This window comes from Ectopseudomonas khazarica (assembly GCF_004521985.1).
Taxonomy (GTDB): Bacteria; Pseudomonadota; Gammaproteobacteria; order Pseudomonadales; family Pseudomonadaceae; genus Aquipseudomonas; species Aquipseudomonas khazarica.
This window is the reverse complement of sequence record NZ_SBHZ01000005.1, coordinates 276,188-329,421: the sequence shown is the minus strand read 5'-3', so window position 1 is coordinate 329,421 and position 53,234 is coordinate 276,188. Positions and strand designations below refer to the sequence as shown.

Genomic DNA, 53,234 nt, shown 5'->3' with positions numbered 1-53,234 from the left:
CGCTCGATGGAAGCGACGTAATCCGGCACTTCCTGCACCTGAATGTCGATGCCGTACTTGTCGGCCCACTTTTTCACGATGCCCTGCTTGGCGGCATAGTCCCACGGCATCCAGCCGGCGAAGACCGACCAGCAGAGCTTGAAGGTTTTCGGCGCGGCCTGGGCTGTCGGAGCGCTGAGCAGGCAGGCGCAGAGCAGGGCGGTGAGTAGCGGGCGAATGGGCATAGGGACCTCGGTTGGTTGGCGGACGCGGGAAAGCAGACAGCCGTGCTGCGCGTTCTCCCGGGCTTTTGTCCCGCCGTGTAACCTCGCGGCTCCCCGCCGCTGATGAGGTCGCCCACTCTCGGACCAGCCACTCGTCATCGGACGAGCCGGAACCCTAGTCGGCCATTGTGTTGAGGCAGCGCCACGCTTTCCCGCTGCGGGCCATGCTAAGCGAGGAGTGTGCCAGCGAACGTGACGAGCCTGTGATCCTGGTCACTCGGCTGCACGGAACGTGACTCAGTCCATATTGTCGAACAGTCATGCTGAATAGTGCCGTGACCACCGGGCCGCTGCCTGTCCAGCAGTCTTCTGGAAATCGAGGAGTATTCCAATATGCGTGGTTTGACTGTGATGACATTGGCGTTGCTGCTGGGCGGCTGCAGCTTCAGCGCGCCGGGCGTGCATGCGCGGGTAGGTGACCCTGACGTGATTCGTGTCGATCTGGATGGCCGTGGCCACTCCAACGGCGGCTACTTCTGCCCGCCGGGGCATCGCATGAAGGGGAGTTGCTGATGAAAACCCTCTGCACCTTGTTGCTGGCCGCCAGCCTGGCCATCGGTCTGTCGGGCTGCAGCCTGCGGTTGCCAGGTATCGGCGTCGATATCGGTGACGGTGGTGGTCCTTCGCACTGCCCTCCGGGGCAGGCCAAGAAGGGTCGTTGCTGATCCGCTTCCGGGCCACTGGCCCGCTTCCCCTGTGGAGGCTCCCATGTTCTACAGAATCCTGCTTGCCACGTTGCTGATCCTGCCGCTCGGCGGTTGTGCGGTGTATGGCTACGACCACGATCGCGGCTACCGCAATCACGCCTACTACAACGGCTACCGTCACGACTATTCGCCACCGGTGTACGTGACGTCGCGCTATTACTACGACGACCGCCGTCGCCAGTACCAGGCGCCACCCCGCTATGTGCCGGCGCCGCAACCGCGTCAACGCTATGGCTACGCGCCACACTACCGCGACGACTACAAGCGTCACGAGCAGCCACGCCATGACAGGCAGCGTGACGCGCGGCGCCAGGAACAGCGTGGCGTCAAGGTCCTGCGCGGCTGGGACACCGGACGGAGCACCCCGCAGCGCTACTCCAATGGGCGCAGCTACAGCGAGCAGCGGCGCAGCAACGAGCGCCGCTGGTAGTCCCGTTCAGCCCCGCACGGTTTCGCTGTGCGGGGTTTGCTCATCGACCCGACGAATCGCCTCGACCATGGCCTGCGCCGCTGGCGACAGGCTGTGGCCGGCGCGGCTGACCAGGCCATAGGCCGAGTGCTGGTGCAGCCCTTCCGCCTGCATGGGCAGCAGGCAGAGCTGGCCGCTGCGAACTTCTTCGGCAATCACGTCCCAGGGCGCCATGCTCAGCACGTCGCTGCCCGCGACCAGGCGCTTGAGCACCAGAAAGTTGTCGCACTCCACGCTCAGCGGCTGCAGACGGCCGCTGGCAGCGCTCAGGCTGCGCTCGACCACATGCGGCAACTGCGTGCCGGCGAGGGGGAAGTCGAGCAGGTCGCCGAGGCTCAGCTCGCGCCGTTGCAGCAGGGGGTGCGCCGGGCGGCAGAACAGTACGCCATGGTGCACCCGTAGCGGCTCGATGTGCAGTTGCGCATCGCCTTGCAGTTCGCGGATGTCGGCGACGAACAGCTCGATGGTCGACTCCAGCAGCGCGTCGCGCAGCTCCAGCCAGTTGGCGATGTTCAGTTTCACCTGCACGCGCGGATAGCGCTGCAGCAACTGGCCGAGCGCCTGCGGTACCAGCCTGGCGGCGGGGTAGGGGCCCGCGCCCAGGCGCAGCTCGCCGGCCTGCAGGTTGCCCAGCTGGTTGACCGCGTTGCTCAACGCCAGGCTGCCGGCCAGCAGGCGCCGGGCATGCTCCAGCACCAGCCGGCCATGGGCGGTGAGGGTGACGCCACGGTTGTGGCGATCCACCAGGGTACAGCCGAGCTGGCTCTCCAGGGCCTGGATGCTGCGGCTCAGGGCAGGCTGGCTGAGGTGCACGGCGGCAGCGGCACGGGCGAAGTGCTGGTGCTCGGCGAGCGCGACGAAGTGGCGAAGCTGGCGTAGATCGTTCATGTGCGTTGTGCATCAAATTGCTTATTCGAATGCATTGGAATTATCGAACAGGCTTTGCCAACCTGCCAGCACTCCAACAACAAGACGTCCATCGCCATGAGCACATTCCTTCGCTTGAGCGGCCTGCTGCTGGCCGCCTCCCTGCCCCTGAGCGCCTATGCCGAGCTGCCGGCCGAGCGCATCGAGCCCAGCATCAACGCCGAGCTGGCGGCCCACACCAAGGTCTTTGCCCAGCAGCTCTACCGCGTCGCCGACAACGTCTATTCCGCCGTGGGCTGGCAGCTCGGCAACGTGGTGATGATCGAGGCCCCGGAGGGGCTGATCATCGTCGACACCGGCGAGTCGGTCAGCGAGTCGCGCAAGATCATGGCCGAGTTCCGCAAGATCACCGACAAGCCGGTGAAGGCGGTGGTCTACACCCACTTCCATCCGGACCATATCAACGGCGTGCAGGCGTTCGTCACGCGCGAGCAGGTCGAGTCCGGTGACGTGCAGATCTACGCCCACGACACCCTGCTGGCCAATGTCGTGGCCCAGGGCGCACTGGTCGGGCCGATTCTCGGTGTGCGCTCGGCCTACAGCTTCGGCTCCTTCCTCGAGGCGCAGGACGAGCAGGACATGAACGGCGGCATCGGCCCGCTGGTCACTCCGGAGCCTTCCACCTTCATCGCCCCGACGGTGACCTTCGCGGACAAGCTCGACACCACCATCGCCGGGCTCGACGTGCAGTTCCTGCATGTCCCCAGCGAGGCGCCGGACGAGATCGTGCTCTACCTGCCGGCCAATCGCGTGCTGATCAGCGCCGAGGTGGACCAGGGGCCGACGCTGCCGAACATCCACACCTTGCGCGGCACCAAGTTCCGCGACCCGGTGCAATGGGTCGACAGCCTGGACAAGCTGCGCGCCTACCGGGCCGACTACATGGTGCCGCTGCACGGTCGCCCGGTCAGCGGTCAGGACGCGGTGGAGGAAGTGTTGCGCATGACCCGCGACGGCATCGCCTACATCCATGACCAGACCGTGCGCTGGATGAACAAGGGGCTGACGCCGGACGAACTGGTAGAGAAGGTCAAGCTGCCGCCGCACCTGGCGGGCTACACGCCCTACCTGCGTGAGTACTACGGCACGGTGAAGCACAGCGTGCGACAGATCTACAACGGCTACCTGGGCTGGTTCCAGGGTGACCCGGTGGACCTCGACCCGACGCCGCCACGGCAGAAGGCCGAGCGCCTGATCGCCATGATGGGCGGGCGCGAGAAGCTGCTGCTGGAGGCCGGCAATGCCTACCTCAAGGGTGATTACCAGTGGGCCGCCGAGCTGGCCGGCTATGCCATCCGTGTCGATCACGACGACCAGCTGGCGCGCGACATCAAGGCGCGCAGCTTCCGCAAGCTGGGCTACGCCAGCATGAACATCAACTGGCGCAACTGGTACCTGATGAGCGCCATGGAGCTGGAGGGCAAGCTCGACGGTGACGAGATCAGCCAGCGCTCGATCGAGATGCGCAAGGTGTTCCTCTCGCCGGACATGGTGCGCAGCTTCACCCCGCAGAGCTTCCTGCAGAACTGGGTGACCCGCATCGACCCGGAGAAGGCCGGCGACGTGGAAATGACCCTGGGCTTCAGCTTCCCCGATGTCGGAGAGCAGTGGGCGCTGGAAGTACGGCGTGGTGTTGCGCAGTTGCACAAGGGCATTCCCGAGGGCACCGAACTGCGCCTGTCGATGGACAAGAGCTTCATGGACACCCTGCTGACCGGCGAGGGGGGCCTGGTCAAGGGCGCGCTGCTGGGGGATGTGAAGGTCGATGGCAACCTGCTGGACATCCGCCGCTTCCTCAGCTGCTTCGACTTCACCGACGAAGCCTTCGGGCTGACCCTGCGCTAGCCGATCTGGCTGCTGCCATGCCCCGGCGAATCGCCGCTGGGGCAGGGCCACGCCAGTCGAAAGAGAGGCGTTCGGACGGCGTCAGGCCCGGCACACTCCGGGTTCATCCACTCGGAGACTGACGATGAACCTGCTGTCCTTCGCCAAGGGCGTCCTGGCCATGTTCTGGCTGGTGGCGTTGCTCAACCTGCTCTATCCCTTCGCTGCGCCGCTGGGCGCCTGGGTCAACTGGCTGGCGCTGGCGGTACTGCTGGCGCACGTTGCCGAGATGCTGCTGTTCCGCGCGCGCCTGCACGGGCTGCCGGGGCCTTGGTGGCAGCGCCTGCAGGTACTGCTGTTCGGCCTGTTGCACCTGCAGCGCTTGCGTTGAACGCGATCGCGACGAGGATGCGCCTGAGGTGATCGCGCTGCGTGCGGGAGGCGACGTGCCGGTGAGCGACCTCACTCGCACGCCGGCTCCCGCAGGGCATCACTCCACGAACAGCTGCTGCACCACCGAGAAGTCCTGCTTGCCCTTGCCCTGCTTGAGCAGCAGGCGGTAGAGCTGCAGGGCCAGCGCACCCATCGGCGCACTGTTGCCATGGTGGCTGGCCGTTTCCTGGGCCAGGCCGAGATCCTTGGCCATCAGCTCGGCCATGAACCCGCCGCTGTAGCCTTTCGACGCCGGCGCGTTTTCCATCACCCCAGGCCAGGGGTTGTACTTCTCCAGCGTCCAGTTGCCACCCGAACTCTGCCGCATGATCTCGGCCAGCACGGCGGGGTCCAGGCCGTTGGCCACGCCCATGGCCATGGCTTCGGCGGTGGCGATCATCTGCACCGCCAGCACCTGGTTGTTGCACACCTTGGCGACCTGGCCGGCACCCTCCGGGCCCGCGTGGAAGATGTTCTGGCCCATGACCGCGAGCAGCGGCCGGGCCTTTTCCAAAGCCTCGGCGGCACCGCCGACCATGAACGTCAGGGTGCCAGCGGCGGCGCCTGCGGTACCGCCGGACACCGGCGCATCGAGCAGCTCGATACCGCGTTCGCGCGCCGCCGCATGCACCTTGCGCGCGGACTCCGGGGCGATGGTGGAGCACTCGACCACCAGGCTGCCGGCCGGCAGCTGCTCGAGCAGGCCGTCGCGCCCCAGGTAGAGGCTTTCCACATGGCGGCTGGCTGGCAGCATGCTGATCACCACCTGGGCCTGATCGACGGCGGCGCTGGCGCTGACGGCGGCTATCGCCCCCTCGCCGGCAAGGGTGTCGACGGCGCTGCGCACCAGGTCGAAGACTTTCAGCGGGTAGCCTGCCTTGAGCAGGTTGCGAGCCATGGGCAGGCCCATATGGCCAAGGCCGATAAAGGCGATCTGGGTCATTCTGGCATCTCCTTGTTGTTGTCCGTGCGGCGTTCGAGGCGTGCGGGTGGGGCTGACGGTCCGGCCTCCCCGGATTTCATCCGGGCTACGTGTTTCTTCTGGCTACAGGTCGGCCAGCGGGTGCTCGCCCTCCCAGGCCGGAGCGAAGTGCGCGTCGATCACGGCAGCGGGGATCGCGGCGACATCCGGCCAGTGCCAGTTCGGGCTGTGGTCCTTGTCGATCAGGCGCGCGCGTACGCCTTCCGGAAATTCCGGGTGGCGGCAGCAGTTGAGGCTCATGGCGTACTCGATGCGGAACACGTCGGCCAGTGACTGGTGACGGGCACGGCGGATCTGTTCCCAGACCAGGTGCGCGGTCAGCGGGCAGCCGCCGGCGAGGGTTTTCGCCGCCCGTGCCAGCAGGGCATCGTCGTCGTCCAGCAGGGCGCTGAGGGCCTGGACCGCAGCGGCTGGCTCGGCGACATCGAGCAGTGCGTCGAGGCGTTCACGGCGAGGCAGCCACTGCGCCGCCGGCAGGTCGCCACGGGCTTCGTTCTCCAGGGCCTGCAGCAGGCTGTGCAGCTGCAGCGGGGCCTGCTCGCGCCAGTTCAGCTGCACCAGCCCTTCGAGCAGCGCCTGCTGCTGGTCATCGCGCAGGAAGCGGTCGGCCAGGTTCAGGTCCAGCGCATCGCGGGCGTTGATGCTGGCGGCGGTGAGACCAAGGAACAGGCCGAGCCTGCCGGGCAGGCGGGCGAGGAACCAGCTGCCGCCGACGTCCGGGTACAGGCCGATGTTGATCTCCGGCATGCCGAGCCGACTGCTCGGCGTGACGATGCGGATGCCGGCGCCCTGCATCAGGCCCATGCCGCCCCCCAGCACATGGCCGTGGGCCCAGCAGATGAAGGGTTTGGGGAAGGTGTGGATGCGGTAGTCGAGGCGGTACTCGTCGGCGAAGAAGCGGCGCGCCAGGGGCGGGACTTCACCGGGGTGCTCGCGACACTGGTGCACCAGCTGGACCACGTCGCCGCCGGCACAGAAGGCCTTGGGGCCGTTGCCGCGCAGCATCACGCAGGCGATGGTCGGATCTTCGGCCCAGGCTTTCAGGCGCTCGTCGAGTGCCTCGATCATCGGCAGCGACAGCGCGTTGAGGCTTTTCTCGGCGTCCAGGCTGGCGATGCCGATGCGATAGCCGTGCAGGCTGGGGCGTTCTTCGAATTGCAGGTTCATGAGGTTTTCCCGCGTAGGGTGGATGGCGCTCTATCCATCCACCGGATGGGGTAATGGTGGATGTGAAAGGCGACATCCACCCGACTAGCTACTGGTGCGGTCATTTGTTGCGCCACTGCGGGTCGCGTTTTTCCAGAAAGGCGTTGACGCCTTCGCGGGTGTCGTCGGCGTCGAACAGGTCGACGAAACGCTCGCGCTCCTCGGGCAGCCAGGTGTTCGAGCCGCGTTCGCGGGCCCCCTGGATCAGCGGCTTGATGGTGCGTACCGCCACCGGGCTTTGCCGTGCCACCTTGGCGGCCAGCAGCAGGGCCGTGCCGCGTGCTTCGCCGCTGTCGACCACCTGCTCGACCAGGCCGATGCGCAGGGCGGTGTCGGCGTCGATGCGTTCGCCGCAGAGGATCATGCGCTTGGCCCAGCCCTCGCCCACCAGCCAGGGAAGTGCCTGGGTGCCGCCCGCGCAGGGCAGCAGGCCCACGGCAGCTTCCGGCAGGGCCATCTGCGCCTGGCGCTCGGCGATGCGGATGTCACAGGCCAGGGCGCATTCCAGGCCGCCTCCCATGGCATAGCCGTTGATTGCGGCGATGGATACCCCACGGAAGTCGCGCAGGGTCTCGAAGGCCTCGCCGAAGCGCCTGGCCATCTCGCGGGCGCGAGCCTTGTCGCCGTCGGCGAACATGTTCAGGTCGGCGCCTGCGGAGAAGAACTTCGGCCCCTGTCCGGTCACCACCAGGGCGTAGACCTCGTCGTCGCGGTTGAGGTGTTCGACCACCTGCTTGAGGCCGATCAGCGAATCGCGGTCCCAGGTGTTGGCCGGAGGGTGGTTGATGGTGATCAGCGCGGTGTGCCCGTGCTTCTCCACGGTGAGCTTGTGGGTCAGGTCGAAGATGCCGGATTTGTAGGTTTCGATTGCGGTCGTCATGAGGGGCTCCTGCAGGTTTCAGAGCAGGCGATCGAGCATGCCGCTCTGCTGCAGCAGGCGGCGGGCGACGATCACCCGCATGATTTCGTTGGTGCCTTCGAGAATCTGGTGCACGCGTGCATCGCGCACCCAGCGCTCCAGTGGATAGTCATTCAGATAGCCATAGCCACCATGGAGTTGCAGGGCTTCGTTGCACACGCCGAAGCAGTGGTCGGTGGCGAAGCGTTTGGCCATGGCGCAGTACAGGCTGGCTTCACCGTGGCCATGATCGAGCTTGTGCGCGGCCAGGCGTACCATCTGCCGGCTGGCGGTCAGGTCGGTGAGCATGTCGGCCAGCTTGAACTGCAGCGCCTGGAACTCGCTCAGCGCCTTGCCGAACTGCTTGCGCTCCTCGACGTAGCGCAGGCTCTGCTCCAGTGCGGCCTGGGCGGCGCCAAGCGAGCAGCTGGCGATGTTCAGGCGGCCCCCGTCGAGGCCTTTCATGGCGTAGACGAAGCCTTCGCCTTCCGGGCCGATGCGGTTGCCGGCGGGGATGCGTACACCGTCGAAGGTGATGCTGCGGGTCGGCTGCGCCTTCCAGCCCATCTTGTCCTCGTTGCGACCGTAGCGCACGCCGGGGGCGTCGGCCGGCACCAGGAAGCAGGAGATGCCCCGGGCGCCTTCCTCGCCGGTGCGCGCCATGACGATCAGCACGTCGCTGGCCCCCGCGCCGGAGATGAAGCACTTGCTGCCGTCGAGCAGGTAGTCGTCGCCGTCGCGCCGCGCCCGTGTGCGCAGGTTGGCGGCGTCGGAGCCGGCGTCCGGCTCGGTCAGGCAGTAGGAGGCGAGCGACCGGCCGCTGATCAGCCCGGGCAGCCAGGCGTCCTTGAGTGCCTGGTCGGCGAAGCTGGCGAGCATCCAGGTGGCCATGTTGTGGATGGTCAGGTAGGCGGTGGTGGCCACGCAGCCGGCCGCCAGTTGTTCGAAGATCAGTGCGCTGGACAGGCGCGACAGCCCCAGGCCGCCGTCCTCCTCGGTGATGTACAGGGCCAGGTAGCCCTGTTCGGCCGCGCGGCGGATCACCTCGACCGGGAAGTGGTGGTCGCGATCCCAGTCGGCGGCGTAGGGCGCCAGTTCCCGCGCGGCGAAGGCGCGGGCACTGTCGGTCAGCAGGCGTTGTTCATCACTGAGTTCGAAGTCCATGGCATCTCATTGCAAGGTCAGGGGTTGGCCGCCGGCGCGCCGCTCGGCCTGCCACTCGGCGAGGCTGGGCAGCGCCGTGCTGGCGTCGAGGCGGTCGACGATTTCGAAGTAGTCCTGTTTCAGCGGGTCCTTGAGCACGTCCTCGCGTGGTTTGACCCGTACCGCGTAGACGGTCTGCAGGTTCTGGTGGTCGAAGGCGCGCCATTGCTGCTCGTCTTTCAGCAGGCTGTAGCGGTGGCCTTCGAGCGCCTTGATCAGCGCTTCGCTGTCCAGGCTGTTGGCGCGCTTGGCGGCATCGGCCCATTGCTGGACGATGCTGTAGGCCGAGGCGGCGGAGCTGGACGGGTACATCTCGTAGCGGGTCTTGAACGACTGCACGAAGGCTTCGCCGCGCGTGGACTTCTCCAGCGCCGGGACGCGCCAGGTCCAGGGTTCGGTGCCGATCACGCCCTGCATCAGGTCCGGTCCGGCCTGCTCGACCATGCTCTGGGTCAGGTTGGGCGCGATGATCTGCATGCGCTCGGTCAGCCCCAGGTCCTTGGCGATGCGCATGGCGCGCACCAGGTCTTCGCCGAACAGCACCAGCGCCAGTACCTCGGCATTGCTGGAGGCGGCCTGGGTCAGGGCATCCTGGTAGTCGGCCAGGCGGGCGCCGGGGAAGGGTACGCGCACCCCCGCATGCTGGCCGGCGTTGTCGGTGCCCGTGGCCTGCCGCAGCGAGGCCTCGGTGGTGTGGCCCCAGGTGTAGTCGGAGGTCACGTAGAAATAGCGCTTGTTGGGCAAGGTCTTGCTCAGGTACTGGCCGAGCACCTTGGCACTCATCCAGGCGTTGTTGCACTCGCGGAACATGTAGCGCTGGCCATCCTTGCCGGTGGTGTCGTTGGAGTAGGTGAGGGTGCCGAAATACAGCAGGCCGTGCTCCTTGGCGCGCTTGCCGGCGGCTATGGCCACCGCGCTGGAGGAGCCGCCGAAGAGCATCGCGGCGCCTTCGGCGGCCAGCTTGTCGACGTTCTTCACCGCCTTGGCCGGACGCGAGGCGGTGTCCTTGCTGGACAGGCGCAAGGGCCTGCCCAGCACACCGCCCTGGGCGTTCAGCTCGTCGATGGCCAGCAGGGCTCCACGCATCTGCGCCAATCCCTCCTCCTTGTACGGTCCCGTGCGCGGGTAGTTGAGCCCCAGGGTGATCGGCTCGGCAGCCTGCGCACAGGCGGTGACAGCGGCCCACAGGGCCAGAATGGCAGACAGTTGGCGCATTGCAGTTCTCCTTGTTCTTGTTCTGCTGAGAACCCTTTTACGCCGCTTGTCCAGTTCGGGTGATCGTCTATTGGTCTAAAGACACGTTACCCGGTTCTCATTTCAGAGAAATGGTCATGTTCGGCCCGTCGCCCAGCGCTGTGTCGTCGAACCAGCGGCTGGTCACCGTCTTGGTCTCCGTATAGAAGCGCACCGCCTGTTTGCCATAGGCATGCAGGTCGCCATAGAACGAACCCTTCCAGCCGGTGAAGGAGAAGAACGGCAGCGGCACCGGGATCGGCACGTTGATGCCCACCTGACCGACCTCGATTGCATGCTGGAAATGCCGGGCGGCGCCGCCGGAGCGGGTGAACAGGCTGGTGCCGTTGCCGTAGGGGCTGGCGTTGATCAGCGCGATGGCTTCTTCCAGAGTGTCCACCTCCATGCACACCAGCACCGGGCCGAAGATTTCCTCGCGGTACAGGCTCATTCTGCTGGTCACGCCGCGGAACAGGGTCGGGCCGACCCAGTTGCCATGCGGATACCCGTCGACCACGCAGTGCGAACCATCGAGCAGGCACTCGGCGCCTTCGGCCTTGCCTTCCTCGATCAGACGCAGCACGCGCTGGCGGGCCTGCGGGCTGATCAGCGGACCATAGGCGGCGCCACTGTCCTGCCAGTGGCCGGGGCGCAGCGCGGCCATCTGTTCGGCCAGGTCGCCGATCCAGTGTTTCGCCTCGCCGACGAACACCGCCACGCTGATCGCCATGCAACGCTGGCCGGCGGCCCCGCAACTGGCGCCGAGCAGGTTGCTGATGACCTGGTCCCTGGGTGCATCGGGCATCACCACCATGTGGTTCTTCGCCCCGGCGAAGGCCTGCACGCGCTTCAGGTGCTGGGTGCCGGTGCGGTACACATGCTGGCCCACCGTCACCGAGCCGACGAAGGACACCGCGCGCACCAGCGGGTGCACCAGCAGGGCATCGACCTGCTCGCGTGCACCATGCAGCACCTGCAGCAGGCCGGCCGGTGCGCCGGCTTCGAGGAACAGTTCGGCCAGGCGGTTGGGCGTCATCGGGTCCTGTTCGGACGGCTTGAGAATGAATGCGTTGCCGCAGGCGATGGCCAGCGGGAACATCCACAGGGGAATCATCGCCGGGAAGTTGAACGGGGTGATGCCGACGCACACCCCCAGCGGCTGGATCCAGCTGGCGGTGTCGATCTCGCGGGCGACGTTCTCCACCGTCTCGCCCATCATCAGGCTGGCGATATTGGCGGCATGCTCGGCCACCTCGATGCCCCGCCATACGTCGCCCTTGGCATCGGCGAAGGTCTTGCCGGTTTCCTGCGCGAGGATTTCCGCCAGTTCGTCGTGATGCTCCTTGAGCAGGTGCTGATAGCGCAGCATCAGGCGGGCTCGCTCCGAGACCGGGACTTCACGCCAGGCGAGGAAGGCCTGCTGTGCGCCGGCTACCGCAGTCTCGATTTCCTCGGCCGTGGCCTTGGGCGCCAGGGCGATCACTTCCTGGGTGGTCGGGTCGGTGACTTCGATCAGTTCGTGAGCCTGGCTGGTGCGCCATTGGCCGTCGATCAGTTGCGGCAGGGTCTGGGGCATGTTCGCCTCCTGTTGTTCTTGTCCGGGTCTTTTATAGCGGCTGGGAACGGCCTTGTGGATTGACGATCTTGGTCGAAGGATGGACGATCTTGGGATTCGTCGACTGCCTCGGGATGCGATCAGCATGGGCTTGCGCGTGGAAACCTCCAACTGGCCGTTGCCGCTGGGTGGGCAACGCTTCATCACGCCGCCGCGTCTGCGCCGCCTGCTGGCGCGCCATCCGCTGAGTGCTGGCTGCTACCCGCTGGCCATCGGTTTCTACCCCGAAGCGGTCGGGCACCGCATGAGTCGGGCGCAGCCGGAGGATGACCTGCTGATCTACTGCCGCTCGGGCAAAGGCTGGCTGCACGGCGAGGATGGACGATTAGAGGTCGGTGCTGGCGATCTGCTGCTGCTGCCCAGGGACACCGCGCATGCCTACGGCGCCGATGCCGATGCCCCCTGGACCATCTACTGGGTGCACTTCGACGGGGCGCTCAGCCAGGACTTCCTCGACCTGCTGGGTAGCCAGCCGTTGCGCCGCATCGGCGTCCAGCCACGCCTGCTGGGGGACTTCGAGGCGCTGCTGGGGCTGCAGCGGCAGGGGTTGAATGCGCTGCCATTCATCCATGCAGCGCATCGGCTGCAGGCGATGCTCAGTTCGCTGGCGGTGCTGCCGGCGCGGGTCAATCTCAAGTCGGGGCGGGTACTGGATATCGAGGCGGTGCACGCGGTGATGCGCGAGCACCTGCACGGCAGCCTCAACCTCGATGAGCTGGCCGAGCACTTCCACCTCTCGCGCTTCCATTTCGCCAAGACCTATCGGGCCCTGACCGGGCATGCGCCGATCCAGGACTTCATCCAGCTGAAGATGGCCCTGGCCTGCCGCCTGCTCGACCGTGGCGATGTCGAGGTGCGCCAGGTCGCGGAGCAACTGGGTTACGAGGATGCCTATTACTTCTCGCGTCTGTTTCGCAAGGTGGTGGGCATGGCGCCCAGTCACTACCGGGCGCTGCACCTGGGGTAGTCGCGGCCTGCTAGACCCGTGCGATGGTCGCCAGGCCGGTAGCCACCAGCTTTTCCTGGCCGTTATTCACGGCGAACACGTCCGCTCGGCAGACCGCCAGGCGCTGGCCGGCCTTGAGTACTTCCGCGCGGCAGAGCAGGCGTTCGCCAAGTGCTGGGGCGAGGAGGTTGAGCTTGTATTCGCTGGTGACCACGTCACCGACCATCGAGGCGGCGGCCCAGGCGCAGCCGCTGTCGACCATGAAACCGACCACTGCACCGTGCATGTAGCCGTGGTGCTGGCACAGGTCGGGACGGCTGGGTACCTGCAGGCTGACCCGGCCCGGCGCGAACTCGAGCAGTTCGGCGCCGAGCAACTGGGCGAAGGTGGAGTGGGCGAGCGCCTGTTCCAGACGCACGCGGCTGATGCCGTTCGAGTCGCTCATGTGACCTCCTGCACGGGGTGTGCGGGAGAGTCTCGACCTGCCCCTGGGCTTGGGCAAGCTGTATCCACCGACCTGATGAGGCGCCATGACCGGGCGTCAGGCGAGCAGGCGCTTCCACAGTTTCAGGCCTTCGGCCAGTTCCGCACGCAGTTCGTCCAATGGGCGCTCCAGTCCGAGCTTGACCTGGGCCGGCAACAGGCCATCCGGCGTACTGCCCGACTGCAGGGCGCTGGCCAGCAGCACCAGGTCGGCCAGGTCGGCGCTGCGTTCGTGCTCGCGCTGCCACTGGCCATGCAGGCGGGCGCATTCGATGACCGCCGACGGCAGTTGCCAGCGGGTCAGGATCAGCGCGCCGATGTCGCCGGAGAGCTGCTCGCACAGGGCATTCAGCGAGGCGCTGTCACGCGGCAGCTCCGGCCAGTGTTCCAGCTCCGACAACAGGGGCAGGCTGCCGATGTCCTGCAGCAGCCCACCGAGCATGGCGTCATCCATGGAGAAGCCGACGGTCTGTGCCAGTACGGCGCAGTAGGCGGCGCGTTCACGGGCGTTGCGCCAGCGCGTGCGAAACGCCTGCTGCAGCGCCGCGTCGTCGCTGGTGAACAGGTGCTGCAGGCTGAAACCCAGCACCAGGTCGGCCAGCTGGCGGGTGCCGAGGCGGCCGAGCAGGTCGCGCAGCGAGGTGCAGGGGCGGTTGCCGCGCAGCAGCGGCGCGGCGGAGAACTGCATCAGGTAGGCCGCCAGTGGCGGGTCGCCGTTGATCACCCGCGCCAGTTGTTCCTGCGAGGTGTGCGGGTCGTCCAGCAGCTTGCGGATACGCACGGCGGCCTCCGGCATCTGCGGTATCTTGGCTTCGCCCTTGAGAAAACGGTTGAGGAGTGCCAGGCGCAAGGTATCGGTGGTGGTCGGCATCGAGTTCCATTCATTCGTCAGTGGCTGTGTTCGAAAGGCTAGCAAAGCATCCCCGGCCTTGCCGCAATCGTCTTCCTTGACTTGCCCTGGCCCCTTCTCTAGCGTGCCTGCACTTGTAAGGATTCAGGCAGGAAACAGGCATGACCGATGACCGCATCAAACTCGAGGCCAGCTGGAAAGAGGCGCTGCGCGACGAGTTCGACAAGCCCTACATGAAGGAGCTGGGCGAGTTCCTGCGAACGGAGAAGGCGGCCGGCAAGGAGATCTACCCACCCGGCCCGCTGATCTTCAATGCGCTCAACTCCACGCCGCTGGAGCAGGTCAAGGTGGTGATCATCGGCCAGGACCCCTACCACGGTCCGGGGCAGGCGCATGGCCTGTGCTTCTCGGTGCAGCCGGGGGTGCAGACGCCGCCGTCGCTGGTGAACATCTACAAGGAGCTCAAGCGCGACCTGAACATCGACATCCCGGCGCACGGCTACCTGCAGAGCTGGGCCGATCAGGGCGTGCTGCTGCTCAACACGTCGTTGACCGTGGAGCGTGCCAACGCCGGTTCGCATGCGGGCAAGGGCTGGCAGCATTTCACCGACCGGGTCATCGAGCTGGTCAGCGAGCGGCAGCCCAAGCTGGTCTTCCTGCTCTGGGGCAGCCATGCGCAGAGCAAGCAGCGCCTGATCGACCCGACCAAGCACCTGGTACTGCGCTCGCCACACCCGTCGCCGCTGTCCGCGCATCGCGGCTTCATCGGCAACGGTCATTTCAGTCGCTGCAACCAGTTCCTCAGCCAGAACGGCATGACCCCCATCGACTGGCGCCTGCCCGCGCTCTGAAGCGCTGCCAGCGCGCCTAGCGCCTGGCCAGCGTGTCGTCGCTGCGGCACTGCTGGGCGGCCAGGTCGGCACGCAGCGCGTCCAGGCGTTCGTCGGCGCGTTGCAGCTGGCGCGCGTCCGCCGTGGCGACGATATCCACGAGCATGCCGGCCATGGCCTCGCGGTTGCTCTGGTAGCTGGCGCGATAGGCCTCGGTGTAGAAGCGTTCGCGCTGCTGCAGCAAGGCGCTGATGCGCGCGGCGAAGTCGTCGCCACGTCGTGCGTCCAGGGCGTCACGCAGTGCCTGTTGCCAGGCCAGGCGGTTGTCCAGCCAGACCTGATTCTGCGCGCCCAGGCTCCGGGCCCAGGCCAGTACCCGTTCGCGCTGGGCCGGCTCGAGGTCGCCGAACCAGGGCTGCAGGCGCTCGTTCATGCGTTCGGCGCGCAGGCTGATCTGCTCGTCCAGTGGCGGCTCGAGGAAGGTCACGCGCAGCTTCCGGTTCTGCTCCTCCAGCTCGGCGAACAGGCGCTCGACCTGCAGCGGGTTGAGGCCGCGCAGCAGTTCGACGGTGCTCGGGGTGATTTCCACGGCGATGCGCTGCATCGCCTGCTCGAAGCCGTCCAGCTGGCTGAGCATCAGTTCGGCGTCGCGCTCGGCCAGCGCCTGGCGGCTGCGTTGCAGCCAGTCGAGGTAGTGCGGCAGCTCCACGCTGCAATGCCAGGTCAGGTGCTGCTGCAGCCTGGGTTCCAGCCAGGCGCTCTGCTCGCGGCTCAGCTCGACGTAGTCGCCCAGTTTCCAGGGGATGATCCAGTCCAGGTTGCGGTAGGCCAGGCCGGCACGGCTGCAGGCGCCGAGCGCAACGGTGAGGGCGAGCAACAGCAGCAGGGACTTGCGCATGAGCGGGGTCCGCCTGGGTAGAGTCGTTGAGACTAATACGCGGCGAAGCGGATGCAAGAGGGCGGACATATCCGCTAAACAGTTCGCTGGCCGGCAGGTGTGCGCGCGTTGCAGGCCTGTCGTCCAGGCGTGAAAAAACCGCCCCGGAGGGCGGTTTCGGGTACGGCAGTCCGGCTCAGCCGCCGAGGTAGGCGTCGCGTACCTTCGGGTCGTTGAGCAGATCCTCACCGCTGCCTTGCATGACGATATGGCCGTTCTCCAGCACGTAGCCACGGTCAGCCAGCTTCAGCGCCTGGTTGGCGTTCTGCTCGACCAGGAACACGGTCACGCCGTCTTCGCGCAGTTGCTCGATGATGTCGAAGATCTGCTGGATGATGATCGGCGCCAGACCCAGCGACGGCTCGTCGAGCAGCAGCAGCTTGGGCTTGCTCATCAGTGCACGACCGATGGCGAGCATCTGCTGTTCGCCGCCGCTCATGGTGCCGGCGCGCTGGGCGAAGCGCTCCTTCAGGCGCGGGAACAGGTGCAGGACCTTGTCCAGCTGCTCCTGGTTGTCCGCCTTGTTGCCGAAGAAGCCACCCATGGCCAGGTTCTCCTCGACGGTCAGGCGGGCGAACACGCGGCGGCCTTCCGGCACGATGGCGATGCTCTTGCGCATGATCTCGGGGGTGTCCATGCCCACCAGCTCTTCACCCAGGTAACGGATGCTGCCGCTGGTGGCGCGCGGGTTGCCGCACAGGGTCATCAGCAGGGTGGACTTGCCGGCGCCGTTGGCGCCGATCAGGGTGACGATCTCGCCGGCCTGCACATCGATGCTGACATCGTGCAGCGCCTGGATCTTGCCGTAGAAGGTGGAGACGTTGTTGAAGCTCAGCATGGATTACGCCTCCCCCAGATAGGCTTTGATCACGTCCGGGTTGTTGCGGATCTGCTCCGGCGTGCCGTCGGCCAGGGGAGTGCCCTGGTTGATCACGTAGATGTGGTCGGAAATGCTCATCACCAGCTTCATGTCGTGCTCGATCAGCAGCACGGTGACATTGTGCTCGTCACGCAGCATGCCGATCAGCTCCTTCAGGTCTTCGGTCTCGCGCGGGTTGAGGCCGGCAGCCGGCTCGTCGAGCATGAGGATGCTCGGACGGGTCATCATGCAGCGGGCGATCTCCAGGCGGCGTTGCTGGCCGTAGGCGAGGGTGCCCGCCTCGCGGTTGGCGAACTCCACCAGGTTGACCTTCTCCAGCCAGTAGCCGGCGAAGTCCATCGCCTCGCGCTCGCTGCGACGGAAGCTGGGCGTCTTGAACAGGCCGGCCAGGTAGCTGGTGTTGAGGTGGCGGTGCTGGGCGATCAGCAGGTTTTCCACCGCGGTCATGTCCTTGAACAGACGTACGTTCTGGAACGTCCGCACCACGCCCTTGCGGGCGATCTTGTGGCCCGGCAGGCCTTCGATGGCCTCGCCGTCGAGACGGATGCTGCCCGAGCTTGGCTGGTAGAAACCGGTCAGGCAGTTGAACACGGTGGTCTTGCCGGCGCCGTTCGGGCCGATCATCGAGACCACCTGCTTTTCCTTGACGTTCAGGCCCACCCCGTTGACGGCCAGGAGGCCGCCGAAACGCATGGTCAGGCCGCTTACTTCGAGAATCGTGCGGCTCATCGCTTCAGCTCCAGGTGGGGACGTTGCATCGGCAGCAGACCTTGCGGGCGCCAGATCATCATGAAGATCATGACCAGGCCGAAGATCAGCATGCGGTACTCGCTCAGCTCACGCATCTCCTGCAGCATCACCATGACGATGGCCGCGAGGATCACGCCGAGCTGCGAGCCCATGCCGCCGAGCACCACGATGGCGAGGATCATCGCCGACTCGATGAAGGTGAAGGACTCCGGTGTCACCAGACCCTGACGGGCGGCGAAGAAGCTGCCGGCGAAACCGGCCAGGCTGGCGCCGATGGTGAAGGCCGAGAGCTTGATCACGGTGGGGTTCAGGCCCAGCGCGCGGCAGGCGATCTCGTCCTCGCGCAGGGCTTCCCAGGCGCGACCGATCGGCATGCGCAGCAGGCGGTTGACCAGGAACAGGGTCAGCAACACCAGCAGCAGGGCGATCAGGTAGAGGAAAATCACCTTGTACTGCGAGTTGTAGGCGATCTCGAAGTAGCCGTGGAAGGTGGGCATGTCGGCCGGCACACGACGCTCGAAGGACAGACCGAACAGGGTCGGCTTGTTCTCGTTGGCGATGCTCAGGCCGTTCGGGCCGCCGGTCAGGTCGGTGAGGTTGCGCAGCAGGATGCGGATGATCTCGCCGAAGCCCAGGGTCACGATGGCCAGGTAGTCGCCGCGCAGACGCAGCACCGGGAAGCCGAGCAGGAAGCCGAACAGGGCGGCCATCATCCCGGCGATCGGCAGGCACATCCAGAAGCTCAGGCCGAAGTAGTGCGAGAGAATCGCGTAGCTGTAGGCGCCGACCGCGTAGAAGCCGACGTAGCCCAGGTCGAGCAGACCCGCCAGGCCGACCACGATGTTCAGGCCGAGGCCGAGCATCACGTAGATCAGGATCAGCGTGGCGATGTCCACGGCGCCACGGCTGGCGAAGAACGGCCAGACCAGGGCGACCACCAGCATGGCCAGGATGATCCAGCGCTGGGTGGAGGGCAGGGTGAGGAAGTTGCCGACCTGGCCGCCGCTGGGCAAGCTCGGTCGTTTGGCCCAGGCCGGGGTGATGCGATCACGCAGCAGTTGCCACACGAAGATCAGCGCCGCAGCGCCGCCGATACACCAGAGCTCGAACGCGGTGGCACCGTGCACTTCCAGGCTGATGCCGACGGTGGTGAGTTTCAGACCCAGGACTGGGTAGGCAATGATCAGCACCAGCAGGGCGCTGAAAATCGCCGATTTGAGGTTCTTCACGCTGGAGGTGCTCATACCTTCTCCACCTCCGGACGGCCGAGGATGCCAGTGGGACGGAACAGCAGCACCAGGACCAGCAGGCTGAATGCGACCACGTCTTTGTATTGATCACCGAAGATATCGGCACCGAAGGCTTCGGCCACGCCGAGCAGGAGGCCGCCGAGTACCGCGCCGGGGATGCTGCCGATGCCGCCGAGTACCGCCGCGGTGAAGGCCTTGATGCCGGCGAGGAAGCCCAGGTGCGGGTTGATCACGCCGTACTGCATGCCCAGCAGCACCGAGGCGATGGCCGCCAGTGCGGCGCCGATGACGAAGGTCAGGGCGATGATGTTGTTGGTGTTGATACCCAGCAGGTTGGCCATCTTCAGGTCTTCGGCGCAGGCGCGGCAGGCACGGCCCAGGCGCGAGCGGGAGATGAACAGGGTCAGGCCGATCATGGCGACGAAGGTGACGATGAAGATCAGCACCTGCATGTAGGAGACGACCACGCCGTTGGTGGCGCTTTCACCGAGGATGAAGTTGCCGGGCAGCAGGCTGGGAATGGCCTTGTCCTTGGAGTCCTGCGAGAGCAGCACGGCGTTCTGCAGGAAGATCGACATACCGATCGCGGAGATCAGCGGAATCAGACGGTTGCCGCCGCGCAGGGGACGGTACGCCACCCGCTCGATGCTGTAACCGTAGGCACTGGTAACGATCATGGTGACGACGAACGCGCCGATCATGATCACGGGTACGGCTTCGATACCGAACATGGAGAGACCAGCAATCACGATGAAGGCGACGTACGCGCCAATCATGTAAACCTCGCCGTGGGCGAAGTTGATCATGCCGATGATGCCGTAGACCATGGTGTAGCCGATGGCGATCAGGGCATAGGTGCTGCCAATGGTCAGGCCATTGAGCAACTGTTGCAGGTAGTGATAAAGATCAGGCATAGCCTAACTCCTGGGCAGCGCGTAAAGCGGCGCTTGTGGCGCAGCGCGAGGCCGGAATTCTTCTAATAAACAAAGCCCACTGCAGGCTGCAGTGGGCTTTGGGTTCAGGCGGGAAGCTTACTTGGCTTCGGACTTGGAACCGTCCTGGTGCCATTCGTACACCACGAAGCTGAAGTCCTTCAGATCGCCCTTCTCGTCGAAGGCCAGGGTGCCGGTGGGGGTGTCGAAGCTGTTGGAGCGCAGGGCGGCAGCTACCTTGGCGGTATCGGTGTCGCCGGCTTTCTCGATGCCTTCAGCGATGACCTGAACGGCAGCGTAGGCCGGGAACACGAACGGGCCGCTCGGGTCTTCGTTCTTGGCCTTGAAGGCCTCGACCAGCGCCTGGTTCTTCGGATCCTGGTCGAAGGACTTCGGCAGGGTGACCAGCAGGCCTTCGGAAGCCGGGCCGGCGATGGCCGAGATTTCCTTGTTACCCACGCCTTCCGGACCCATGAACTTGACGTTCAGGCCACGTTCTTTGGTCTGGCGCAGCAGCAGGCCCAGTTCCGGGTGGTAGCCGCCGTAGTAGACGAAGTCGACACCCGCCTGGTTGAGCTTGGCGATCAGCGCGGAGAAGTCCTTGTCGCCGGCGTTGATGCCTTCGAACATGGCGACTTTCACGCCTTTGCCCTCCAGGGTCTGCTTGACCGCGGTGGCGATGCCTTCGCCGTACTGCTGCTTGTCGTGGATGACGGCAACGCTCTTCGGCTTGATGTGGTCGGCGATGAAGTTACCGGCGGTCGGGCCCTGCAGGCTGTCCAGACCGATGGTACGGAAGACCAGCTCGTAGCCACGAGCGGTGATGTCCGGGCTGGTGGAAGCCGCGGTGATCATCAGGATGCCTTCGTCTTCGTAGATGTCGGAGGCCGGCTGGGTGGAGCTGGAGCACAGGTGGCCAACCACGAACTTGACTTCGTCGTTGACGATCTTGTTGGCAACGGCCACGGCCTGCTTCGGATCGCACGCGTCGTCGTAGACCACGCCTTCGAGCTGGGCGCCGTTCACGCCGCCAGCCTTGTTGATCTGCTCGATGGCCATCTTGGCACCGATGAATTGCATCTCGCCGTACTGTGCGACGGCACCGGTCACCGGACCGGCCAGGCCGATCTTGATGGTGTCGGCTGCCATCGAGTAGCTGGCCGCCCCCGCCAGTGCCATTGCCGCGAACAGTTTGGAAATCTGCTTAGTAGCCTTGTTCATGAATGCTCCAGTCTTGTGTTTTTCATTGTTGTAGTTCTTGCGGCCGAAGCTGCAGAACCGGGTCCTTGATCCCGGTAATGCCCCCGGCAACTGTACCGGAACAGTGTAGAGCGCGGATTTGCGCCTTGAAAAGCCGGCAGCGGGAGGCGAAACACGGGGTTGTCGCTTAAATGCAAGAAATGTATAGAAAAACGGCGTGGCCTGGGTCGGCTGGCGAGCGTCGCGCAGTTGCCAGGGCAACGCTCGACGTTATCATGCGCGCCTGCACTTACCGCCATCGACACGGGGCACACCATGACGGAACAATCTAGCACCCTCTATGCCAAGCTGCTCGGCGAGACGGCGGCCATCACCTGGCAGGAGCTGCAGCCATTCTTCGCTCGGGGGGCGCTGCTCTGGGTCGACGGGGCGCAGGATCTGGTGGCGATCGCGCAGGCCGTGGCGGAGAACGACCAGGCCAAGGTTGCCGAGTGGATGAACCAGGGGCTGCTGAGCAAGCTCGAAGATGCACAGGCCGAAGATCTGCTGACGCGTGATCCGCAGCTCTGGGCCGTGGTGGTCGCGCCCTGGGTGCTGGTTCAGGAGAGGGCAGGGCAGTCGACGCTGCACTGAAATGTCGCGCGGCAGCGCTGCAGGTCCCGGTCTAGACTGTCCGGGCGCGTTCCTCGGTACTGTGCCAGCGCAACCGATAAGGAGAGCAAGCATGTTCGAACCCGGTCATCTGCATCGCAGCAGGCTGCCTGGTCTGGATGGTCAGCCCGGCTACAGCATCGACTTCCACTACGAGGTGCGTCAGGACGCGCAGGAAGGCCCGATGCTGCACGGACGCCTGGCTGGCGAGATCGACGGCAAGGCCTTCGAGGAAGTCTTCGAAATGCACCGCGACACGGCCTTCAATTTCGCCAGCGTGATCTCTCGCCTGGTGGCCAAGCACGGCCTGCACCCCAACCACAGCCCGATCATGCGCGAGCACGAAGAGTACGACGCGATCTTCGAGGACATTCGCGCCAAGCTGCACACCAAGCCGGGAGATGCGGTGAACTTCGATCACCTGGAGCGTGATGGTCTGTAGCGCGTCGGATGCGGGGGCATTTGCGTCGACCGACGCGGCGGCTCGCTGACCACAGGCCATAAAAAAACCGGATGCTGAGATCCGGTTTTTTGTGTGCGGGGCCTGTGTCAGGCGGCGACGAAGCCTGCAGGGTAGGCGAGGGAGGCCTGGCTGCTTTGCACTTCGGCGATGGTCTCGCGAACGACCTGCTTGGCCAGGCAGGCGCACTTGCCGCACTGGCTGGCGATGCCGAGCGAGCCGCGGACTTCACGATAGCTGCAGCAGCCTTCGTAAACCGCATCGCGGATTTGTGTATCGGTGACACCTTCACAGAGGCAGACGTACATGGGGCAAGGCTCGCCTTGGTGGTTCTGTTCGATGAATCGGATACTAATGTTAATGAGAATGCTTGTCAAAGATCGATTGCGAATGCTCGCACCTCCTGACGAACGGCGCAGGTCGTGCATTCTCCAGGCATGAAAAAACCGGCAGGTGCCGGTTTTTTTGATACGCGTACGGAGGCGGGGATCAGTGGTCGAACTCGTCCCAGCCGCCCATTTCCTTCCAGCGGTTGACGATGCCGCAGAACAGCTCGGCAGTCTTCTCGGTGTCGTAGCGCGCCGAGTGCGCCTCCTTGCCGTCGAACTCGATACCAGCAGCCTGGCAGGCCTTGGCCAGTACGGTCTGGCCGTAGGCGAGGCCAGCCAGCGTGGCGGTGTCGAAACTGGAGAAGGGGTGGAACGGGTTGCGCTTGATGCCGCAGCGCGTCACGGCGGCATTGAGGAAGCCGAGGTCGAAGCTGCTGTTGTGCCCGACCAGGATCGCGCGCTTGCAGCCGGCCGATTTGATCGACTTGCGAATGCCCTTGAAGATTTCCCCCAGGGCATGGTCCTCGCTCACCGCCATGCGCAGCGGGTGATCGAGCTTGATGCCGGTGAACTCCAGGGCCGCCTGTTCGATGTTGGCGCCCTCGAAGGGCTCGATGCGGAAGAAGTGGGTGTGATCCGGATAGAGGAAACCCGTCTCGTCCATGGCGATGGTGGTGGCGGCGATTTCCAGCAGCGCGTCGGTGGCGCTGTTGAAACCACCGGTCTCCACGTCCACCACGACCGGCAGGTAGCCACGAAAGCGCGCTGCCATCGGCGAGCGTGGGCCGGCCGGCAGGCTCGGGTCCAGTTCGTCGTCGTAGTTGTCTTCGCTCATGCCTGGGCCTCCAGCAGCTTCCAGCGCAGGGTTTCGCCGGCGCGCAGGGGCACTACGCTGTTCTCGCCGAGCGGCAGGCTGGCCGGTACGGTCCATTCCTCGCGCACCAGGGTGATGCTGTCGCTGTTGCGCGGCATGCCGTAGAAGTCCGGGCCGTGGAAGCTGGCGAACGCCTCCAGCTTGTCCAGCGCGCCACGCTGTTCGAAGGCCTCGGCATACAGCTCGATGGCGGCGTAGGCGGTGTAGCAGCCGGCACAGCCGCAGGCGGCTTCCTTGGCATGCTTGGCGTGCGGCGCCGAGTCGGTGCCGAGGAAGAACTTGGCGTTGCCGCCGGTGGCGGCGTCGAGCAGGGCTTCCTGGTGCACGTTGCGCTTGAGGATCGGCAGGCAATAGAAGTGCGGGCGGATGCCGCCGACCAGCATGTGGTTGCGGTTGTACAGCAGGTGGTGCGCGGTGATGGTGGCGCCGACGTTGGCCGAGGCGGCCTCGACGAACTGCACGGCGTCACGGGTGGTGATGTGCTCGAACACCACCTTGAGCGTCGGGAAGCGCTCGACCACGCGGCTCAGGTGCTCGTCGATGAAGATCTTCTCGCGGTCGAACACGTCGATCTCGGCGCGGGTCACTTCGCCGTGCACCAGCAGCAGCATGCCGACTTCGGCCATGGCTTCCAGGGCCGGGAAGATCTTGTCGATGCTGGTCACGCCCGAGTCGGAGTTGGTGGTGGCGCCGGCCGGGTAGAGCTTGGCCGCATGCACGAACCCGCTGGCCTTGGCCGCGCGCACGTCTTCGGGGCTGGTGTTGTCGGTGAGGTAGAGCACCATCAACGGCTCGAAACGGCTGCCGGCCGGGCGTGCGGCCAGAATGCGCTGGCGGTAGGCGTCGGCCTCGGCGGTATTGCGTACCGGCGGTACCAGGTTGGGCATGATGATGGCGCGGCCGAAAGTGCGCGCGGCATCGCCGACGGTGTGTGGCAGCACCGCGCCGTCGCGCAGGTGGATGTGCCAGTCATCGGGACGCAGAAGAGTCAGACGGTCGGACATGGAGGCTTCCAGGCGGGTAAAACGTGGCCGCATGGTACCTGAAAAGCACCTGTCCGCGCTCGCGCCGACGCGACAATCACGCGCAGGGGTCAAGTTTTCGCGCGGCTGACCGATATCAGCAGAGAATGCCGTGAACCGCCCTGGAGCCTGCCGTGCGTGCGCCCTATTTCATCCTGATCAGCCTGCTGGCTGGCATGCCTCTGTGCCTGCCGGCGCATGCCATCAGCTTCCAGACCCGTCTGGAGAAGGTGGAGTGGAAGGTCGAGGGTGATCAGTTCGAGTGCCGCCTGAGCCAGCCGATCAGCAACTTCGGCAGCGGCGAGTTCGTGCGCCGCGCCGGTGAGCAGGTGACGTTCCGCCTGAAGGCGCGTGAACACTGGATGGGCGCCGGCTCGGCGACCCTGCTGGCGGCTGCGGCGCCGTGGCAGCCCGGACGCGAGGACATCAACCTGGGCGTGGTCAGCGTCGGCCAGGGCGAGGTACCTTTCAACACCTCGCAGGAGCAGGGCGCGCGCCTGCTCAGCGGCCTGCTGGAAGGGCGCAGCCCAGTGGTGCGCCACCGTACCTTCAATGGTGGGGAGCGCCTGGAGGTGCGCCTGCTGCCGGTGAAGTTTCACCAGGCCTACGATGATTACCAGGCCTGTACGGCCAAGTTGCTGCCGGTCAACTTCGACCAGATCCGCCAGGCGCAGATCGGTTTCTCCGGCGGCGGCATCGACCTGGATCCGATGGCCAGGGCCAAGCTCGACATCGTTCTCGAGTTCGTCAAGGCCGACCCCAGCATCAACAGCTTCCAGATCGACGGCCACGCCGACAACACCGGCAATCGTCTGACCAACCGCGATCTCTCGCGCCGTCGTGCGCTGGCCGTGCAGGACTATCTCAAGGCTGGTGGCATCCCGGCTGAGCAGATTACCGTGCGTTTTCATGGCGAGCGCTATCCGCTGGTGCCGAACAACAGCGAGGCCAACCGTGCCAGGAATCGCCGGGCGACCCTGCGCCTGGACCGCGTGCCCGTGCCGGAAGCGGCGCCGCAGACCACGCCGGCGAGTCCGGCTGCCGACCCCGCGGGCAGCACGCCCTCCTGAGACGTGCGGCACCACGGCGGGGCCGCGAGTCCACTCGAGGGTGGCCGCCGGCGCCCACGGCCGGAAAATGAGCGCTTATCCTCGTCGCTTCGTCATCACAAGCTGTCGCGCCTCTGTAAATTGACCGGCAGGGTCAGTAGAATCACGGGTTTTACCGTACAACCCGTGGAGTGATGGCATGGCGGACGTCAAAAAGGTAGTTCTGGCCTATTCCGGTGGCCTGGACACCTCGGTGATCCTCAAGTGGCTGCAAGATACCTACAACTGTGAAGTGGTGACCTTCACCGCCGACCTCGGTCAGGGCGAAGAGGTCGAGCCGGCCCGTGCCAAGGCACAGGCGCTGGGCGTCAAGGAAATCTACATCGACGACCTGCGCGAAGAATTCGTCCGCGACTTCGTCTACCCGATGTTCCGTGCCAACACCATCTACGAAGGCGAGTACCTGCTGGGTACGTCCATCGCCCGTCCGCTGATCGCCAAGCGCCTGATCGAGATCGCCAACGAGACCGGCGCCGACGCCATCTCCCACGGCGCCACCGGCAAGGGCAACGACCAGGTGCGTTTCGAGCTGGGCGCCTACGCGCTGAAGCCGGGCGTCAAGGTCATCGCGCCGTGGCGCGAGTGGGACCTGCTGTCGCGCGAGAAGCTGATGGACTACGCCGAGAAGCACGCCATCCCGATCGAGCGCCACGGCAAGAAGAAGTCGCCGTACTCCATGGACGCCAACCTGCTGCACATCTCCTACGAGGGCGGCGTGCTGGAAGACACCTGGACCGAGCACGAAGAAGACATGTGGCGCTGGACCAAGTCGCCGGAAGCGGCGCCGGACGTCCCCACCTACATCGAGCTGACCTACCGCGGCGGTGACATCGTTGCCATCGACGGCAAGGACATGAGCCCGGCGCAGGTGCTGGCCGAGCTGAACCGCATCGGTGGCGAGAACGGCATCGGCCGTCTGGACATCGTCGAGAACCGTTTCGTCGGCATGAAGTCCCGTGGCTGCTACGAGACCCCCGGCGGTACCATCATGCTCAAGGCGCACCGCGCCATCGAGTCGATCACCCTCGACCGTGAAGTGGCGCACCTGAAAGACGAGCTGATGCCGAAGTACGCCAGCCTGATCTACAACGGTTTCTGGTGGAGCCCGGAGCGCGTCATGCTGCAGCAGATGATCGACGCCTCGCAGGCCAACGTGAACGGCGTGGTCCGCCTGAAACTGTACAAGGGCAACGTCATCGTCACCGGCCGCAAGTCCGACGACTCGCTGTTCGACGCCAACATCGCGACCTTCGAGGAAGACGGCGGCGCCTACAACCAGCAGGACGCGGCGGGCTTCATCAAGCTCAACGCCCTGCGCATGCGCATCGCCGCAGGCAAGGGCCGCAAGCTGCTCTGATAGACTGCTTGCAGCGTGTCAAACGACCCCGGCCACGCGCCGGGGTTCGTCATTCTGGGCCCGGCAACAGTGGGCCGATGAGGAGAACAGCCATGAGACTGCTGCACACCATGCTGCGTGTCGGCGACCTGGACAAGTCCATCGCCTTCTATACCGAAGTGCTGGGCATGACCCTGCTGCGCCGCAAGGACTATCCGGACGGCCAGTTCACCCTGGCGTTCGTCGGCTATGGCGACGAGGCGCACAACAGCGTGATCGAACTGACCCACAACTGGGGCGTCGACAGCTACGAGCTGGGCAGCGGCTACGGCCACATCGCCCTGGAAGTGGAAGATGTCTACAAGGCCTGTGAGGATATCCGCTCGCGCGGCGGCAAGATCACCCGTGAGCCGGGGCCGATGAAGCATGGGACGAGCATCCTGGCCTTCGTCGAGGACCCGGACGGCTACAAGGTCGAGCTGCTCTCGCCCTCGCGTCGCGACTGATTGCCGCGTCGATGAAAAAAGCCCCGCGTCTGCGGGGCTTTTTCGTGCGGCTTCAGATATCGAAGTCGTATTCGGCCAGCTGTTTGTGCAGGCGGCGCTCTTCGAGGAAGTTGTCGATGATGCGGCGTTTGGTCAGGTTGGTCTTGGCAACTTCCACCGCAGGCTCGGCATCGTCTGCATCGTCCGCGACAAAGTCTTCGTCCAGTTCGAGGTCTTCTTTGTCTGTGCTCATCTATTCCACTCCAGGCCCATTACCAGGGGCCATTTGCGCACCTTATAGCGGCAAAAATTGAGCGGGTAAAAAAGATTTTTTCAATCAGAAGATCGCCGGATTCTATGGTCGATCAATCGTCCGAGGTCTTGGCCTTGTACTCGCACAGGTCTTCGATGCGGCAGGCGCCACAGCGCGGTTTGCGCGCGGTGCAGACGTAGCGCCCATGCAGGATCAGCCAGTGGTGGGCGTCGAGCAGATAATCCCTGGGCACGAACTTGAGCAGCTTCTTCTCCACCTCCAGCACGTTCTTGCCCGGGGCGATGCCGGTGCGGTTGCTGACGCGGAAGATGTGCGTGTCCACGGCCATGGCCAGCTGACGAAAGGCGGTGTTGAGCACCACGTTGGCGGTCTTGCGGCCCACGCCGGGCAGGGCTTCGAGGTCCTCGCGGTTGTCCGGTACCTGGCTGCCGTGTTTCTCGATGAGGATGCGGCAGGCCTCGATGACGTTCTTTGCCTTGCTGTTGTACAGGCCGATGGTCTTGATGTACTCGGACAGGCCCTCGACGCCGAGGGCGTAGATCGCCTCCGGCGTGTTGGCCACCGGGAACAGCTTGGCCGTGGCCTTGTTGACGCTGACGTCGGTGGCCTGGGCCGAGAGCGTCACGGCCACCAGCAGCTCGAAGGGGTTGCTGTAGGCCAGCTCGGTCTTCGGCTCGGGGTTGTCCTCGTGCAGGCGACGGAAGATTTCCAGGCGTTTGGCTGCGTTCATGGCTCAGGGCTTCTGGCGTAGCCCGGATGCAATCCGGGGTGGTTTCGGCATTCCCGGATTGCTGCATCCGGGCTAGGGTTTGTCGCTCACCTGGGCGCCATCACTCGATGACTCCGGTGACGCGCACGCGGCGGCTCTGTGCCGGCGCCTCGGGCGCAGCGGCCCTGGCCCGTTCAGCGGCGATCTGGTCGATGCGGTTCTTGCCGGCGATCAGCAGGCCCAGGACGATGAAGGCGCCCGGCGGCAGGATGGCCAGCAGGAAACCGCGGTAGTCCTGCACCAGGGTGAGCTTCCAGTCGGCGGCGACCGGGCCGAACAGCAGGTGCATGTTGGCGAACAGGGCGCCGGTGCCGAGCAGCTCGCGTATCGAACCAATCAGCACCAGCACCACGCCGAAGCCGAGGCCCATCATCAGGCCGTCATAGGCGGCGCGGGCCAGGTCGTGCTTGGCGGCGAAACCGTCGGCGCGGCCGAGGATCACGCAGTTGGTGGTGATCAGCGGGATGAAGATGCCGAGGATCTGGTACAGCTCGTAGGTGTAGGCCTGCATCAGCAGTTCGATGCAGGTGGTCAGTGCGGCGATGATCATGACGAAGGCCGGCAGGCGCACGGCGGTGTTGACCACGCCACGCACCAGCGACACGGCGGTGTTGGAGCAGATAAGCACCACGGCGCTGGCCAGTGCCAGGCCGAGGGCGTTGACCGTGGAGTTGCTCACCCCGAGCAGCGGGCAGAGGCCGAGCAGCTGCACCAGCGCCGGGTTGTTCTTCCACAGGCCGTTGAGGGTGATGTCGCGATAGCTGGTCATCGTTCATCCTCCGTCAGGCCCAGCAGCTGGGCGCGATGGCTGGCGAAGTAGCGCAGGGCGCCGTGCACGGCCTTGACCACCGCACGCGGGGTGATGGTGGCACCGGCGAACTGGTCGAAGTCGCCGCGATCCTTCTTCACCGCCCAGCCTTCCTCGTCGGGATCGCTCAGGGACTTGCCGGCGAAGCCGAGTATCCAGTCGCTCTTGGCCAGCTCGATGCGGTCGCCCAGGCCGGGGGTTTCCTTGTGGCTGAGCACGCGCACGCCGGCCAGGCGACCGTCGGCGTAGATGCCCACCAGCAGGTGGATGGCGCCACTGTAGCCGTCCGGCGCGGTGACCGGCAGGATCAGCGCACTGGGCTGGCCGTCCTTGAACGCCAGGTAGGCCGACTGCGGGCTGCGGTGGCCCAGTTCCGGCGCGTCGAGTTCGATGCGATTGTCCAGCAGGTGGTTGTCGTAGCTGCCGGCCGGCAGGATTTCGGCGAGGGCGCGCACTTGCGCCTCGCGCTCGGCGTTGGCGATGCGCTCGGCGGTGCCTTGTTGCAGCAAGGCGACGCTGCCCACCGTGGCAATGGCGAACAGGCCAAGCACCAGGGCGTTCTTCAGCATCGAGCGGCTGATTTCCGGCAGCATGCTCATTCTCCCAGCTTGAAGCCGCTGTTGGGCTTGCGATGGCCGTAGCTGCGTGGCCGCGTGTAGTAGTCGATGGTCGGTGCCGCGAGGTTCATCAGCAGTACCGCGAAGGCCACCGCATCCGGGTAGCCGCCCCAGGTGCGGATCACGTAGACCAGCACGCCGACACCGATGCCGAACACCAGCCGGCCACGATTGCTGGTGGCGCCGGACACCGGGTCGGTGACGATGAAGAAGGCGCCGAGCATGGTCGCGCCGGTGAGCAGGTGGAACAGCGGCGAGCCATTGGAGTCGGAGCCGCTGCCGTTCCAGAACAGCAGGCTCATGACGAACAGCGCGGCGAGCATGCCCACCGGTGCGTGCCAGGTGAACAGGCGCTTGTGCAGCAGGTACAGGCCGCCGGCGAGGAAGGCCAGGTTGACCGCCTCGCTGCCCGCACCGCCGAAGCGACCGAAGGCCAGGTTGCCGGCGTACAGTTCGTCGATGGTCAGGCTCTTGTTGACCTTCAGGGCGTCGAGTGCGGTGGCCTGCGCCCAGCCGTCGGGCAGGCTGGCCAGGCCGAGGATGTGCTTGATCCCGTCCAGTGCGGCGACGCCGTGCGGTGCGGGCCAGCTGGTCATGTCGACGGGGAAGGAAATCAGCACCACCACGTAGCCGACCATGGCCGGGTTGAACGGGTTCTGCCCGAGGCCGCCATAGAGCTGCTTGCCGAAGCCGATGGCGAAGCCGCAGGCGACCAGCGTCAGCCACCAGGGCGAGTAGGGCGGCAGGGCCACGGCCAGCAGCACGGCGGTGACCAGGGCGCTGTAGTCCTTGAGGAAGAACGCCAGCGGGCGCTTGCGTGCGGCCAGCAGCGCGGCTTCGAAGCCCAGTGCGCAGAGGCTGGCCCAGACCAGGTTGAACAGGGTGCCGATGCCGAACAGCCAGGTCAGGGCGAAGATGCCCGGCACGGTGGCCAGCAGCACCTGCAGCATGACCTGCTGGGTGCGGTTGCTGCCCGTGGCATGGGGCGATGTGATGCGGGGCAGGGCCATCGGCGCTCCTGTTACTGCGTTCGTGTTGATCGCAGTGGGTATTCATTCCCCGGATTGCATCCGGGCTACGGTGGTCTGTGTTGCCCGGATGCTCTGGGCTGTCGTCATGTCGCCCGGATGTCATCCGGGGCGCTGTACCGGAGTGCCGGCGTTGTCGTTTTCCCTCTCCCACAAGTGGGAGAGGGGCTTTATCGTTGTGCTGCCCGCCCCTGAGGTAGTCCGGGGGCGATCGTTACGTCTGGTATTCGGCCAGCTTGCGTTCGGCCTCGGCCAGGCGGCTGCGTGCCTGCTCCAGTGCATCGGCTGCGGCGCTGTCGTCACGTTCGAGCTTGCGCAGGTCGGCGCGGGCGAAGGCGACTTCGGTCTTCAGCGCCTTCTGCTCGGCATCCACGCCGGGGCGCTCGGTGCGCACCAGCTGCGGTGCCGGTTTGTCCGAGTTCTCCTCGGCGGCATGCAGGGCCTGCTCGGCGGCGGCCAGGGCATCGCGCAGCGTTTGCAGCGCGCTTTCGTCGCTGCCGGCCTTCTCGGCTTTCTTCAGTTCGGCGCGCTTCATCGCCAGCTCGATCTTGGCTTTTTTCAGCGCCTCGTCGCCGGCGGGCTTGGCGGCTGCGGCAGGCTTTGGGTTGTCCAGTTCGGTCAGGGCCTTCTCGGCGGCTTCCAGCTGCTGGCGTACACGGGCGATTTCGGCCTGCTGTTCATCGTCCGGGCTGTCGAGCTTCTCCAGCTTGCGCAGCTGGGCCTTGAGCATGGCGGCTTCGATCTTGGCCTTCTTCAGTGCCTCGTCGCCGGCGGGTTTGGCGGCGGCAGCGGGTTTCTCGCTGTCCAGTTCGGCCAGGGCCTTTTCGGCGGCTTCCAGCTGCTGGCGCACACGGGTGATCTCGGCCTGCTGTTCATCGTCCGGGCTGTCGTGCTTCTCCAGCTTGCGCAGCTGGGCCTTGAGCATGGCGGCTTCGATCTTGGCCTTCTTCAGTGCGTCGTCGCCGGCGGGTTTGGCAGCGGCAGCGGGCTTCTCTCTGTCCAGTTCGGCCAGGGCCTTCTCGGCGGCTTCCAGCTGCTGGCGCACGCGGGCGATCTCGGCCTGCTGTTCGTCGTCCGGGCTGTCGAGCTTCTCCAGCTTGCGCAGCTGGGCCTTGAGCATGGCGGCTTCGATCTTGGCCTTCTTCAGCGCTTCGTCGCCAGCGGCTTTCGGTGCGGGTGCGGGTGCGGGTGCGGCAGCCTGGGCCTCGGCCAGCGCTTGCTGCGCGGCCTCGGCGGCACGGCGCAGCTCGGCGACCTGCGCCTGCAGCTCGGCGGTGTCGTGGGCGGCCAGTTGTTTCTCCGCCTTCTTCAGCGCGACCTGGGCCATGCTGGCTTCGATCTTGAGTTTCTTCAGCGCTTCATCCGCTGGCGAGGCCGCTGCTGTCGGAGGCGCTTCGGCCTGCGCCGCCTTGGCGCGCGCAGCTTTCTCGGCGCGGGCTTTGCGTTCGGCTTCCTTCTGCTCCTCGGCGCGGCGCAGGCGTTCCTGGCGTTGCTCGAAGCGCTGCTTGGAGTGTTCGGCCTTGAGCTGCTTCTGCTCCAGCTCGCGAATCTCCGCCTTGGCCACGCGGTAGTACTGCACCAGCGGGATGCTCGACGGGCAGACGTAGGCGCAGGCGCCGCATTCGATGCAGTCGAACAGGTTGTGCGCCTTGAGCTGCTCGTGTTCCTGGCCCAGGGCGAAGAAATGCAGCTGCTGCGGCAGCAGGCTGGCCGGACAGGCCTCGGCACACTCGCCACAGCGAATGCAGGGCATGGCGGGTGGTGGCGCCGGCAGTTCCTCGGCGGTGCTGGCGAGCAGGCAGTTGCTGGTCTTGACCAGCGGCACGTCGAGGCTGGGCAGGGTGAAGCCCATCATCGGTCCGCCCATGATCAGGCGATTGAGCCTGCCCTGGTCGAGCCCGGCGAAGGCCAGCAGCTCGCGGACGGGCGTGCCGATCAGCGCCTCGACGTTGCCGGGCCGCGCCAGCGCGGCACCGGTGAGCGTGGTGATGCGCGAGATCAGCGGTTTGCCCAGCAGTACGGCGTCATGGATGGCGACGCAGGTGCCGACGTTCTGGCAGAGGATGCCGATATCGGCCGGCAGCCCACCGCTGGGCACCTCGACGCCGGTGAGGATCTGGATCAGCTGCTTCTCGCCACCGGACGGGTATTTGGTGGGGAACACCCGTACCTGGAAGTCGTGCCCGGCGCAGGCGGCCTGCACGGCGGCAGCGGCTTCGGGCTTGTTGTCCTCGATGCCGATCAGCACCTGCTCCGGCTGGATCAGGTGGGCCAGCACGGCGATACCGGCCACCAGTTCGGCGGCGCGCTCGCGCATCAGCACGTCATCGGCGGTGATGTAGGGTTCGCACTCGGTGCCGTTGATGATCAGCGTGTGGATCTTCTGCGTCGGCCGCGCGGTGAGCTTGACCGCCGTGGGGAAACCGGCGCCGCCCAGGCCGTTGATGCCGGCCTCGCGGATCAGCGTCAGCAGTTCGCCGGGCTCCAGGCTGCGGTAGTCGGCGGGGGGCGTCAGTGGCAGCCACTCATCCAGGCCGTCGCTGTCGATGACGATGGCCGGCGCCAGCATGCCGGAGGCATGTGGGTAGGGCTGCTCACCGATGCAGGCGATGGTGCCGGAGGTCGGTGCGTGCAGCGGCACGCTGACGAAACCGTTGGCCTCGGCGATCTTCTCGCCCTTGCGCACGCGCTGACCGACCATCACGCAGGGCTCGGCGGCGGCGCCGATATGCTGGCCGAGCGGCAGCACCAGGCGCTTGGGCAGGGGCAGCGCCTGGATCGGCGTGCGGTTGGACAGGTCCTTGTGCTCGGCCGGATGGATGCCACCGGGGATGTCCCAGATCTTCATGGGGTCTTTCAGTACGGCGCTCATGCGGCCTGCTCCCGGTCACTGGCAATCAGCTGGCCGGGCGCCAGTGGCTTGTCCCATTTCCAGCTCTGCACCGTGCTGCCGACTTCGAGCATGTCGATGCAGTCCACCGGGCAGGGCTCGACGCACAGGTCGCAGCCGGTGCACTCGCTGACGATCACCGTATGCATCTGCCGCGCCGCACCGACGATGGCGTCCACCGGGCAGGCCTGGATGCACTTGGTGCAGCCGATGCACTCCGCCTCACGGATGAAGGCGACCATCTGCGGCTTCTCGCCTTCCACCGCGTCCAGTGGCTCCGGCTCGACGTCGAGCAGGTCGGCCAGGGCGGCGATGGTCGCCTCGCCACCGGGCGGGCACTTGTTGATCTTGTCGCCGCCGGCGATGGCCTCGGCGTAGGGCTTGCAGCCGGGGTAGCCGCACTGGCCGCACTGGGTCTGCGGCAGCAGGGCGTTGATCTGCTCGGCGATGGGGTCGCCCTCGACGCGAAAGCGCACGGCGGCGAAGCCGAGGATGGCGCCGGCGATCAGGCACAGCGCGAGCAGCGCGGCGATCGCGACCAGGACCAGGCTCATAGCTTGATCAGCCCTGAGAAGCCCATGAACGCCAGCGACATCAGGCCAGCGGTGATCATGCCGATGGCCGCGCCCTGGAAGGACTTGGGTACGTCGGCGATGGCGATGCGCTCACGCATGGCGGCGAACAGCACCAGCACCAGGGAGAAGCCCAGGCCGGCGGCGAAGCCGTTGACGGTGGCGGTGATGAAGGTGAACTCGCTCTTGTTGGCGTTGAGCAGGGCCACGCCGAGCACGATGCAGTTGGTGGTGATCAGCGGCAGGAAGATGCCCAGCACGCGGTACAGCAGGGGGCTGGTCTTGTTCACCACCATCTCGGTGAACTGCACGGTCACGGCAATCACCAGGATGAAGCTGATGGTGCGCAGGAACTCCAGATCCAGCGGTTTCAGCACGTATTGCTGCACCAGGTAGCTGCACATGGCCGCCAGGGTCAGCACGAAGGTGGTGGCCAGCGACAGGCCGATGGCGGTTTCGATCTTCTTCGACACGCCCATGAACGGGCACAGGCCGAGGAACTGCACCAGCACGAAGTTGTTGACCAGGATGGCGCTGACCATGATCAGGACGAGTTCGGTCATCGGGTTGCCGTCGAATGCGCAAAGGCCTTAGGAAAAGGGCGCCTATTATCGGGAAGCAGCCCTGGCCATACAAGCCGCATGCGGCGAATCGCCTGCACTTGGCGACCATTCGTCACAGCTGGACTCAGTGACGGGTGAGGCGTCGCCACAGTTTGCGCAGGCCGAGGGCCAGGGGGAACAGCACGATGAGGAAGGGCAGGCCATAGCCGATGAACTCGATCAGGTTGGCGGTGCCTTCGGCAAGGTTGTCCTGCAGGCGCGAGAACGCTTCGCCAATGCGCCCCAGGGGCGAACGCTCGTAGGGGCTGCTGAAGCGCAGGGTCAGCAGGTTGGTGTCCAGGCGCCGTTGCTGCTGGGCGGCGTCCTGGGCGATGGCCTGCAGCTGCACGTCCAGGGCGGCCTGTTCACGGGCCAGGGCAAGCAGGTCGGCGACGGCGAGGTCGTCGCGTTTCTCGAATTGCTGCAGGGTGCGCTGCTGGCGCAACAGCTGCTCGTGCTGGCGACGGTTGTCGGCAACCGCCTGGGCCAGGTCCTCGGCATGGGTGGTGCGGCTGGTCAGTTCACCGTCTGCGCTGGCGAGCAGGGTGATGGCCTCGACGCCATCGGGGACGATGCGCAGGGTCAGTTCGCCACGTGGCGCCTGGCCGCTGCTCTGTTGCGCCGTGATCAGGCTGCAGGCGCCGAAGCGCTCGCTCAGGCACGCCTCGCGGGTAGCCGCGATACGCTCGCCGATACGCTCGGCGGGCAGTTCGATGGCCACATGGTGTTCATAGGCCAGGTAGCTGTCGGCCTTGTTGCGTTCGCCCTGCAGGGCGCCGCCCTGCGGCAGGCCCGACGGGTCTGAGCAACCCGCCAGGACGAACGCAAGCGTTGCCACCATCCATGGTTTCATCGAGGCCTCCTGGCGTGTGGTTTACTTGACGCGCTGGCCCGGCTTGGCGCCGCTGTCCGGGCTGAGCAGGTAGATGTCTTCACCGCCGGGGCCGGCCGCCAGGACCATGCCCTCGCTGATGCCGAACTTCATCTTGCGCGGCGCCAGGTTGGCGACGTACAGGGTCAGGCGGCCTTCCAGCTTGCTCGGGTCCGGGTAGGCGGACTTGATGCCGGAGAACACATTGCGCTTCTCGTCACCGATATCCAGCGACAGGCGCAGCAGCTTGTCGGCGCCCTCGACGAATTCGCACTTCTCGATCAGCGCGATGCGCAGGTCGACGGCGGCGAAGGCATCGAAGTTGATCTCGGCCGCCAGCGGGTCCTTGGCCAGCTCGCCGTTGCCCTGTGGTTTGGCGGCTTCGGCGGCCAGGTCTTCCTTGGAGGCTTCGGTCATGGCGTCGATCTTCGCTTGTTCGATACGGGTCAGCAGCGGGCTGAACGGGTTCAATTGGTGGTTGGCCAGCGGCAGCGCCAGGTCGGCCCAGGTCTGCGGGGCGACATTGAGGAAGGCCTCGGCGTCGGCGGCCAGTTGCGGCAGCACCGGCTTGAGCATGATCACCAGCTGGCGGAACAGGTTGATGCCCAGGGCGCAGATTTCCTGCACCTCGGCCTGCTTGCCTTCCACCTTGTTCAGGGCCCAGGGGGCCTTGTCGGCGATCCAGGCGTTGGCGCGGTCGGCCAGCGCCATGATCTCGCGCATGGCGCGGGAGAAGTCGCGTGCCTCGTAGGCCTCGGCGATGCTCGGCGCGGCGGCGCGGAAGGCGTTCCACAGCTCCGGCTCGGGGTCGGCGGCGACCAGCAGGCCGCCGTTGCCCTTGTGGATGAAACCGGCGCAGCGGCTGGCGATGTTGACCACCTTGCCGACCAGGTCGGAGTTGACCTTCTGCACGAAGTCCTCGAGGTTCAGGTCGAGGTCATCGACGCCACGGCCCAGCTTGCTGGCGTAGTAGTAGCGCAGGTATTCCGGGTTCAGGTGGTCCAGGTAGGTGCGCGCCTTGATGAAGGTGCCGCGCGACTTGGACATCTTCTGCCCGTTGACGGTCAGGTAGCCGTGCACGTTGACGGCGGTCGGCTTGCGGTAGCCGGCGCCTTCGAGCATGGCTGGCCAGAACAGGGCGTGGAAGTTGACGATGTCCTTGCCGATGAAGTGATACAGCTCGGCGCTGGAATCCTTGCCCCAGAAGGCGTCGAAGTCCAGTTCCGGGCGGCGCGAGCAGAGGTTCTTGAAGCTGGCCATGTAGCCGATCGGCGCATCCAGCCAGACGTAGAAGTACTTGCCCGGCTCATCGGGAATCTCGAAGCCGAAGTAGGGCGCATCGCGGCTGATGTCCCACTCCTGCAGGCCGCCGTCGAGCCATTCGGCGATCTTGTTGGCGACCGCCTCCTGCAGGGCGCCGGAGCGGGTCCACTGCTTGAGCATGGCTTCGAAGTCCGGCAGCTTGAAGAAGAAGTGCTGCGACTCCTTGAGCACCGGGGTGGCGCCGGAGATGGCCGACTTCGGGTTCTTCAGCTCGGTCGGCGAGTAGGTGGCGCCGCATTTCTCGCAGTTGTCGCCGTACTGGTCCTCGGTGCCGCACTTCGGACAGGTGCCCTTGATGAAACGGTCGGCGAGGAACATGCCCTTCTCGGGGTCGAAGTACTGGGTGACCGCGCGCGTGGCGATGTGGCCCTTGTCGCGCAGCGCCAGGTAGATCGAGGACGACAGCTCGCGGTTTTCTTCCGAGTGGGTCGAGTGGTAGTTGTCGAAGGCCACGCTGAACTCGGCGAAATCGGCCATGTGCTCGGCGCGCACACCGTCGATCAGTTGCTCGGGCGTGATGCCCTCCTTCTCGGCGCGCAGCATGATGGCCGAGCCGTGGGCGTCGTCGGCACAGACGTAGATGGCCTGGTTGCCGCGCAGTTTCTGGTAGCGCACCCACATGTCGGTCTGTACGTACTCGAGCATGTGGCCGAGGTGGATCGAACCGTTGGCATAGGGGAGGGCGCTGGTAACGAGGATCTTGCGGGCTTCGGTCATGGTGATCGGCTGCACTGGTAAAACGAGGGAAGTCAGCAACTATAAAGCAGCGACAGTCTGCAAGCCACCAGCGACAACGAGCGTCGTTGTTGCTCGCGGCGTGACGCTCGCGGCCCGTGGCTGCTGTTAAGATGACGCTCTGATTTCCTGCCTGCCTTCTGGAGTTCTTGCATGAGTGCCGTCACCCGCGAAGCGGTCGAAGCCTGTCTGCGTCAGTTCACCGACCCCCACCTCGATCAGGACCCGGTCAGCGCCGGCTGCCTGCGTGAGGTCGACATCCAGGGCGGGCGGGTCTCCGTGCGCCTGGAACTCGGTTACGCCGCCGGCCTGTTCAAGAACGGCTGGGCGCAGATGCTGCAGATGGCGCTGGAGAACCTCGACGCCGTCGACAGTGCGCGCGTGCAGGTCGATTGCGTGATCGACTCGCACCAGGGGCAGGCCCAGGTGCCAGCCTTGCAAGGGGTGAAGAACGTGATCGCGGTGGCCTCGGGCAAGGGTGGCGTGGGCAAGTCCACCACCGCTGCCAACCTGGCGCTGGCGCTGGCCCGCGAAGGGGCGCGGGTCGGTATTCTCGATGCGGACATCTATGGCCCGAGCCAGGGCATCATGTTCGGCATCGCCGAAGGCACCCGACCGCTGGTCAAGGAGCAGAAGTGGTTCGTGCCGCTCGAAGCCCATGGCGTGCAGGTGATGTCCATGGCCTTTCTCACCGACGACAACACCCCGATGGTCTGGCGCGGGCCGATGGTCAGCGGTGCGCTGCTGCAGCTGATCACCCAGACCGCCTGGAACGAGCTCGACTACCTGGTGGTGGACATGCCGCCGGGCACCGGCGACATCCAGCTGACCCTGGCGCAGAAGGTGCCGGTGGCCGGCAGCGTGATCGTCACCACGCCGCAGGACCTGGCCCTGCTGGATGCCCGCAAGGGCGTGGAGATGTTCCGCAAGGTGCACATCCCGGTGCTCGGCGTGGTGGAGAACATGGCCGTGCACATCTGCTCCAACTGCGGCCATGCCGAGCATCTGTTCGGCGAAGGCGGTGGCGAGAAGCTGGCCGCGCAGTACGGCGTCGAGCTGCTGGCATCCCTGCCGCTGTCGATGGCCATCCGCATGCAGGCCGACGACGGCAAGCCGACCACGGTGGCCGATCCGGAAAGCCAGATCGCCATGATCTATCAGGAGCTGGCACGCAAGGTGGGCGCGCGCATCGCCCAGGCCGGCAAGCCGAGCATGCCGAGCATCGAAATCAGTGATGATTGAGAGCGGCTGCGCAGCAGCCATCTGCTGACCCTCTCCCATTCGTGGGGGAGGGTGCCCGAAGGGCGGGAGAGGGCGCTCGGCGCAGCGGTTTTGGCTCTCGTGCTTGTCGGCGCATCCCTTCAGGTGCACAGGGGGCAACACTGTAGGTACTTCCGCAGTACGGCGCCGCCAGCATCACCCTCTCCCCAGCCCCTCTCCCGCAAGCGGGAGCGGGTAGCGCCGACGCTCCATTGGCTTCGCCCCAGCCACCCTGGGCTGCCGCTTTTGTAGGAGCGGCTTCAGCCGCGAATCTCGCGCATCGATCCGCTCCCACAGGGCGTACAAACAGGCACAAAAAAGCCCCGCACTAGGCGGGGCTTTTTCAGCAGCTCAAAAGCGCAGATCAACCAACGATCTGAACTTCTTCAGCTTGCATGCCTTTCTGGCCACGGGTAGCCACGAAGGAAACCTGCTGGCCTTCCTTCAGGGTCTTGAATCCGTCGGCCTGGATGGCTTTGAAGTGAACGAACAGGTCGTCACCGGATTGCGGAGTGATGAAGCCGTAGCCTTTCTCATCGTTGAACCACTTGACGGTGCCAGTCTGACGATTGGACATGTTGATGTCTCCTAACAAAAGTAATAGCAGCCCTGGAAAAGCCCAGGCCGGGACTGAGTGCAACGAGTACTAGGAGTCGGACGATGTTTGGATCGAAATCTGGGCATCTAGTAGCGATTCGCGGTGACACATGCAGCACAGTGGGCACACCATACGTGTTTTTATCGCCAAGTGCGAATGGTCGATGCAGCTTTTTTGCAAATAATGACCAAGCGCTCGGCGGGCAATCTTTGATGCGTGGCGCGCGCATCGGTAAGATGCGCTCACTTTTTCGTAATCGCCCACTCAGGACCCTTCGCCATGAGCATCAAATCGGACAAGTGGATTCGCCGCATGGCCCAGGAACACGGCATGATCGAGCCCTTCGTCGAGCGCCAGGTGCGTGGCGCCGACGCCAGCCGGGTGATCTCCTACGGTGTCTCCAGCTACGGCTACGACGTGCGCTGCGCAGATGAATTCAAGGTGTTCACCAATATTCACTCCGCCGTGGTAGACCCGAAGAACTTCGACGAGAAGAGCTTCGTCGACATCAAGAGCGACGTCTGCATCATCCCGCCGAACTCCTTCGCCCTGGCCCGCACCGTCGAGTACTTCCGCATTCCGCGTGACGTGCTGACCATCTGCCTGGGCAAGAGCACCTACGCGCGCTGCGGCATCATCGTCAACGTCACGCCGCTGGAGCCGGAATGGGAAGGCCACGTGACCCTGGAGTTCTCCAACACCACCAACCTGCCGGCCAAGATCTACGCCAACGAAGGCGTGGCGCAGATGCTTTTCCTGCAGTCCGATGAGGCCTGCGAGGTCTCCTACCGTGACCGTGGTGGCAAGTACCAGGGCCAGACCGGGGTGACACTGCCCAAGGCCTGATGTTTTCGCAGGCATGAAAAAGCCGGGCGCTTGCCCGGCTTTTTTCTGCCCGTTGCTCAGGGCACCAGAGGCAGCTCACGCTTGTGGCGGGTGTTGTCGTAGGTGCGCACGATAGTGGCATAGGCCTCGTCACTGACGGCCTCGCCATGCAGGAAGGCGTCGATCTCGGCATAGGTCACGCCATGCGCTTCCTCGTCCGGCTTGCCCGGGCGCAGTTCTTCCAGGTCGGCGGTCGGGGTCTTCATCACCAGGTGCTGCGGTGCTCCCAGGTGCCTGGCGATGGCGCGTACCTGGTTTTTCACCAGGCCGGACAGCGGGGCAAGGTCGCAGGCGCCATCGCCGAACTTGGTGAAGAAGCCCATCACCGCCTCGGCTGCGTGGTCAGTGCCGATCACCAGGCCGTTGTTGGCGTTGGCGATGGCGAACTGGGCGACCATGCGGATGCGCGCCTTGACGTTGCCGACGACGAAGTCGCGGCGGGCGTCGCTCAGCTTCTGCAGGTGGGTGACCTGCTCGCCGAGGCCGTTGACCGCCCCGGCGATGTTCACGGTGTCGTCTTCGTCGGCGCGGATGAATTTCAGCGAGTCCTGTGCATCCTGCTCATCGTGCTGAGCGTTGTGCGGCAGGCGCACGGCGATGAAGCGGTAGGCGCTGTCGCCGGTTTCCGCGCGCAGTTCCTCGACCGCAAGCTGCGCCAGGCGCCCGGCGGTGAGGGAGTCGACGCCACCGCTGATGCCCAGCACCAGCACCTTGAGGCCGGATTGCTTGAGCACGTGCTTGATGAAGGTCTTGCGTCGCTCGATTTCCGCGTTCAGCGCGGCGTCGTCGGCGAACGGCGGCACCACGTCGAGGGCGGCGGCGATTTCGGCTTGGCGGTTGCTCATGTCTGGGTCCTCACTGGGTCACGCGAAAGACGTGTTTCAGGTAGCTGACGAAATTCTCGTCGCGGCATTGGGTCTTGCCGGGCGTGTCGGAAATCTTCGCCACGGGTTGGCCGTTGCAGGCGATCATCTTGATCACGATGTTCATCGGCTCGACGCCGGGGATGTCGCAGGTCAGGTTGGTGCCGACCCCGAAGCTTACGTGGATTCGCCCGGAAAGTGCACGGTAGAGGCGCAGCGACTTCTCCAGGTCGAGCCCGTCGGAGAACACCAGGGTCTTGCTCAGCGGATCGATGCCGAGCTTCTCGTAGTGGGCGATGGCCTTTTCCGCCCAGACCAGCGGGTCGCCCGAGTCGTGGCGCAGGCCGTCGAACAGCTTGGCGAAGTACAGATCGAAGTCGGCCAGGAAGGCGTCCATGGTGATGCAGTCGGTCAGGGCGATGCCCAGCTGGCCCCGGTACTCGCGGACCCAGCAGTCCAGTGCGGCGCTCTGGCTGTCGATCAGGCGCGGGCCGAGCTGCTGGTGGGCCATCAGCCATTCGTGGGCCATGGTGCCGATGGGCTTGAGTTCGAACTCGCGGGCCAGGTGCAGGTTGCTGGTGCCGACGAAGCGCCCGGGGAAGTCGCGCTTGAGGATGCGCACGGCCTGCTCCTGCGCACGGTAGGAGAAGCGCCGGCGGGTGCCGAAGTCGGCGAGCTGGAAGCCGGCCAGCTCGTCGTCACTGGCCTCGCTGCGCAGCCAGTCGATTTTCTCGTAGAGGCGCTCGGCGGCCTGCTCCAGCACCACTTCGCGGTAGCGATAGCGGTTGCGCACTTCGCTGATGATGGCCAGCAGCGGCACTTCGAAGAGGATCACGTGCAGCCAGGGGCCGCGCAGGCGGATGCTCAACTGGCCGTCTTCGATGCTGGTGTGCACGTAGCGCAGGTTGAAGCGGAACAAGCTGAGGAAGCGGATGAAGTCCGGCTTGATGAACGGAATGCGTTCGAGGAAGGCCAGTTGGTCGACCGTCAGGCTCAGCTCGCTGAGGCGCTCGAACTGGTAGCGAATCTCGGCCAGGTAGGGCGTCAGGTCTTCACTGTTGCGGCAGCGGAACTCCCATTCCACCTCGGCATTGGGGTAGTTGTGCAACACCGCCTGCATCATCGTCAGCTTGTACAGGTCGGTGTCGAGCAGGTTCTGCACGATACGGTCGGCGAAAATGCTGTCGCTCATCCTTGGGTCTCCAGAGTCAGGATCGCATCCAGCTCTTCCTGGCTGGCGGCGAGGGTAATGCCGGCGTCGTTCATCGCGCGGCAGGCCGGCACGGCCGTTTCTTCGGCGATAGCGCGGCAGGCGGGCAGGTAGACGATCACCTCGAAGCCTGCACGGCGCAGTTGCAGAGCGGTGGTCTTGACGCAGTAGTCCAGCGCCAGGCCGCCGACCAGTACACGCTCGACGTCATTGTGCCGGAGAAACTCGATCACGCCCGTGCTGCGCTTCTCGGCCAGGTCGTGGTAACAGGCGCCGTACGGGTGCAGGTCCGGTTCCACGCCTTTCCACACGAAGTAGTCATAGTCCAGCGGCGCGGGCAGGCCGTCGAGCAGTTCGAAGCCAGGGGTGCCGGGTACGCAGTGGCTGACCCAGGTCAGGTCGGCATTGGCCAGGGGCAGGGGGCGCAGCATCTCCGCGTGGCTGTCGACGACCCAGGCGGCCTGCGGGCTGTGCGCGTCCTTGCTGCCGATGCGCAGCTGCGCCCGCGCGGCCAGCTGATTGAGCGCCGGCACGATGGCATCGCCCTCGGGCACCGGCAGCTCGTTGGGGCACAGCGGGGTGAAGCCTTTCTGGGCATCGACGTCGAAGCTGGCGATCTTCATGGTGTGCCTCCTTTCTGCGTGTGAGTGACTACATATTCCATCTGATGAAATATGTAGTCAAGCGTTTATCTGATTTTCCACGTGAAAAAAACCGCCTTATTGGTCAAGATGAAATAAGTACACGGAGGAGCAGGTGACAGGATGAGTGCAGTGGAGGTTCTTGCCGGGGTCGATATCGTGGCGTTGCGTCTGAGTGAGGCGGGGACGCTGCAGGTGTTGTTGATTCGCCGTCAGCGTGAGCCTTATGCGGGGCAGTGGGCATTGCCCGGTGTGTTGGTCAATGGTCGCTGCGTCGACGCCAGCCTGGATGCCGCCGCCGAGCGGGCGCTGGCGGACAAGGCGCGGTTGCGGCCGCACTACCTGGAACAGGTGGCGACGGTGGGCAATGGCGTGCGCGACCCGCGCGGCTGGTCGCTGAGCACCTGCTACCTGGCACTGCTGGCGGCGGACGTCGAGCCGGAAGACGACGACCTGCGTTTCGTCGACCTGCAGGCGGTACTCAGCGGCCAGCAGGCGTTGCCCTTCGATCATGCGCAGCTGGTGCGCCTGGCCGCCGAACGCCTGCAGGGCAAATCGGTATACAGCTCGTTGCCGCTGTACCTGCTGGTATCACGCTTCACCGTGACCGAGGCACTGGCGGCGTTTCAGGCCTGCCTGGGCGAGCCGGTGCAGCACACCACCCTGCGTGGGCGTCTGGAGAGGATGAAGGCGCAGGGCTGGATCGCCGATACCGGTGAGAAGAACTACCCGAAGATGGGGCGGCCACAGCATCTGCTGGAGCATCGTCCGCAGGCGGGAGAGGCCTTCATCTTCGACCGCAGCCTGCTGGCGTAGAGGGTTTGCCTGATTGCGGGCAAAAAAATAGGCGCCATGGGCGCCAGGGGAGCATTTCAATCGATGCACAGGTTCAGAGCCTGCTTCGAGCGAGAAGTTCAATCCACTGATGCAGAAATGCCATCTTTTTTTCTGCAGGCAAAAGAAAAGGCGCCAGGGGCGCCTCAAATCGATGATCTATGGAGTAAGTCGATTACTCAGAGTCTGGCGCTGAGGAAAAGGTTCAGCGCCAGCCGACGAACGGTCATCACTTGCCCGGCATCAGCAGCAGACGCTGGCTGCCATAGACCTTGTCCAGGTTCTGCGCCTTGAACGGGAAGCTCATGTAGCCGCCCTTGAGCCAGGCCTCGATGCCATCGGCGTAGTGCGGGCTGGCCGGGTTGCCGGACTGCCCCGAACTGTTGACGCCGATCAGCGGCTCATCGGCGGAAAAGTCGACGACGATGCGCATGGCCGGGATCAGGAAGGTAGTGAAGTCCTGACCCCAGGGGTAGGCCGCGACGTTCAGGGTGCCGTGGTCACCACCGGCCGGGTAGGGGCCGCGATCCAGGTAGCCTTTGAGGGCGTTGATGCTGGTGCGCTGGCTGGCGCTCATGTAGGGCGCCAGGCGTGTGGTGTCGGTGACCCATTCGTAGGTGTGCAGCTTGCCCCACTGCCAGTTGCGGCGTTCGCTACCCAGGCGGCTTTCCAGCAGCGTGATGCTGGCGGCCAGGCTGCGCGCCAGGATGGCCGGCTTGTCTTCCTTCTGCGGGGTGCGGATGTCATCCCAGAACGGGCTGTCAGGACGGCCGAGCAGGTGGTCGGCCTGCGCCGAATAGGACAGGTTGGCGGTTTCCACCAGGGCCTGCCAGGCCGGATTGTCTTCCGGGCCCAGCTCGTCGAGGAAGGTCTGCCGGGCGCTCTCCTGCATGAATGCACCGTAGACGGCCGCATCAGCCGAGCTGGCGGTGAGCTTGCCGTCGAAGGCCAGCAGGCGCCGCAGCGCTTCATCGGCGCGCTCGCGCTGGCCGCTGGGCAGCGCGGCGATCGCCTGGCGCAGCGGCTCGTGCATGGCCGGGTCGTTGAACATCGCCTGCAGCTTGGCGACGAACGGGGAGCTCTGGTCGTACTGCATGGCGATCATGCTGCGGCCATCGTGACGGCCGTTGCCTGCCAGCTCGGCGATGCGCTCGGCGCGTTCCGGGTAGAACCAGGAGCTGGACAGCTGCATGCCATAGCCGGGTTCGACGCTGCGCTGGTTGGCGGTGCCCAGCCAGCCTTGCGGCGGGTCCTGGTCGTAGGGATGCAGCATCGGATCGGCGTAGCCGTCCCAGGCGTAACGCTGGTCCCAGCCGGGGGAGGGCAGCAGGCCCCGGCCTTCGCGCCGGTTCGGGTAGCGACCGGTGACCTGCCAGCCGATGTGCTGGGCATCGGCGAAGACGATGTTCAGCGGCATCGCGCGGATTTCCCGGGTGGCTTCGAAGGCGGCATCCACCGACTGCGCACGGGACAGGTCGAAGAAGGCGTCGAGGCTCTTGTCGCGCTCGAACTGGGTGGTCTTCAGGGCCAGGCCGTAGCCAGTCTGCAAGGGCAGAGGCTGGAGCATGTGCTTGCGCTCGCCCAGTACCGAGTTGAGCAGCGGGCCGTTGCGAGTCTCGTACAGGGTTTCGCGGATGGGGCGCTGGCCCTTGATGAAGAAGGTCTCCTGGCGCTCCATCACCGGCAGCCACTGGCCGTCGGCCTGGTACATCAGGCGACTGCCCTCGCGCTTGATGCGTTCGAGGTAGATGTCCTGGTTGTCGCCCATGACCATGGTCATGCCCCAGGCCAGCTTGCCGTTGTACCCGGCCACCACGGCCGGCACGCCGGCCAGCGAAACACCGGCGGCCTGGTACTTGGGCGAGCGGATCTGCACGAAATTCCACAGCGACGGCATGCTCAGCGGCAGGTGCGTGTCGTTGGCCAGCAGGCTCTTGCCGCCACGGCTGCGTTCAGGGGCGATGGCCCAGTTGTTCGAGGCCGCGACACCCAGCATGTGCTGCTCGGCGATCTGCGCCGCGCTGCGGGCGATCGCCTGCAGACCGGGCAACTGGCCCTTGAGATCGAGGCCGGCGAGTTTCTCCGCCTCGGCGAAGGGCAGCGGTTCATCCGGATAGATCGGCAGCAGCCAGGGCAGCTTGTCGACGCCGACCTGCTGGGCCATCGTCAGCGCGGCGATTTCCTCCTGCAGGTTCACCGACAGGCCGAAGTTCAGCAGGCAGAACAGCAGCACCGAGTCCTCGGGTTTCCAGTACTCGGGGCGATAGCCGGATTCCGCCAGGTCCATCGGCAGGCGGTCGCGGTAGCGGAACAGGTAGGCATTGACGCCGCGTGCATAGACCTCGAAGAAGCGTTTCAGGCGCGGCGAGGCGTCGGCATAGAGCAGCTCCGCACTCTTCCTGAGGTTGACCGCGCGCATGAAGCGGTCCATCTCCAGCACGCCAGGGCCGGCCATTTCCGCCAGGCGACCCTGGGCCAGCAGGCGCATGCCGACCATCTGGCTGAGGCGGTCGCCGGCGTGCACGTAGCCCAGGGTGAACAGCGCGTCGTGAAAGGTGCCCGATTCGATCAGTGGCATGCCGAGGGCATTGCGCCGTACCGATGCGCTTTCCGCCACGCCCTGGATGCGCTCGATGCCGCGGGTCGGCGGCACGCTGTCGGCATAGCGGCTGTTGAGCAGTGACTGGCAGCCACCGAGCGTGGTCAGGGATGCGGCAAGGGTCAGGCGGGCCAGCGTGCGCATGGCGGATATCCTTGGACAGGGGATGAGGCCGGTCGGGTGTCGACCGGCCACGAAGTCGCCAAGGTAAAGAGGCCGTTGCGACCTGGCAAGAGGGCTCAGGCGTTCGGCTGAGTGCGCTTGAGCCCGTCATCGAGCAGCCAGCGTGCGGCCGTGCGGGCGGCGGCCTTGTGCTGCAGTTCCAGCTCGTTGAAACGCTTCTCGAAGCGCCGCCGCTGCTCCTTGTCCAGCGCCTTCCAGGCCGCATGGGTCGGTACGTCGGTGGTCGCCTCGAAGAGCAGGTGGAACACCTGGCAGCGGCTGTCGTTGCTGAGGTCGCTGTCGTAGTTGTCGAGCAGCACCTTGATGCGGATGGCGCCCTCGATCAGCGGCAGCTGCTCGTCGAGCAGGCTGCTGGCGAGGATGTTCAGGTCACCACCGAGGCGCTCCTGGCGTTCCTGGCGAGCCTCCTCCTGGGCCTGTTGCCGGGCCCAGACGCGGCGCCAGAGGTGCCAGGCATAGGCGGCCAGGGCGGCGATCAGCAGCAGGCCGGCGAGCAGCAGGGACAGGGTCACGGCGTGCATGCCCGGCTCAGGCGCCGTGGCACTTCTTGAACTTCTTCTGACTGCCGCAGGGGCAGGGATCGTTGCGGCCGACGTCCTTCAGGGCGTTGCGCACCGGCTCCTGATGGCCGTGGTTGCAATGCGGGCCGTGGACATGGCCATGGTCGTGGTGATCATGGTCATGGTTGCAGTCAGGGCCGTGGACGTGGGGTTGGTTGCTCATGAGGGTTACTCCGGGATGAAATCGCCGGGAATTATCTCGCCATTGCGCGACATGTGCACGCTGCGGCTGAAGAGCATGCCGGTCTTCACTTCACCCTTGAGGCTGTAGCGGATCGGCTGGTCGGGTTTTTCCAGCATCTTCACCACCTGGCGGACATGGCGCCACAGGTTGGTGCGCACCGGCACGTCGAAGCTGTGATGACCATTGGCGGGCACGGTGAACCACTCACTGGCAGAACCGTCGGCCAGGGGAATGTCGTTGAGGGTGACCGCGTATTCCAGACCGCGTACCGGCAGGCTGACGCTGTTGGGATTGTCGATGCGAAAGCGCAGGAGGAACTCTTGTTCGAGTAGCCTGGCCTTGATTACGTCCACCTTGATGAGTCGGACATCCGGGTCCTTGAATCCACCCGTCATCCAGGTGGAGCATCCTGCGAGGCCTGAAGCAAGGCCAAAAAACATCAGTAGGCTGATAATTCTTATCATTTGCGCCTGAGAAAACATTTCATACCCCCATTGCGGCTCAGTGTAACAAGCAAGCGCTTGGCTGCAACTGGGGTGAGTCATTATTTTCAAGGAGATACCGCCGTTGCCCGTTGAACATTTGTAAAGCGTGATGCACGGATGAGAAGCCGGCAGTGTCAGCGCAAAACAACCTGCGCCATACTGAGTCGTGAATAGGACAGGAGTGTGACCATGAGTCGCTACGAGATCGCCTTCTCCGGGCAGTTGGTGCCGGGGGCGCAGCTGGAGCTGGTCAAGGCCAACATGGCCAAGTTGTTCCAGGCCGATGCCCAGCGGATCGCCCAGCTGTTTTCCGGGCGTCGCATCGTGATCAAGAACAACCTCGACGCTGCGGCGGCGGAGAAGTACCGATCGACCCTGGAGCGGGCGGGGGCCCGTGTCGAAGTGATCGACATGGATATGCCGATCGAGGAAGTCGAACTGGCTCCACCACCACCCGCCGAACCGGCACCTGCGGCACCTGCTGCGGCACCTGCTGCGGCAGCGGCGTCCGGCGGGGCCACGGCGGGGCGGCTGCAGGTGGCGCCGCGTGACGAATACATGGCGGCGTTCAGCGAAGTGGATGCCCCGGACTTCGGTATCGCCCCGGTCGGGGCGGACCTGCAGGACGCCAAGCCGGATGCCGAGGCGCCGCGCGTGGACCTGTCGCAGTTCAGCCTGGCGCCGGTGGGCAGTGACATGGGGCAGGCCAAGGCCGACGCGGCGGCGCCACCGCCGGATACGTCACACCTCAAGCTGCAGGAATGAAGAAATGGGCCCGCATGTGCGGGCCCTGTCGTTTCAGCCAGTCTTGCACTGGGCCTTGGCGTCCTCGGGCTTGAGGTTGCGCACGGTGATGAAGAACAGTTCGCAGGTCTGCTGCTTGTCCGTCACCTGCCATTTCTGGGTGCAACTGGTCAGCGTCTGCTGCGGGTCATTGCCCGGGTTCTGGCCCATGCCGGCCTGCCAGCAGGCGGCACTGAGGTCCTGCCCCATGACCTTGATGCCGGTGGCGTTGGCCTTGGCTTCGCTGCCCTGGTTGTTGTCCGGGTCCGCCGCGTACCAGATGTAGCTCGGGTGGTTGGCGCCGAGCACCGACGTCTGCTGCCCGGGCGCCGAGGTGATCTGGCCAAGCCCCAGCACCGGCAGGGTCACGCCGTACTGCTGCTTGATCCAGTTCCGCACCGGGCTGCCGAAGGCAACCATGGGGAGGGTACCGTCACCCTTGCCGGCGGTGAGCTCGCCGACCATGCGCTGCTGGTAGGTATTGAAGTAGTTGTACACGCCTTCCAGCGTGCTCCCCGCACTGGCCGGTGCCGCGATGGGCGCGATGTCGACGATGGTCTGGTAGGCCGGCGTCTGCTGCACCGGCACGCCGTTGTAGCTGAGCAGCGACGCCCAGCGATCGGTGGTGTTGGAGCGCAGATAGTCCTGCGCCTGGGTCAGCGAATAGTCTGGCGGGAAGTGCAGCAGCTCGACGCTCTTGCGGTTCTCCAGTGCCATGCCCAGGGGCAGGAAGAAGTACCAGTTGTACTGCCACTTGCCGTCGCTGTTCAGCTGGCTGGCGCCCTTGTAGGCCAGGTCCCCGGCATCGAGCAGTTGCTGCAGCGGCTTGCCATAGCCGTCGGGAGCACCCTTGAAATCGGCCAGGATGCGCTCGCCGTGGCGGACCACGTTCACGCTGGCCTGCGGATAACCGTCCCGATCGAGGCTCTGGCGCAGGTAGTGCTCGACGGTCTGCTCCAGCGTCCAGTCGCGATAGCAGATCACGTTGCAGTTGTTCGGGTAGGCGAACAGCCGGCTGACGCGCTGGCTGTCGCCCAGGTCCACGGGTTCCCCCTGCAGCCCGCCGGGCTGAGTGGCGCAACCTATGAGCAGGCTCGCCAGAATGACCGTCAAACCACTTTTCTTGTGCATGGCTCTCTCCTTGTTGAGTGTCCTTGCGGACGCTTCAACTCAAGCAGAAAGCGCGAAGAAAGCCAGTCAGGCGCTCAGGAAGGGGGCGCAGCACTTCTTGAATTTCTGGCCGCCCTGGCAGGGGCAGGGGTCATTGCGCCCGGCCTTCAGGGGCACGGTCGGGTCGATGAAATACCAGCGGCCGTCGACCTGGACGAAGGCCGAGCATTCGCGATGACTGTGCTCGCCGTTGTCATCGTGCCAGCGGGCGACGAAGGTCACCTGGGCGTGCTCGGGCTTGCCACCGAACACTTCGCGTTGCTCCACCTCGAGGCCGAGCCAGGTGCTCTGTGCGCTCCAGGCTGCCATGGCGTCGCGGTCGAGTGCCTGTTGCTGGGCGGGCAGGGTGGTCGCCACCAGGTAGTCCACCAGGCCCAGGACGTACGCGCTGTAGCGCGAGCGCATCAGCAGCTCGGCGCAGGGCGCGGGGGTGCCGTCGTGATAGTGGCCACAGCACTGGCTCAGCGGGTTGCCGCTGCCGCATGGGCAGTTGGGATCGAGTGGGTCCATCGTCACCACCAGTACTTGCCGAAATTTTGTGGATTGGCCCAGAACTTTGCGTTCAACCAGTCGGGAACTTGCTTGTAATCGAGCAGATCATAGGTGAACAGATGCAGGGTCTGTCCCTCGCGCTGGAACTGTTCGCTGGCTTGCATGGCCAGGGCGAAGAAGTCGGTTTCCCGCCAGTCGCCCGCCTGCAGATCGACCAGCGCGGCGACCCGGCTGGCGTTCAGGTTGCGGATGCCACCGAGCAGTTGCAGTCCGTCGCGCTTGGGCAAGTGCTCCAGGCAGTCGACCAGCAGGGCCAGGTCGAAACGCTGTGCGGCCAGTTCCGGCGCCAGGGGCGCAGCCGCTGCGGTGGTGACCTGACACTGCGGATGCGCCTCTTTGAAGGCATCGACAGCGGGTAGCTCGCTGGCACCGAGCAGCAACAGCTTCTCGGGTGTATAACGGGCTAGCAGTGCGGCAATCGCCTGCTGTGGAGTACGGGAGCTAAGGCTGGCAGTCATCGAACTTCCTCGAAAAGTCTGCAAAGACTAACGTGGTGTCGATATCAGGCCTAGAGTGAGAGAAAATTATCCGTGCTATGCGCTATAGCTGGCGGATTGTACAACTCGTGTCTTTACTACTATTGAGTCGGTTATGGGCCGATGAACATTGGAGACCTAAAGTATGAGTATCACAAGGAACGCTGTACCCCTGATTCTGGCTAGTACCCTGCTGACCGGTTGTGCCGGTCTGCAGAAAACCGACTGGCCCACCTGCGCAGCCGTCGGTGGTGTGGGTGGTGCCGCGTTAGGGGCAATCGAAAGCTCGAGCTGGGCGGGTGGCGGTGCGCTGGTTGGCGCCGGCATGGGCGCGGCCTATTGCTGGGTCCACGGTGCCGAGGCGCAGCAGGTCGAAGTCGTCGAGGAAGTCGTCGTCGAAGAGATGGCGCCTGAGCCGGCCGAAGCCGTACGCGTCGAGCTGGACGTCAAGTTCGACTTCGACAAGGCGCAGGTCAAGCAGGAAAGCTACGGCGACATCAAGGCGCTGGCCGACTTCATGAAACAGTACCCGCAGACCAGCACCGTGGTTGAAGGTCACACCGACTCCGTGGGCAGCGATGCCTACAACCAGGGCCTGTCCGAGCGCCGCGCCGGTGCCGTTCGTGACGTGCTGGTCAACCAGTACGGTGTCGAGTCCAGCCGCGTACAAGCCGTGGGTTATGGCGAAAGCCGCCCGGTCGCCGACAACGCTTCTGCTGATGGCCGCGCCATCAACCGTCGCGTGGAAGCCGAGGTCGAAGCTCAGCCGTAAGGCACTTCGCCCCGTAGACGGCAGATGCGAACGAGCCCGGTCGGTGCGCAACCGACCGGGCTCGTTCTTGTGTGATCCCCGCCTGCCGTCTTTACTCCTGTATACCGGCATAACGCCGGTACACAGGAGACACCACCATGAGAACCCACCTTCTGAAGGTCATACCTTTTCTCTTGGTCAGCAGTGTTCTCTCTGGTTGTGCCACGACTTCCAGTACGGGAGACGCGCCGCTCAATCAAGGGAACTGGCCCCTGTGCAGTGCGATTGGAGCCCTGGCCGGTGGCGGCCTTGGTGCAATCGAGAGTTCTACCTGGGCAGCAGGCGGCGCCGTGGCCGGTGCGGTACTGGGTACCATCATCTGTTATGCGCAGGACGGCGACGAAGACGACGACGGCGTGTTCGATCGGCGTGATCGATGCCCGGGCACACCCGCTGGAACGCCGGTCCACCACAACGGTTGCCCGCTGCCGCAGTACCCGGCCAGTGTCGCCGAGGAACCACCCATGGAGCCGCAGGCTCAGGACGAAGTCATCGTGCTCAGCGATCTGGGCAACGTGCTGTTCGCCTTCGACTCCGCCGAGCTGACGGGCGAGGCGAAACGTTTGCTGGCGGATGTCGCGACGCGACTGACAGGCGCCAACCTGGTGGCGGTCAAGGTTGTCGGGCATACCGACAGCGTCGGCAGCGATGCGTACAACCAGGGCTTGTCCGAACGTCGTGCGCGCAGTGTTGCGGACTTCCTCGTCGCTCAGGGGGTGCCAGCCGACAAGCTCAGCACCGAAGGGCGTGGCGAGAGCCAGCCGGTGGCGGACAACGGCAGCGATGCCGGACGTGCGGAAAATCGTCGAGTCGAGCTGTACGTTTCCCGCTGATCGATACGACCTGGTGCCCCCGGTGCATTCGCCCCGGGGGCACGTCCGTCTGGGACAACGCCTGACAAAGTCCCGGAAAAAGACCCTTGCCGCTGGTGGTCGGCGCTGCGACCGGTTAACGTGCTGCGCTATCAGAAAGTCGCGAGCATGGGGGCGGGATGAAGTCATTGTTGACCGTGGGCAAGGCGCTGGTCTTGGTGTTCTGGGTGGTGTGTGGCGCGGCGCTGGCCAAGCGCTTCGGTGCACCGTTCGAGCAACTGCTCCTTGTGCTGGCCGCTGCCATGCTGCTCGTGCATGCGCTGCAGCTGTGGCTGTTCGCGGGCCTGCTGGTCGGGCGGGCCAACCCCTGGGGTGACCGGCTGCAGGTACTGCTGTTCGGCATCTTCCACCTGTATCCGATGAAAGCGACGAAGCAGCCCGCTCCCGTCGAGACGGCCTCGGTCGAGGAGGCTGCGCATGCGTAAGCTCGCCCTGTTGCTGTGCCTGTGCACGGGCGTCGCGCTGGCTGACAACCAGGTCAAGGTGCCTGCCAATGCGTTGATGCGCCTGCCTGTGGCCAGCGCCGCCCTGCAGCTGGACCGCCTGGAGGTCGCCGATCACGCGACGCTGATGATTCCGGCGAAGGTCACCGAGCTGCGTATCGGCACCCTGCTGATGGGGCGCGAGGCGCGCATCGGCGTGGCGCCGAGCGATCAGCCGCTGCGCCTGGAGGTTCAGGATGCCGATGTCGGCGCC

At 65.3% G+C, this 53,234-nt stretch carries 60 protein-coding genes and 1 riboswitch (2 of these 61 running past the window's edge); of the genes, 20 read left to right on the top strand and 40 right to left on the bottom strand.

The window, feature by feature from the left end:
- On the bottom strand, positions 1-224 hold the 5' end (the start) of the coding sequence (locus tag EPK82_RS08905) for a putative urea ABC transporter substrate-binding protein (protein WP_037055429.1). Its footprint begins 838 nt before the window's first position; the window shows 224 of its 1,062 coding nt (coding positions 1-224); its start codon is at positions 222-224; its stop codon lies off the left edge, out of view.
- A gap of 52 nt (positions 225-276) precedes the next feature.
- A riboswitch (guanidine-I (ykkC/yxkD leader) is annotated at positions 277-393 on the bottom strand.
- A 203-nt stretch (positions 394-596) separates the two neighbouring features.
- Here EPK82_RS08905 and EPK82_RS08900 point away from each other — a divergent pair.
- The 3 genes from EPK82_RS08900 to EPK82_RS08895 are packed head-to-tail and all read left to right on the top strand — an operon-like array spanning position 597 to position 1,400.
- Entirely contained in the window at positions 597-776 is a 180-nt protein-coding gene (locus tag EPK82_RS08900) for a hypothetical protein (protein WP_037055432.1), read from the top strand.
- Positions 776-928 carry a hypothetical protein gene (locus EPK82_RS24755; protein WP_167494331.1) on the top strand — a complete coding sequence of 51 codons (153 nt, stop codon included), beginning with the start codon at positions 776-778 and terminating at the stop codon, positions 926-928. The genes EPK82_RS08900 and EPK82_RS24755 overlap by 1 nt, the downstream gene beginning before the upstream one ends.
- Positions 929-971: 43 nt before the next feature.
- Positions 972-1,400 (top strand): hypothetical protein, encoded by a 429-nt coding sequence (locus EPK82_RS08895; protein ID WP_134676346.1) that lies wholly within the window; start codon positions 972-974, stop codon positions 1,398-1,400.
- 6 nt (positions 1,401-1,406) lie between these two features.
- Here EPK82_RS08895 and EPK82_RS08890 read toward each other — a convergent pair whose 3' ends face one another.
- Positions 1,407-2,327, bottom strand: a complete 921-nt coding sequence (locus tag EPK82_RS08890; RefSeq protein ID WP_037055437.1) for a LysR family transcriptional regulator — start codon at positions 2,325-2,327, stop codon at positions 1,407-1,409.
- A gap of 96 nt (positions 2,328-2,423) precedes the next feature.
- Here EPK82_RS08890 and EPK82_RS08885 point away from each other — a divergent pair, with 96 nt between their 5' ends.
- Both EPK82_RS08885 and EPK82_RS08880 read left to right on the top strand, forming a co-directional pair.
- On the top strand, positions 2,424-4,211 hold the full coding sequence (locus tag EPK82_RS08885; RefSeq protein WP_047584507.1) for an alkyl/aryl-sulfatase: 1,788 nt from the start codon (positions 2,424-2,426) through the stop codon (positions 4,209-4,211).
- A 124-nt stretch (positions 4,212-4,335) separates the two neighbouring features.
- On the top strand, positions 4,336-4,581 hold the full coding sequence (locus EPK82_RS08880; protein WP_134676345.1) for a DUF1145 domain-containing protein: 246 nt from the start codon (positions 4,336-4,338) through the stop codon (positions 4,579-4,581).
- A gap of 99 nt (positions 4,582-4,680) precedes the next feature.
- On the opposite strand, the gene mmsB is transcribed toward EPK82_RS08880, so the two are convergent.
- From mmsB to EPK82_RS08850, 6 genes are all read right to left on the bottom strand, one after another.
- Positions 4,681-5,565, bottom strand: coding sequence for a 3-hydroxyisobutyrate dehydrogenase (mmsB, locus tag EPK82_RS08875; RefSeq protein ID WP_037055442.1), 885 nt, complete (start codon positions 5,563-5,565; stop codon positions 4,681-4,683).
- A 102-nt stretch (positions 5,566-5,667) separates the two neighbouring features.
- Positions 5,668-6,771: an enoyl-CoA hydratase/isomerase family protein gene (locus tag EPK82_RS08870; RefSeq protein ID WP_134676344.1), complete on the bottom strand. Its 1,104-nt coding sequence runs from the start codon at positions 6,769-6,771 to the stop codon at positions 5,668-5,670.
- A gap of 100 nt (positions 6,772-6,871) precedes the next feature.
- Entirely contained in the window at positions 6,872-7,690 is an 819-nt protein-coding gene (locus EPK82_RS08865) for an enoyl-CoA hydratase (protein ID WP_047584493.1), read from the bottom strand.
- 18 nt (positions 7,691-7,708) lie between these two features.
- On the bottom strand, positions 7,709-8,872 hold the full coding sequence (locus tag EPK82_RS08860) for an isobutyryl-CoA dehydrogenase (protein ID WP_134676343.1): 1,164 nt from the start codon (positions 8,870-8,872) through the stop codon (positions 7,709-7,711).
- A 6-nt stretch (positions 8,873-8,878) separates the two neighbouring features.
- Positions 8,879-10,126 (bottom strand): ABC transporter substrate-binding protein, encoded by a 1,248-nt coding sequence (locus EPK82_RS08855; RefSeq protein WP_047584491.1) that lies wholly within the window; start codon positions 10,124-10,126, stop codon positions 8,879-8,881.
- A gap of 97 nt (positions 10,127-10,223) precedes the next feature.
- Positions 10,224-11,720, bottom strand: a complete 1,497-nt coding sequence (locus EPK82_RS08850; RefSeq protein WP_134676342.1) for a CoA-acylating methylmalonate-semialdehyde dehydrogenase — start codon at positions 11,718-11,720, stop codon at positions 10,224-10,226.
- 124 nt (positions 11,721-11,844) lie between these two features.
- Here EPK82_RS08850 and EPK82_RS08845 point away from each other — a divergent pair, with 124 nt between their 5' ends.
- Entirely contained in the window at positions 11,845-12,726 is an 882-nt protein-coding gene (locus EPK82_RS08845) for an AraC family transcriptional regulator (RefSeq protein ID WP_134676341.1), read from the top strand.
- A 10-nt stretch (positions 12,727-12,736) separates the two neighbouring features.
- Here EPK82_RS08845 and EPK82_RS08840 read toward each other — a convergent pair whose 3' ends face one another.
- Positions 12,737-13,150 carry a PaaI family thioesterase gene (locus EPK82_RS08840; protein WP_134676340.1) on the bottom strand — a complete coding sequence of 138 codons (414 nt, stop codon included), beginning with the start codon at positions 13,148-13,150 and terminating at the stop codon, positions 12,737-12,739.
- Between the two features lie 96 nt (positions 13,151-13,246).
- Positions 13,247-14,059, bottom strand: coding sequence for an HDOD domain-containing protein (locus EPK82_RS08835; RefSeq protein WP_037055457.1), 813 nt, complete (start codon positions 14,057-14,059; stop codon positions 13,247-13,249).
- Positions 14,060-14,199: 140 nt separating this feature from the next.
- Here EPK82_RS08835 and ung point away from each other — a divergent pair, with 140 nt between their 5' ends.
- Entirely contained in the window at positions 14,200-14,889 is a 690-nt protein-coding gene (gene ung, locus EPK82_RS08830) for a uracil-DNA glycosylase (RefSeq protein ID WP_037055458.1), read from the top strand.
- Positions 14,890-14,905: 16 nt separating this feature from the next.
- On the opposite strand, the gene EPK82_RS08825 is transcribed toward ung, so the two are convergent.
- From EPK82_RS08825 to EPK82_RS08800, 6 genes are all read right to left on the bottom strand, one after another.
- Positions 14,906-15,766: a DUF6279 family lipoprotein gene (locus EPK82_RS08825; RefSeq protein WP_134676339.1), complete on the bottom strand. Its 861-nt coding sequence runs from the start codon at positions 15,764-15,766 to the stop codon at positions 14,906-14,908.
- Positions 15,767-15,941: 175 nt separating this feature from the next.
- The gene (locus tag EPK82_RS08820) at positions 15,942-16,643 is read right to left on the bottom strand and encodes an ABC transporter ATP-binding protein (protein WP_037055462.1); all 702 of its coding nucleotides are present in this window, start codon (positions 16,641-16,643) and stop codon (positions 15,942-15,944) included.
- Between the two features lie 3 nt (positions 16,644-16,646).
- Positions 16,647-17,414 (bottom strand): high-affinity branched-chain amino acid ABC transporter ATP-binding protein LivG, encoded by a 768-nt coding sequence (livG, locus tag EPK82_RS08815; RefSeq protein WP_037055463.1) that lies wholly within the window; start codon positions 17,412-17,414, stop codon positions 16,647-16,649.
- Positions 17,411-18,679: a high-affinity branched-chain amino acid ABC transporter permease LivM gene (locus tag EPK82_RS08810; protein WP_037055465.1), complete on the bottom strand. Its 1,269-nt coding sequence runs from the start codon at positions 18,677-18,679 to the stop codon at positions 17,411-17,413. Before EPK82_RS08810 ends, livG begins: the two co-directional genes overlap by 4 nt.
- On the bottom strand, positions 18,676-19,599 hold the full coding sequence (gene livH / locus EPK82_RS08805) for a high-affinity branched-chain amino acid ABC transporter permease LivH (RefSeq protein ID WP_037055468.1): 924 nt from the start codon (positions 19,597-19,599) through the stop codon (positions 18,676-18,678). The genes EPK82_RS08810 and livH overlap by 4 nt, the downstream gene beginning before the upstream one ends.
- A 117-nt stretch (positions 19,600-19,716) precedes the next feature.
- Entirely contained in the window at positions 19,717-20,838 is a 1,122-nt protein-coding gene (locus EPK82_RS08800; protein WP_037055470.1) for a branched-chain amino acid ABC transporter substrate-binding protein, read from the bottom strand.
- Positions 20,839-21,132: 294 nt separating this feature from the next.
- On the opposite strand from EPK82_RS08800, the gene EPK82_RS08795 reads away from it, so the two are divergent.
- Both EPK82_RS08795 and EPK82_RS08790 read left to right on the top strand, forming a co-directional pair.
- Entirely contained in the window at positions 21,133-21,450 is a 318-nt protein-coding gene (locus EPK82_RS08795; RefSeq protein WP_037055475.1) for a DUF2288 domain-containing protein, read from the top strand.
- Between the two features lie 91 nt (positions 21,451-21,541).
- The gene (locus EPK82_RS08790; protein WP_047584483.1) at positions 21,542-21,910 is read left to right on the top strand and encodes a DUF5064 family protein; all 369 of its coding nucleotides are present in this window, start codon (positions 21,542-21,544) and stop codon (positions 21,908-21,910) included.
- A 107-nt stretch (positions 21,911-22,017) separates the two neighbouring features.
- Here EPK82_RS08790 and EPK82_RS08785 read toward each other — a convergent pair whose 3' ends face one another.
- From EPK82_RS08785 to pyrC, 3 genes are all read right to left on the bottom strand, one after another.
- Complete coding sequence (locus EPK82_RS08785) at positions 22,018-22,236, bottom strand: bacterioferritin-associated ferredoxin (protein ID WP_037055480.1); 219 nt, start codon at positions 22,234-22,236, stop codon at positions 22,018-22,020.
- 181 nt (positions 22,237-22,417) lie between these two features.
- Positions 22,418-23,092 (bottom strand): ribonuclease T, encoded by a 675-nt coding sequence (gene rnt, locus EPK82_RS08780; RefSeq protein ID WP_047584482.1) that lies wholly within the window; start codon positions 23,090-23,092, stop codon positions 22,418-22,420.
- On the bottom strand, positions 23,089-24,135 hold the full coding sequence (pyrC, locus tag EPK82_RS08775; protein ID WP_037055483.1) for a dihydroorotase: 1,047 nt from the start codon (positions 24,133-24,135) through the stop codon (positions 23,089-23,091). The genes rnt and pyrC overlap by 4 nt, the downstream gene beginning before the upstream one ends.
- Before the next feature lie 152 nt (positions 24,136-24,287).
- On the opposite strand from pyrC, the gene EPK82_RS08770 reads away from it, so the two are divergent.
- From EPK82_RS08770 to gloA, 3 genes are all read left to right on the top strand, one after another.
- On the top strand, positions 24,288-25,223 hold the full coding sequence (locus tag EPK82_RS08770) for a flagellar protein MotY (RefSeq protein ID WP_134676338.1): 936 nt from the start codon (positions 24,288-24,290) through the stop codon (positions 25,221-25,223).
- 178 nt (positions 25,224-25,401) lie between these two features.
- A complete protein-coding gene (locus tag EPK82_RS08765) occupies positions 25,402-26,619 on the top strand; it encodes an argininosuccinate synthase (RefSeq protein ID WP_037055488.1) in 1,218 nt (405 codons plus the stop codon).
- Positions 26,620-26,711: 92 nt separating this feature from the next.
- Positions 26,712-27,104, top strand: a complete 393-nt coding sequence (gloA, locus tag EPK82_RS08760) for a lactoylglutathione lyase (protein WP_037055490.1) — start codon at positions 26,712-26,714, stop codon at positions 27,102-27,104.
- Between the two features lie 52 nt (positions 27,105-27,156).
- Here gloA and EPK82_RS08755 read toward each other — a convergent pair whose 3' ends face one another.
- From EPK82_RS08755 to metG, 10 genes are all read right to left on the bottom strand, one after another.
- A complete protein-coding gene (locus tag EPK82_RS08755) occupies positions 27,157-27,336 on the bottom strand; it encodes a PA3496 family putative envelope integrity protein (protein WP_004423730.1) in 180 nt (59 codons plus the stop codon).
- 112 nt (positions 27,337-27,448) lie between these two features.
- Complete coding sequence (gene nth, locus EPK82_RS08750) at positions 27,449-28,087, bottom strand: endonuclease III (RefSeq protein WP_037055492.1); 639 nt, start codon at positions 28,085-28,087, stop codon at positions 27,449-27,451.
- Positions 28,088-28,187: 100 nt separating this feature from the next.
- Positions 28,188-28,895, bottom strand: a complete 708-nt coding sequence (locus EPK82_RS08745; protein WP_134676337.1) for an electron transport complex subunit E — start codon at positions 28,893-28,895, stop codon at positions 28,188-28,190.
- Positions 28,892-29,527 (bottom strand): electron transport complex subunit RsxG, encoded by a 636-nt coding sequence (gene rsxG / locus EPK82_RS08740; RefSeq protein WP_037055496.1) that lies wholly within the window; start codon positions 29,525-29,527, stop codon positions 28,892-28,894. Before rsxG ends, EPK82_RS08745 begins: the two co-directional genes overlap by 4 nt.
- Before the next feature lie 2 nt (positions 29,528-29,529).
- Positions 29,530-30,561 carry an RnfABCDGE type electron transport complex subunit D gene (locus tag EPK82_RS08735; protein ID WP_037055498.1) on the bottom strand — a complete coding sequence of 344 codons (1,032 nt, stop codon included), beginning with the start codon at positions 30,559-30,561 and terminating at the stop codon, positions 29,530-29,532.
- 232 nt (positions 30,562-30,793) lie between these two features.
- Positions 30,794-33,451 (bottom strand): electron transport complex subunit RsxC, encoded by a 2,658-nt coding sequence (gene rsxC, locus EPK82_RS08730; RefSeq protein ID WP_244229888.1) that lies wholly within the window; start codon positions 33,449-33,451, stop codon positions 30,794-30,796.
- Entirely contained in the window at positions 33,448-34,023 is a 576-nt protein-coding gene (rsxB, locus tag EPK82_RS08725; protein WP_134676336.1) for an electron transport complex subunit RsxB, read from the bottom strand. Before rsxB ends, rsxC begins: the two co-directional genes overlap by 4 nt.
- The gene (gene rsxA / locus EPK82_RS08720; RefSeq protein ID WP_037049106.1) at positions 34,020-34,604 is read right to left on the bottom strand and encodes an electron transport complex subunit RsxA; all 585 of its coding nucleotides are present in this window, start codon (positions 34,602-34,604) and stop codon (positions 34,020-34,022) included. The genes rsxB and rsxA overlap by 4 nt, the downstream gene beginning before the upstream one ends.
- 124 nt (positions 34,605-34,728) lie before the next feature.
- Positions 34,729-35,496, bottom strand: a complete 768-nt coding sequence (locus EPK82_RS08715) for a DUF4349 domain-containing protein (RefSeq protein WP_134676335.1) — start codon at positions 35,494-35,496, stop codon at positions 34,729-34,731.
- Between the two features lie 21 nt (positions 35,497-35,517).
- Entirely contained in the window at positions 35,518-37,554 is a 2,037-nt protein-coding gene (gene metG / locus EPK82_RS08710; RefSeq protein ID WP_134676334.1) for a methionine--tRNA ligase, read from the bottom strand.
- 171 nt (positions 37,555-37,725) lie between these two features.
- Here metG and apbC point away from each other — a divergent pair, with 171 nt between their 5' ends.
- Positions 37,726-38,814, top strand: coding sequence for an iron-sulfur cluster carrier protein ApbC (gene apbC / locus EPK82_RS08705; protein WP_134676333.1), 1,089 nt, complete (start codon positions 37,726-37,728; stop codon positions 38,812-38,814).
- 382 nt (positions 38,815-39,196) lie between these two features.
- On the opposite strand, the gene EPK82_RS08700 is transcribed toward apbC, so the two are convergent.
- Complete coding sequence (locus EPK82_RS08700; protein WP_037049100.1) at positions 39,197-39,409, bottom strand: cold-shock protein; 213 nt, start codon at positions 39,407-39,409, stop codon at positions 39,197-39,199.
- Positions 39,410-39,709: 300 nt separating this feature from the next.
- Between EPK82_RS08700 and dcd the strand changes: the two genes are divergently transcribed.
- Positions 39,710-40,276 (top strand): dCTP deaminase, encoded by a 567-nt coding sequence (gene dcd, locus EPK82_RS08695; protein WP_013714599.1) that lies wholly within the window; start codon positions 39,710-39,712, stop codon positions 40,274-40,276.
- A 56-nt stretch (positions 40,277-40,332) separates the two neighbouring features.
- Here dcd and nadE read toward each other — a convergent pair whose 3' ends face one another.
- Genes nadE through EPK82_RS08680 form a run of 3 tightly spaced genes read right to left on the bottom strand, consistent with a single transcriptional unit; the run spans position 40,333 to position 43,011 of the window.
- Complete coding sequence (nadE, locus tag EPK82_RS08690) at positions 40,333-41,160, bottom strand: ammonia-dependent NAD(+) synthetase (RefSeq protein WP_037049098.1); 828 nt, start codon at positions 41,158-41,160, stop codon at positions 40,333-40,335.
- 10 nt (positions 41,161-41,170) lie between these two features.
- Positions 41,171-42,370 (bottom strand): nicotinate phosphoribosyltransferase, encoded by a 1,200-nt coding sequence (gene pncB, locus EPK82_RS08685; RefSeq protein WP_037049097.1) that lies wholly within the window; start codon positions 42,368-42,370, stop codon positions 41,171-41,173.
- On the bottom strand, positions 42,367-43,011 hold the full coding sequence (locus EPK82_RS08680; protein WP_134676332.1) for a nicotinamidase: 645 nt from the start codon (positions 43,009-43,011) through the stop codon (positions 42,367-42,369). The genes pncB and EPK82_RS08680 overlap by 4 nt, the downstream gene beginning before the upstream one ends.
- Before the next feature lie 141 nt (positions 43,012-43,152).
- Here EPK82_RS08680 and EPK82_RS08675 point away from each other — a divergent pair, with 141 nt between their 5' ends.
- Entirely contained in the window at positions 43,153-43,845 is a 693-nt protein-coding gene (locus EPK82_RS08675; protein ID WP_134676331.1) for an NUDIX domain-containing protein, read from the top strand.
- A 247-nt stretch (positions 43,846-44,092) separates the two neighbouring features.
- Here EPK82_RS08675 and EPK82_RS08670 read toward each other — a convergent pair whose 3' ends face one another.
- The 4 genes from EPK82_RS08670 to EPK82_RS08655 all read right to left on the bottom strand — a co-directional run bounded on the left by EPK82_RS08670 (position 44,093) and on the right by EPK82_RS08655 (position 47,871).
- Positions 44,093-46,606 (bottom strand): penicillin acylase family protein, encoded by a 2,514-nt coding sequence (locus EPK82_RS08670; RefSeq protein WP_134676330.1) that lies wholly within the window; start codon positions 46,604-46,606, stop codon positions 44,093-44,095.
- A gap of 95 nt (positions 46,607-46,701) precedes the next feature.
- Positions 46,702-47,166, bottom strand: coding sequence for a DUF2489 domain-containing protein (locus EPK82_RS08665; protein WP_134676329.1), 465 nt, complete (start codon positions 47,164-47,166; stop codon positions 46,702-46,704).
- Positions 47,167-47,173: 7 nt separating this feature from the next.
- Positions 47,174-47,368 carry an SEC-C metal-binding domain-containing protein gene (locus EPK82_RS08660; protein WP_037049080.1) on the bottom strand — a complete coding sequence of 65 codons (195 nt, stop codon included), beginning with the start codon at positions 47,366-47,368 and terminating at the stop codon, positions 47,174-47,176.
- A 5-nt stretch (positions 47,369-47,373) separates the two neighbouring features.
- Positions 47,374-47,871 (bottom strand): LEA type 2 family protein, encoded by a 498-nt coding sequence (locus EPK82_RS08655; RefSeq protein ID WP_080756995.1) that lies wholly within the window; start codon positions 47,869-47,871, stop codon positions 47,374-47,376.
- Between the two features lie 192 nt (positions 47,872-48,063).
- On the opposite strand from EPK82_RS08655, the gene EPK82_RS08650 reads away from it, so the two are divergent.
- Entirely contained in the window at positions 48,064-48,639 is a 576-nt protein-coding gene (locus EPK82_RS08650) for a hypothetical protein (RefSeq protein ID WP_134676328.1), read from the top strand.
- Between the two features lie 33 nt (positions 48,640-48,672).
- Here the strand turns inward: EPK82_RS08650 and EPK82_RS08645 are convergent, their stop codons facing one another.
- The 3 genes from EPK82_RS08645 to EPK82_RS08635 form a co-directional block, all read right to left on the bottom strand.
- Positions 48,673-49,788, bottom strand: a complete 1,116-nt coding sequence (locus EPK82_RS08645; protein WP_134676327.1) for a hypothetical protein — start codon at positions 49,786-49,788, stop codon at positions 48,673-48,675.
- Between the two features lie 66 nt (positions 49,789-49,854).
- Positions 49,855-50,337, bottom strand: coding sequence for a YchJ family protein (locus EPK82_RS08640; protein WP_134676326.1), 483 nt, complete (start codon positions 50,335-50,337; stop codon positions 49,855-49,857).
- A gap of 2 nt (positions 50,338-50,339) precedes the next feature.
- Positions 50,340-50,837 (bottom strand): DUF6231 family protein, encoded by a 498-nt coding sequence (locus EPK82_RS08635; RefSeq protein ID WP_047586055.1) that lies wholly within the window; start codon positions 50,835-50,837, stop codon positions 50,340-50,342.
- A gap of 163 nt (positions 50,838-51,000) precedes the next feature.
- On the opposite strand from EPK82_RS08635, the gene EPK82_RS25190 reads away from it, so the two are divergent.
- The 4 genes from EPK82_RS25190 to EPK82_RS08615 form a co-directional block, all read left to right on the top strand.
- Positions 51,001-51,627, top strand: coding sequence for an OmpA family protein (locus EPK82_RS25190; protein WP_047586057.1), 627 nt, complete (start codon positions 51,001-51,003; stop codon positions 51,625-51,627).
- A 137-nt stretch (positions 51,628-51,764) separates the two neighbouring features.
- A complete protein-coding gene (locus EPK82_RS08625; RefSeq protein WP_051800543.1) occupies positions 51,765-52,499 on the top strand; it encodes an OmpA family protein in 735 nt (244 codons plus the stop codon).
- A 158-nt stretch (positions 52,500-52,657) separates the two neighbouring features.
- Entirely contained in the window at positions 52,658-52,963 is a 306-nt protein-coding gene (locus tag EPK82_RS08620) for a DUF1145 domain-containing protein (RefSeq protein WP_037049061.1), read from the top strand.
- On the top strand, positions 52,956-53,234 hold the 5' end (the start) of the coding sequence (locus tag EPK82_RS08615; protein WP_134676325.1) for a collagen-like protein. It continues 483 nt past the right edge of the window; 279 of the gene's 762 nt are visible here — the first part of the coding sequence; the start codon lies at positions 52,956-52,958; its stop codon lies off the right edge, out of view. The genes EPK82_RS08620 and EPK82_RS08615 overlap by 8 nt, the downstream gene beginning before the upstream one ends.

Coding starts and splice junctions, on each gene's coding strand:
- EPK82_RS08900 (WP_037055432.1), top strand. CDS start 597: ATGCGTGGTTTGACTGTGATGACATTGGCGTTGCTGCTGGGCGGCTGC.
- EPK82_RS24755 (WP_167494331.1), top strand. CDS start 776: ATGAAAACCCTCTGCACCTTGTTGCTGGCCGCCAGCCTGGCCATCGGT.
- EPK82_RS08895 (WP_134676346.1), top strand. CDS start 972: ATGTTCTACAGAATCCTGCTTGCCACGTTGCTGATCCTGCCGCTCGGC.
- EPK82_RS08890 (WP_037055437.1), bottom strand. CDS start 2,327: ATGAACGATCTACGCCAGCTTCGCCACTTCGTCGCGCTCGCCGAGCAC.
- EPK82_RS08885 (WP_047584507.1), top strand. CDS start 2,424: ATGAGCACATTCCTTCGCTTGAGCGGCCTGCTGCTGGCCGCCTCCCTG.
- EPK82_RS08880 (WP_134676345.1), top strand. CDS start 4,336: ATGAACCTGCTGTCCTTCGCCAAGGGCGTCCTGGCCATGTTCTGGCTG.
- mmsB (WP_037055442.1), bottom strand. CDS start 5,565: ATGACCCAGATCGCCTTTATCGGCCTTGGCCATATGGGCCTGCCCATG.
- EPK82_RS08870 (WP_134676344.1), bottom strand. CDS start 6,771: ATGAACCTGCAATTCGAAGAACGCCCCAGCCTGCACGGCTATCGCATC.
- EPK82_RS08865 (WP_047584493.1), bottom strand. CDS start 7,690: ATGACGACCGCAATCGAAACCTACAAATCCGGCATCTTCGACCTGACC.
- EPK82_RS08860 (WP_134676343.1), bottom strand. CDS start 8,872: ATGGACTTCGAACTCAGTGATGAACAACGCCTGCTGACCGACAGTGCC.
- EPK82_RS08855 (WP_047584491.1), bottom strand. CDS start 10,126: ATGCGCCAACTGTCTGCCATTCTGGCCCTGTGGGCCGCTGTCACCGCC.
- EPK82_RS08850 (WP_134676342.1), bottom strand. CDS start 11,720: ATGCCCCAGACCCTGCCGCAACTGATCGACGGCCAATGGCGCACCAGC.
- EPK82_RS08845 (WP_134676341.1), top strand. CDS start 11,845: ATGGGCTTGCGCGTGGAAACCTCCAACTGGCCGTTGCCGCTGGGTGGG.
- EPK82_RS08840 (WP_134676340.1), bottom strand. CDS start 13,150: ATGAGCGACTCGAACGGCATCAGCCGCGTGCGTCTGGAACAGGCGCTC.
- EPK82_RS08835 (WP_037055457.1), bottom strand. CDS start 14,059: ATGCCGACCACCACCGATACCTTGCGCCTGGCACTCCTCAACCGTTTT.
- ung (WP_037055458.1), top strand. CDS start 14,200: ATGACCGATGACCGCATCAAACTCGAGGCCAGCTGGAAAGAGGCGCTG.
- EPK82_RS08825 (WP_134676339.1), bottom strand. CDS start 15,766: ATGCGCAAGTCCCTGCTGCTGTTGCTCGCCCTCACCGTTGCGCTCGGC.
- EPK82_RS08820 (WP_037055462.1), bottom strand. CDS start 16,643: ATGCTGAGCTTCAACAACGTCTCCACCTTCTACGGCAAGATCCAGGCG.
- livG (WP_037055463.1), bottom strand. CDS start 17,414: ATGAGCCGCACGATTCTCGAAGTAAGCGGCCTGACCATGCGTTTCGGC.
- EPK82_RS08810 (WP_037055465.1), bottom strand. CDS start 18,679: ATGAGCACCTCCAGCGTGAAGAACCTCAAATCGGCGATTTTCAGCGCC.
- livH (WP_037055468.1), bottom strand. CDS start 19,599: ATGCCTGATCTTTATCACTACCTGCAACAGTTGCTCAATGGCCTGACC.
- EPK82_RS08800 (WP_037055470.1), bottom strand. CDS start 20,838: ATGAACAAGGCTACTAAGCAGATTTCCAAACTGTTCGCGGCAATGGCA.
- EPK82_RS08795 (WP_037055475.1), top strand. CDS start 21,133: ATGACGGAACAATCTAGCACCCTCTATGCCAAGCTGCTCGGCGAGACG.
- EPK82_RS08790 (WP_047584483.1), top strand. CDS start 21,542: ATGTTCGAACCCGGTCATCTGCATCGCAGCAGGCTGCCTGGTCTGGAT.
- EPK82_RS08785 (WP_037055480.1), bottom strand. CDS start 22,236: ATGTACGTCTGCCTCTGTGAAGGTGTCACCGATACACAAATCCGCGAT.
- rnt (WP_047584482.1), bottom strand. CDS start 23,092: ATGAGCGAAGACAACTACGACGACGAACTGGACCCGAGCCTGCCGGCC.
- pyrC (WP_037055483.1), bottom strand. CDS start 24,135: ATGTCCGACCGTCTGACTCTTCTGCGTCCCGATGACTGGCACATCCAC.
- EPK82_RS08765 (WP_037055488.1), top strand. CDS start 25,402: ATGGCGGACGTCAAAAAGGTAGTTCTGGCCTATTCCGGTGGCCTGGAC.
- gloA (WP_037055490.1), top strand. CDS start 26,712: ATGAGACTGCTGCACACCATGCTGCGTGTCGGCGACCTGGACAAGTCC.
- EPK82_RS08755 (WP_004423730.1), bottom strand. CDS start 27,336: ATGAGCACAGACAAAGAAGACCTCGAACTGGACGAAGACTTTGTCGCG.
- nth (WP_037055492.1), bottom strand. CDS start 28,087: ATGAACGCAGCCAAACGCCTGGAAATCTTCCGTCGCCTGCACGAGGAC.
- EPK82_RS08745 (WP_134676337.1), bottom strand. CDS start 28,895: ATGACCAGCTATCGCGACATCACCCTCAACGGCCTGTGGAAGAACAAC.
- rsxG (WP_037055496.1), bottom strand. CDS start 29,527: ATGCTGCCGGAAATCAGCCGCTCGATGCTGAAGAACGCCCTGGTGCTT.
- EPK82_RS08735 (WP_037055498.1), bottom strand. CDS start 30,561: ATGGCCCTGCCCCGCATCACATCGCCCCATGCCACGGGCAGCAACCGC.
- rsxC (WP_244229888.1), bottom strand. CDS start 33,451: ATGAGCGCCGTACTGAAAGACCCCATGAAGATCTGGGACATCCCCGGT.
- rsxB (WP_134676336.1), bottom strand. CDS start 34,023: ATGAGCCTGGTCCTGGTCGCGATCGCCGCGCTGCTCGCGCTGTGCCTG.
- rsxA (WP_037049106.1), bottom strand. CDS start 34,604: ATGACCGAACTCGTCCTGATCATGGTCAGCGCCATCCTGGTCAACAAC.
- EPK82_RS08715 (WP_134676335.1), bottom strand. CDS start 35,496: ATGAAACCATGGATGGTGGCAACGCTTGCGTTCGTCCTGGCGGGTTGC.
- metG (WP_134676334.1), bottom strand. CDS start 37,554: ATGACCGAAGCCCGCAAGATCCTCGTTACCAGCGCCCTCCCCTATGCC.
- apbC (WP_134676333.1), top strand. CDS start 37,726: ATGAGTGCCGTCACCCGCGAAGCGGTCGAAGCCTGTCTGCGTCAGTTC.
- EPK82_RS08700 (WP_037049100.1), bottom strand. CDS start 39,409: ATGTCCAATCGTCAGACTGGCACCGTCAAGTGGTTCAACGATGAGAAA.
- dcd (WP_013714599.1), top strand. CDS start 39,710: ATGAGCATCAAATCGGACAAGTGGATTCGCCGCATGGCCCAGGAACAC.
- nadE (WP_037049098.1), bottom strand. CDS start 41,160: ATGAGCAACCGCCAAGCCGAAATCGCCGCCGCCCTCGACGTGGTGCCG.
- pncB (WP_037049097.1), bottom strand. CDS start 42,370: ATGAGCGACAGCATTTTCGCCGACCGTATCGTGCAGAACCTGCTCGAC.
- EPK82_RS08680 (WP_134676332.1), bottom strand. CDS start 43,011: ATGAAGATCGCCAGCTTCGACGTCGATGCCCAGAAAGGCTTCACCCCG.
- EPK82_RS08675 (WP_134676331.1), top strand. CDS start 43,153: ATGAGTGCAGTGGAGGTTCTTGCCGGGGTCGATATCGTGGCGTTGCGT.
- EPK82_RS08670 (WP_134676330.1), bottom strand. CDS start 46,606: ATGCGCACGCTGGCCCGCCTGACCCTTGCCGCATCCCTGACCACGCTC.
- EPK82_RS08665 (WP_134676329.1), bottom strand. CDS start 47,166: ATGCACGCCGTGACCCTGTCCCTGCTGCTCGCCGGCCTGCTGCTGATC.
- EPK82_RS08660 (WP_037049080.1), bottom strand. CDS start 47,368: ATGAGCAACCAACCCCACGTCCACGGCCCTGACTGCAACCATGACCAT.
- EPK82_RS08655 (WP_080756995.1), bottom strand. CDS start 47,871: ATGTTTTCTCAGGCGCAAATGATAAGAATTATCAGCCTACTGATGTTT.
- EPK82_RS08650 (WP_134676328.1), top strand. CDS start 48,064: ATGAGTCGCTACGAGATCGCCTTCTCCGGGCAGTTGGTGCCGGGGGCG.
- EPK82_RS08645 (WP_134676327.1), bottom strand. CDS start 49,788: ATGCACAAGAAAAGTGGTTTGACGGTCATTCTGGCGAGCCTGCTCATA.
- EPK82_RS08640 (WP_134676326.1), bottom strand. CDS start 50,337: ATGGACCCACTCGATCCCAACTGCCCATGCGGCAGCGGCAACCCGCTG.
- EPK82_RS08635 (WP_047586055.1), bottom strand. CDS start 50,837: ATGACTGCCAGCCTTAGCTCCCGTACTCCACAGCAGGCGATTGCCGCA.
- EPK82_RS25190 (WP_047586057.1), top strand. CDS start 51,001: ATGAGTATCACAAGGAACGCTGTACCCCTGATTCTGGCTAGTACCCTG.
- EPK82_RS08625 (WP_051800543.1), top strand. CDS start 51,765: ATGAGAACCCACCTTCTGAAGGTCATACCTTTTCTCTTGGTCAGCAGT.
- EPK82_RS08620 (WP_037049061.1), top strand. CDS start 52,658: ATGAAGTCATTGTTGACCGTGGGCAAGGCGCTGGTCTTGGTGTTCTGG.